General features: G+C 42.1%; 43 protein-coding genes. 6 read left to right on the plus strand and 37 right to left on the minus strand.

Going from position 1 to position 57,671, the window contains the following annotated elements:
* Nucleotides 1-298: 298 nt before the first annotated feature.
* Nucleotides 299-5,578 (minus strand): EAL domain-containing protein, encoded by a 5,280-nt coding sequence (locus BLV86_RS10425; protein ID WP_175456505.1) that lies wholly within the window; start codon nt 5,576-5,578, stop codon nt 299-301.
* Between the two features lie 318 nt (nt 5,579-5,896).
* Nucleotides 5,897-6,085 carry a hypothetical protein gene (locus BLV86_RS10430; protein WP_031549643.1) on the minus strand — a complete coding sequence of 63 codons (189 nt, stop codon included), beginning with the start codon at nt 6,083-6,085 and terminating at the stop codon, nt 5,897-5,899.
* Nucleotides 6,086-6,545: 460 nt separating this feature from the next.
* On the opposite strand from BLV86_RS10430, the gene BLV86_RS10435 reads away from it, so the two are divergent.
* Nucleotides 6,546-10,211, plus strand: coding sequence for an AMP-binding protein (locus BLV86_RS10435; protein ID WP_090816941.1), 3,666 nt, complete (start codon nt 6,546-6,548; stop codon nt 10,209-10,211).
* A 70-nt stretch (nt 10,212-10,281) separates the two neighbouring features.
* Here BLV86_RS10435 and BLV86_RS10440 read toward each other — a convergent pair whose 3' ends face one another.
* From BLV86_RS10440 to BLV86_RS10460, 5 genes are all read right to left on the minus strand, one after another.
* The gene (locus BLV86_RS10440; protein ID WP_031549647.1) at nt 10,282-10,758 is read right to left on the minus strand and encodes a hypothetical protein; all 477 of its coding nucleotides are present in this window, start codon (nt 10,756-10,758) and stop codon (nt 10,282-10,284) included.
* A 74-nt stretch (nt 10,759-10,832) separates the two neighbouring features.
* Nucleotides 10,833-12,830 (minus strand): sensor domain-containing diguanylate cyclase, encoded by a 1,998-nt coding sequence (locus tag BLV86_RS10445; protein ID WP_090816944.1) that lies wholly within the window; start codon nt 12,828-12,830, stop codon nt 10,833-10,835.
* Nucleotides 12,831-12,990: 160 nt separating this feature from the next.
* Nucleotides 12,991-14,832, minus strand: coding sequence for a coproporphyrinogen III oxidase family protein (locus tag BLV86_RS10450; protein ID WP_175456506.1), 1,842 nt, complete (start codon nt 14,830-14,832; stop codon nt 12,991-12,993).
* 125 nt (nt 14,833-14,957) lie between these two features.
* Nucleotides 14,958-15,635 carry an MBL fold metallo-hydrolase gene (locus BLV86_RS10455; RefSeq protein ID WP_090816948.1) on the minus strand — a complete coding sequence of 226 codons (678 nt, stop codon included), beginning with the start codon at nt 15,633-15,635 and terminating at the stop codon, nt 14,958-14,960.
* An 82-nt stretch (nt 15,636-15,717) separates the two neighbouring features.
* Nucleotides 15,718-18,015, minus strand: coding sequence for a RelA/SpoT family protein (locus BLV86_RS10460; RefSeq protein ID WP_442944861.1), 2,298 nt, complete (start codon nt 18,013-18,015; stop codon nt 15,718-15,720).
* Between the two features lie 228 nt (nt 18,016-18,243).
* Here BLV86_RS10460 and BLV86_RS10465 point away from each other — a divergent pair, with 228 nt between their 5' ends.
* Nucleotides 18,244-18,675, plus strand: coding sequence for a CBS domain-containing protein (locus BLV86_RS10465; protein ID WP_031549656.1), 432 nt, complete (start codon nt 18,244-18,246; stop codon nt 18,673-18,675).
* A 244-nt stretch (nt 18,676-18,919) separates the two neighbouring features.
* On the opposite strand, the gene BLV86_RS10470 is transcribed toward BLV86_RS10465, so the two are convergent.
* The 11 genes from BLV86_RS10470 to BLV86_RS10520 form a co-directional block, all read right to left on the minus strand.
* Nucleotides 18,920-19,423, minus strand: a complete 504-nt coding sequence (locus tag BLV86_RS10470; protein ID WP_090816950.1) for a GreA/GreB family elongation factor — start codon at nt 19,421-19,423, stop codon at nt 18,920-18,922.
* Nucleotides 19,424-19,441: 18 nt separating this feature from the next.
* Nucleotides 19,442-19,972, minus strand: a complete 531-nt coding sequence (locus tag BLV86_RS10475) for an adenine phosphoribosyltransferase (protein WP_090816953.1) — start codon at nt 19,970-19,972, stop codon at nt 19,442-19,444.
* A 144-nt stretch (nt 19,973-20,116) separates the two neighbouring features.
* A complete protein-coding gene (locus BLV86_RS10480; RefSeq protein WP_031549662.1) occupies nt 20,117-20,671 on the minus strand; it encodes an NUDIX hydrolase in 555 nt (184 codons plus the stop codon).
* Nucleotides 20,672-20,783: 112 nt separating this feature from the next.
* The gene (locus tag BLV86_RS10485; RefSeq protein ID WP_090816955.1) at nt 20,784-22,085 is read right to left on the minus strand and encodes a hemolysin family protein; all 1,302 of its coding nucleotides are present in this window, start codon (nt 22,083-22,085) and stop codon (nt 20,784-20,786) included.
* Nucleotides 22,086-22,261: 176 nt separating this feature from the next.
* The gene (locus BLV86_RS10490; protein WP_242873286.1) at nt 22,262-23,122 is read right to left on the minus strand and encodes a sugar phosphate isomerase/epimerase family protein; all 861 of its coding nucleotides are present in this window, start codon (nt 23,120-23,122) and stop codon (nt 22,262-22,264) included.
* Between the two features lie 101 nt (nt 23,123-23,223).
* Complete coding sequence (locus tag BLV86_RS10495; RefSeq protein WP_175456507.1) at nt 23,224-24,201, minus strand: helix-turn-helix transcriptional regulator; 978 nt, start codon at nt 24,199-24,201, stop codon at nt 23,224-23,226.
* 165 nt (nt 24,202-24,366) lie between these two features.
* On the minus strand, nt 24,367-25,530 hold the full coding sequence (locus BLV86_RS10500) for a glycoside hydrolase family 88/105 protein (protein WP_090816964.1): 1,164 nt from the start codon (nt 25,528-25,530) through the stop codon (nt 24,367-24,369).
* Nucleotides 25,531-25,542: 12 nt separating this feature from the next.
* Nucleotides 25,543-26,400 (minus strand): carbohydrate ABC transporter permease, encoded by an 858-nt coding sequence (locus BLV86_RS10505; RefSeq protein WP_090816967.1) that lies wholly within the window; start codon nt 26,398-26,400, stop codon nt 25,543-25,545.
* Nucleotides 26,401-26,403: 3 nt separating this feature from the next.
* On the minus strand, nt 26,404-27,312 hold the full coding sequence (locus BLV86_RS10510; protein ID WP_090816970.1) for a carbohydrate ABC transporter permease: 909 nt from the start codon (nt 27,310-27,312) through the stop codon (nt 26,404-26,406).
* A 205-nt stretch (nt 27,313-27,517) separates the two neighbouring features.
* The gene (locus tag BLV86_RS10515; RefSeq protein WP_090816973.1) at nt 27,518-28,879 is read right to left on the minus strand and encodes an ABC transporter substrate-binding protein; all 1,362 of its coding nucleotides are present in this window, start codon (nt 28,877-28,879) and stop codon (nt 27,518-27,520) included.
* A 57-nt stretch (nt 28,880-28,936) separates the two neighbouring features.
* Entirely contained in the window at nt 28,937-30,514 is a 1,578-nt protein-coding gene (locus BLV86_RS10520) for a glycoside hydrolase family 28 protein (RefSeq protein ID WP_090816976.1), read from the minus strand.
* A gap of 581 nt (nt 30,515-31,095) precedes the next feature.
* Here BLV86_RS10520 and BLV86_RS10525 point away from each other — a divergent pair.
* Nucleotides 31,096-32,295 carry a pectinesterase family protein gene (locus tag BLV86_RS10525; RefSeq protein WP_090816979.1) on the plus strand — a complete coding sequence of 400 codons (1,200 nt, stop codon included), beginning with the start codon at nt 31,096-31,098 and terminating at the stop codon, nt 32,293-32,295.
* A 274-nt stretch (nt 32,296-32,569) separates the two neighbouring features.
* Here BLV86_RS10525 and fsa read toward each other — a convergent pair whose 3' ends face one another.
* The 15 genes from fsa to ulaG form a co-directional block, all read right to left on the minus strand.
* Nucleotides 32,570-33,226, minus strand: a complete 657-nt coding sequence (gene fsa, locus BLV86_RS10530; RefSeq protein WP_029200460.1) for a fructose-6-phosphate aldolase — start codon at nt 33,224-33,226, stop codon at nt 32,570-32,572.
* A gap of 130 nt (nt 33,227-33,356) precedes the next feature.
* A complete protein-coding gene (locus tag BLV86_RS10535; protein ID WP_175456508.1) occupies nt 33,357-34,043 on the minus strand; it encodes a FadR/GntR family transcriptional regulator in 687 nt (228 codons plus the stop codon).
* A gap of 253 nt (nt 34,044-34,296) precedes the next feature.
* On the minus strand, nt 34,297-36,261 hold the full coding sequence (locus BLV86_RS10540) for a fructose-1,6-bisphosphatase (RefSeq protein ID WP_090816985.1): 1,965 nt from the start codon (nt 36,259-36,261) through the stop codon (nt 34,297-34,299).
* 249 nt (nt 36,262-36,510) lie between these two features.
* Nucleotides 36,511-38,523: an ATP-dependent zinc metalloprotease FtsH gene (gene ftsH / locus BLV86_RS10545; protein WP_044916289.1), complete on the minus strand. Its 2,013-nt coding sequence runs from the start codon at nt 38,521-38,523 to the stop codon at nt 36,511-36,513.
* Nucleotides 38,524-38,699: 176 nt separating this feature from the next.
* Nucleotides 38,700-39,005, minus strand: coding sequence for a metal-sensing transcriptional repressor (locus BLV86_RS10550; protein ID WP_031549684.1), 306 nt, complete (start codon nt 39,003-39,005; stop codon nt 38,700-38,702).
* Nucleotides 39,006-39,015: 10 nt separating this feature from the next.
* Nucleotides 39,016-41,598, minus strand: a complete 2,583-nt coding sequence (locus BLV86_RS10555) for a heavy metal translocating P-type ATPase (protein ID WP_090816988.1) — start codon at nt 41,596-41,598, stop codon at nt 39,016-39,018.
* A 179-nt stretch (nt 41,599-41,777) separates the two neighbouring features.
* Nucleotides 41,778-42,434, minus strand: a complete 657-nt coding sequence (rpe, locus tag BLV86_RS10560) for a ribulose-phosphate 3-epimerase (RefSeq protein WP_090816991.1) — start codon at nt 42,432-42,434, stop codon at nt 41,778-41,780.
* A gap of 160 nt (nt 42,435-42,594) precedes the next feature.
* Complete coding sequence (locus BLV86_RS10565; RefSeq protein WP_090816993.1) at nt 42,595-43,290, minus strand: L-ribulose-5-phosphate 4-epimerase; 696 nt, start codon at nt 43,288-43,290, stop codon at nt 42,595-42,597.
* Nucleotides 43,291-43,394: 104 nt separating this feature from the next.
* The gene (locus tag BLV86_RS10570; RefSeq protein ID WP_090816996.1) at nt 43,395-44,210 is read right to left on the minus strand and encodes a DUF3592 domain-containing protein; all 816 of its coding nucleotides are present in this window, start codon (nt 44,208-44,210) and stop codon (nt 43,395-43,397) included.
* A 14-nt stretch (nt 44,211-44,224) separates the two neighbouring features.
* The gene (locus BLV86_RS10575) at nt 44,225-44,998 is read right to left on the minus strand and encodes a DeoR/GlpR family DNA-binding transcription regulator (protein WP_090816999.1); all 774 of its coding nucleotides are present in this window, start codon (nt 44,996-44,998) and stop codon (nt 44,225-44,227) included.
* A 108-nt stretch (nt 44,999-45,106) separates the two neighbouring features.
* Nucleotides 45,107-45,937: an HAD family hydrolase gene (locus BLV86_RS10580; RefSeq protein ID WP_090817003.1), complete on the minus strand. Its 831-nt coding sequence runs from the start codon at nt 45,935-45,937 to the stop codon at nt 45,107-45,109.
* A gap of 92 nt (nt 45,938-46,029) precedes the next feature.
* On the minus strand, nt 46,030-46,341 hold the full coding sequence (locus BLV86_RS10585; protein WP_090817006.1) for a PTS sugar transporter subunit IIB: 312 nt from the start codon (nt 46,339-46,341) through the stop codon (nt 46,030-46,032).
* A 96-nt stretch (nt 46,342-46,437) separates the two neighbouring features.
* Nucleotides 46,438-47,925: a PTS ascorbate transporter subunit IIC gene (locus tag BLV86_RS10590; RefSeq protein WP_090817011.1), complete on the minus strand. Its 1,488-nt coding sequence runs from the start codon at nt 47,923-47,925 to the stop codon at nt 46,438-46,440.
* 42 nt (nt 47,926-47,967) lie between these two features.
* The gene (locus BLV86_RS10595; protein ID WP_031549702.1) at nt 47,968-48,444 is read right to left on the minus strand and encodes a PTS sugar transporter subunit IIA; all 477 of its coding nucleotides are present in this window, start codon (nt 48,442-48,444) and stop codon (nt 47,968-47,970) included.
* Between the two features lie 16 nt (nt 48,445-48,460).
* Complete coding sequence (gene ulaG / locus BLV86_RS10600; RefSeq protein ID WP_090817014.1) at nt 48,461-49,564, minus strand: L-ascorbate 6-phosphate lactonase; 1,104 nt, start codon at nt 49,562-49,564, stop codon at nt 48,461-48,463.
* Between the two features lie 446 nt (nt 49,565-50,010).
* On the opposite strand from ulaG, the gene BLV86_RS17830 reads away from it, so the two are divergent.
* Both BLV86_RS17830 and BLV86_RS17835 read left to right on the plus strand, forming a co-directional pair.
* The gene (locus tag BLV86_RS17830) at nt 50,011-50,862 is read left to right on the plus strand and encodes an L-ribulose-5-phosphate 3-epimerase (RefSeq protein ID WP_044916246.1); all 852 of its coding nucleotides are present in this window, start codon (nt 50,011-50,013) and stop codon (nt 50,860-50,862) included.
* A 12-nt stretch (nt 50,863-50,874) separates the two neighbouring features.
* A complete protein-coding gene (locus BLV86_RS17835; RefSeq protein WP_031549708.1) occupies nt 50,875-51,939 on the plus strand; it encodes a hypothetical protein in 1,065 nt (354 codons plus the stop codon).
* A gap of 52 nt (nt 51,940-51,991) precedes the next feature.
* Here BLV86_RS17835 and BLV86_RS10610 read toward each other — a convergent pair whose 3' ends face one another.
* The 3 genes from BLV86_RS10610 to BLV86_RS10620 are packed head-to-tail and all read right to left on the minus strand — an operon-like array spanning nt 51,992 to nt 56,712.
* Nucleotides 51,992-52,441, minus strand: a complete 450-nt coding sequence (locus BLV86_RS10610; protein ID WP_031549709.1) for an ATP-binding protein — start codon at nt 52,439-52,441, stop codon at nt 51,992-51,994.
* A 12-nt stretch (nt 52,442-52,453) separates the two neighbouring features.
* Nucleotides 52,454-54,697: a SpoIIE family protein phosphatase gene (locus BLV86_RS10615; protein WP_090817017.1), complete on the minus strand. Its 2,244-nt coding sequence runs from the start codon at nt 54,695-54,697 to the stop codon at nt 52,454-52,456.
* Nucleotides 54,694-56,712 (minus strand): SpoIIE family protein phosphatase, encoded by a 2,019-nt coding sequence (locus tag BLV86_RS10620; RefSeq protein ID WP_175456509.1) that lies wholly within the window; start codon nt 56,710-56,712, stop codon nt 54,694-54,696. Before BLV86_RS10620 ends, BLV86_RS10615 begins: the two co-directional genes overlap by 4 nt.
* Nucleotides 56,713-56,733: 21 nt before the next feature.
* Here BLV86_RS10620 and BLV86_RS17840 point away from each other — a divergent pair, with 21 nt between their 5' ends.
* Entirely contained in the window at nt 56,734-56,886 is a 153-nt protein-coding gene (locus tag BLV86_RS17840; RefSeq protein ID WP_175456510.1) for a hypothetical protein, read from the plus strand.
* A 112-nt stretch (nt 56,887-56,998) separates the two neighbouring features.
* Here the strand turns inward: BLV86_RS17840 and yfcE are convergent, their stop codons facing one another.
* Complete coding sequence (gene yfcE / locus BLV86_RS10625) at nt 56,999-57,562, minus strand: phosphodiesterase (RefSeq protein WP_090817022.1); 564 nt, start codon at nt 57,560-57,562, stop codon at nt 56,999-57,001.
* Nucleotides 57,563-57,671: the final 109 nt, after the last annotated feature.

Here is a 57,671-nt window from a genome sequence, read left to right on the forward strand (position 1 = left end):
CATGTACATGCTGCTTCTTGAAAAAACATTTACAAACTTATACCGAAAGATATTTATTACAGGGATTCCCTTTTGCTTTTCGGCATTGCATTTACGGAGTAAGTTACCTACCTTAAAGGTTGAAATAAAATCCGAAACTGAGCAATTAATTTCTTCCTCTGAGTGCTGTCCTTGTGGTAAGATATGCATATGGCGTAAGTCCTTTCTTGGTAAATGTTTTGTGGTAAATTCATTATACCTTATTTGAAAGCGACCTATGCCTTTTTATTTGTCTAAAGTATAGAGTTTTCAAGGTGCATCACACCTTTTGGGTGTGGGAAGTTTGAGTTAGTAATAAATTCAACCTGAAGAAGATCAGTTCCGATGCCGTCTTTATAAAGCCTCCGGTATCATCAACCCTGCTTATTTCATAATTTTCAATGCAAAGAACTCCAATGATATCGTCTCCCTGATAAAATGGGATGCCTATCATATTTCGTACGTTCAGATATCTGAGTTTATCATATACCTCAGGATACGTTTCCCTTATGGATTCAACATCAAATCTTATGATATTTTCATATTCACGAAGATTCTCCGTGCAGTGTTCTATGAAATCCTTATCTATATCACTAAAATTATAGTCATTGGGCTTTACGCCCTTTGAACAGTACTGGAATTCTGTTTTCGTTTCCTCTCCATCCTTCATAACGATATAAACCCTTGAAGCATAGAAGAATTTTGCAAGCGTCTTAAGGGCATCATCAATAACAACCCTGTGACTTTCCTGTGAGGCAAGTATACCTGCAATTTCAACCAGGCATTCATTCTTCTTGTTTTCCCTCTCCATTTCAATCTCTTTATTGTAGCTTTCAGAGATATCCATAAGTATGAGAATAAAGGTACCTTCCTCACTTCCCGGAACCATACGGTAATCAACCCAAGTTTTTCCAAGTACGCTGTACTTTCGTCCCGTCAGGGTTTTGCCATGTAAAGCCGCCTGATATCCATCGGTAACCCATGTGGGGTCAGCATTGAAAAAGGTATCCCTGAATTTCCGGCCCATTATCTCATCCCGATTTTTTCCAACCTTCCTGGAGAATTTGTCATTAACATACAGGAATTCAAAATCTAAAGGATGAAGATTTGTGCTGTCAAGTATTATCTTACCGATAATATAATCCACAGGCAGATCTGTGTTTGGATCAGGAATATAATAACCATTATCATACCCTGTGACCTTTTGCTCTTCCTGTTCCTTTTTCGCCTCGTCTTTGTTCAGAGCCTTTGCCAGATAAAGAGCTTTATTCTTCCTGTGAAGTGCGTTATTGTGTACCTTGAAGCCTATGAAATACGAAGTATTCTCAAGTAATTTCTTTACGTATTCTTCATCTCCCTTATAGTTGTCAATACCGATAAATCCGAGAAGCTTGCCGTCATTAAAGAACGGCGCTTCAACAGCATTTCTGATTCCCTGACTTATCATATTTAAGGCTCTTGAAGGATTAACGTATTTATATTTTTCCAAATCATTTATCACGATACATTGACCGGGTTTAAATACCTCATAATCTGTCACATACGTCTTAAGCTCCACATTCTGCCATTTACTGATGACGGGCCTCACATTCGGAGCACACCACTCAAAGGTATTGCTGATACCTTCGTCAGTACACTCCATGATGTACAGGCGGTCAATTTCAAGGTTTTCCTTTAGTATATTGATGACAGCGTTCATAGCCTTTTCGTATTCATCATCTCCGCTCAGTATCTTGGCGATACGGAAGCTGATGTCATCGATCTTATCGTTCTTATATCCACCACCCTTTTCTGTCTTTGTACTATGATCATACAGCTCCATATTGTTGACAGCTTCTTTTGGCTCCTGAACAGATATCATTTTTTCCTTCGGCTGATTTTCATCATTATAATCCACTATTACTATTGAAAATGTGCCTGCATGTGAAGCCGGCGCTGCAATATAATTCACCCAACGCTTAAAGGCGAAGCTATAGCATCTGTCATGGATATATTCACCCATAGATGCCCTGTATCCGACACTGATCCAGTTGCTGCTTCGAAGATCCGAGAATATTCCTGTGTAGCAATGACCAATAAGCTCTGACGCTTTCTTTCCGGTGGCATCACAATATTTTCCGTTAACATAAATATATTCAAGATCGACAGGAGTCTTATTATCTTCACTCAATACAGTTTTTGCCACAAAATACGGAAGAGGCAAACTTTCATAGTATCCGCCGATATCTAAAAGCCCGGTATTATTTTCATTGTCTCCTTTCATTCTCCTGTTCAGATCATTTTTTGCGCCTTCGTAAACATCCTGCATATCATAGCATTCAGATCCGTTAATGATACCGTATTCACCATGGACTCTTATCTCCCTGGATTCGATTTCTCTTATAGAGCTGACATATTTCTTCCAAAGCTCTACCCGTCTGATAATATCTTCTTTCGACGTATTTCTCTTACATACGGCAAAGCAGCAGCCATATAAGCGGAAAACCGAGGTTACACGTCCGAAACTGAAAACAATGTACTTTGCGATAACCTTGATAAATTTCTCCGCTATATCTCTTCCGTAATCTTCCCTGATGTTTTCAAATTCAGGAATGTCCAGAAGCACATATGTAAAGTCTTCACCGTTGGTTCTCAGGTTGTCACCCAGTTGAGACAGAGTAACCATATGTCCATAGCTGTTCATGAGACCGGTAACATGATCTCTCTGACTCTGATCCCTGAGAGAGGTATCAGACATCACGTCCTGATTAATATCAATAAAGTATCCCATCAGTCCCACAATTTCTCCGTTGTTATAAACCGGAAATTTTGTGGCGGCAATATAGTGTGTTACACCATCAATGACATTCTGCCCAATGGAATTTCTGATGATCTCACCCTTTAGGAGTACCCTCTCCTCATCTGTCATAAATGGAGTATCGTCAATGTGCCATCCTACTTCTTCATCATTCTTTCCCAAAACCGCATCCGCGGAATCAAAACCATAGAATTTCAGGAAGGCATCAGAAACACCAACAAATCTTCTGTCTTTATCCTTCCAGAAAAAACATATTTCAGAATTCAGTCTGATAGCATCCATAAGCTCATCACCTGTGATCTCTGATGAGTTTAAAGTCTTATCCTTAAACTCCCCGTAAACCTTCACATCCTGCTCGATTGTTGAAGGTCTTACACAGACTATAGCTTTTTTATCTTTACCACCGGAAATAAGGACAACCATGAATTTCGTCCATACATAGTTGCCATTTGGATTCTTCACCCTGAAAATATTTCTTATGATCCTGTCTTTGTTTTGAGACGAGGGATCTGTATAACGTTCTATATCAGTAAACGTCTTCCATCTGTCCATATCATCCGGATGGATATATCTCTGACGGTAATTCTTATAAAAATCCCCAATCCCCTTAGTTACACTTCCAACCTGTTCATTGTAAAGATTTGTATAAATGACGGTTATGGTGTCTTCAGCATAATCAAGGTAATAAATGCAGTCATACGAAGAAATCACATTCCTCATGATATAGTCATGCATTTCGAGTTGTTTACTTTCTTCATATTTTCTGTCATCAATAGATGCCAGAATCATATAGCCCTGCCTGCTGTCCGCAATAACCTTAAAGGTCAACTCAAAATATATTTTTCCGGAAACAAAAACCGTCATCTCTTCCTGATGACTGTTGATGCATTTTTCTGCCAGCTCCCGGAATTTACGATATACAAATGTCCCTTCGGCATTGATATCAGCCTCTATTTTTGAAGCAGATAATTCTTTATCACCACCGATGTAATCCCCGTTTTTCTTATTAAAAAATAAAAGATTAAAATTTGTCCTGTCATAGAAAAACAGAGCAAGTGCTTTATCCTGGACAACATCAATAAGACCTGTTTTTTCATAAACAGATCTGGCTTCCCTGGTCTCCATGATAAGCCCATGGTCCGAAAGATATCTTCTGATATCCGAAACAGGAAGAGGCTTTGAATAATAATAGCCCTGTATTTTTTCACAGCCAATGGACTTCAGAAATTCCAAATGCTCTTTAGTTTCAACCCCCTCTGCAAGGGTATGGATTCCAAGCTCCTTTGCCATCTTCACCGCCATGGTTATGATGGTTTTGGACTTTTCACTGAAATCCCTCATGAACTGCATATCGATCTTGATCTCATCAAATTCAAAATCTTTAAGAACATTAAGAGAAGAATATCCTGATCCGAAATCATCCATCCAGATTTCTATTCCTGCCTCATGAAGCCTTTTAATCTCCTTTTTGATGAGACCCTTATCATTCATAAGAGTCGTTTCGGTTATCTCAACACAAATGAGATCCTTGCGAACATTATGTTCCTCAAGGGTATTTATAATGATATCCACAGGATCGCAATAATCAAAGTCAGACCGGGATATGTTGACGGAAACAGGTACCACAGGATTTCCAACCTTCAGATTCCTGCCCTGTAACTCCACAACTCGTTTAACCATGAAGATATCCAGCTTATAGGATAGCCCGTTCTCTTCAAGCAATGGTACAAAATCTCCCGGAGTAATAAATCCATAAATCGGGTCTATCCATCTTGCCAATGCTTCAAATCCGCAGACTCTTCCTGATAGTCCTCTTATGACAGGCTGCAGATAAACGTGTATCCATCCCTCATTAAGAGCCTGATCCAGATGGCTGAGTATATACTCTGCTCTGGCATAATGCTGACCCATCTTTTCGTCAAAGCTTCCATAACCTGACCCATACTGTACCTTCTGGGCTTCACATGCCATCCTTGCGTAATCACAGGCCAAATGCACAGACATTCCCTCATGGCAGATACACATACCTATCTTTACGGGCAGGGTTATACCGTTGTTGATTTCACAAAGCTCCTGAATAAAACTGTCAAGTTTCCCCTCAATTCCCTCATGGGGAGCTATGGCAAAGAAATGGTCTTCACCGAATCTTGCACAGTTATCACCAAAAAACTTACGCAGAAGATCCGCAAACATGCAAAGAAATTTATCGCCCTCACGAGTACCGTATCTTGCATTAAATCCCTTCATTCCGCTTAGATCCAGAGCAAGTATCACAGGGCTATCCATCACATTGGCTATATCTTTAATAAATTTTTCCGACTTGATAAAAAAGCCCCATCTTGTTGAAAGTGATGTAAGAGGATCTTTCATCAGCTGAATTTCCGAAAGAAAGACATAGAAAAGAGGGCCTTCGTCATCATCTTTATAATATCTTCCGAAGTCCTCAATGTATTTTATATTTCCATTTTTTGTAACGATCCTGTAGCGTACCTTTTCAAACTGATCACTGTCGGTTTCAGTCTGAATATTTTTACTCTTCTTTACCTTACTGTAATCATCCTTATGAACCATGCCGGTAAATGTACCGCCGGTAAGCTCCATGAATTCTTTTTCGGTTTCGCACTCAAATATCTTTAATAAAGCAGAATTAACATACAAAATTTCATCGTTGTCACCACCGCGATAGATAAAAAATCCTCCCGGCATAGCAGACAAACCATTTAATATGATGTTTTTTCCTTTATGTAGTCTGTGATTCATCATTTTATGCACCAATGAACGGTAATGCAGGCTACCGTGTCGTTTCATCCCCATGAATTAATTTTGCTATCCGTAATGATGTGTGTAGATATAGCTTCCCTCATCATTAATATTGTCGACACATTTTTTCTTTTATAAAAGATTCATGAGGATCTTATTTATAAAAAAATCCGGTCGGCAGTTACACTGTCGACCGGATTTTTTGATGTTCTCTATAATTATTTTAGATGTTTTCGTAGCTTTCCTGTTTAAATATTCTTCTCTGTGTGTTCAGGGCACAGAAAAGTACACAGCCCCAAAAACTATACTCCAGGTATTTATTTACTGTGCAATGATTCCTTCGATAACATATCTGTCTGAACCAACTGTCACATCGTTTCCGATCATTTTGCCATAAAATGGATTGTTGAAGCCTTTAACAAGAAATTTCATCTTATCTCCTGTTTCACAATCCGTTACATAAACAAGATTATTGTTCTTTACCATTTCTTCTGTTGACTGTGCGCTCATTATTATAAACCTCTCTGAATTTTTAATCCTGCGGGAATAAAAAAATATCGTCATGGTTTTTATCCGAACCTAATGTCCCGCCATTATGCTGATATGTCTGCCTTCTGCAAACCGTTTGACATATTATAATCCATTTTCCGCATTTTAAAAGAGCCCCAGATCAATTTCATTAAATTTTAATCAAATTTGGTTGAGTGTATACAATATTTTAATTTCAATTTTTAATATTTTGTGTAGAATGTTCCATTTTTTCAAGTATTAATCTAAAATGTTAGTAGGTTTTTCCTAGTTCAATAGTTAAATTTTTTGATATAATTTTACTCAAGGTTAATGAACACAATTTGAACATTATGTTCATTATCTCAAATACGAATTAAGGTAAAACTTAAATTCATATTGGATACTGATTCTTTTTAACAATTTTACCTGATCAAATTATTGATCTGAAAAGGAGAGTAAAATGGATTACAGTTATGACCAGATCGTCATCGATAACGCAGGCTACCCAGAGGTACGTTTCGAAGAAACTCACAGTCTCTACCAGCTTCTCGAAAACGCAGCAAGGGCTTTTAATGACAAGATGTTCCTTACCTGGGCACATGAGGATACTGTATATGAAAGAAGTTATGCAGATCTTCTGGATGCCGCAAAAAGAGTAGGTGAATGGGCATCTCAGGAGACGGAATCCCTTGGTCACGCTATGCATGCAGGCTTCTACGGACGTCTCGGTTTCAATTATCTTGCCGCACTTTTCGGTGTTAACGGTGCAGGCGGAGTTGCCACCCCGCTTGATGTTCAGCTTTCTGCTCAGGATCTTCTGAGAAATGTCAACAAGGCTGACATAGACGTGCTCTTTTATGATTTTGAGAATATCTCACAGGTATCTTATCTTAAAGAGAACAATTCCAATGTTAAGAAATTCATTTGTATCCAGAATATAATCAATCAGGACAGTGTATCTACAATTCGTAAGACTTACACCGGAAGCAGTTTTACAGACAAGTCCAGAAGTGAGGACTGCGGTATCCTCCTTTTTACTTCCGGCACCACAGGTGAGCCTAAGGGAGTAATGCTTTCCAACGCAAGCCTTATTGATAACGTATTCTGTAATGATCTTCTGGGCGATCAGTACCATGAGATCGCACTTAACGTTCTTCCCATACACCATGTATTCTGCCTTAACGGAGACGTATTCTGTCTTATGCGTTACGGTTCCTCTCTGGCAGTTTCAACTTCACTTCAAAAGCTTTTCAAAGACATCAAGCTTTTCCGTCCTACTTCCATAAGAATGGTTCCTATGATGCTGAAGCTTGTAAATAACCGTCTTCACCAGACAAAAAAGCAGCATCCTGAATGGTCAATAGATTCTGTTCGCCAGGAGGTTCTCGGGGACAGACTTTACAAGCTTGTTGGAGGCGGCGGATTCCTGGCTCCAGAACTTATGGATTCCCTTGCCGGATTTAACATTCGTGTGGGACAGGGTTACGGCATGTCCGAGCATTCTCCTAAAATCTCAGTTCCTGTTTATGATCGTCCGGAAAAACGCGGCAGTGTCGGTATCATAGTAAGAAATTGCCAGACCCGACTTGTGGAGGGTGAACTCCAGGTTAAAGGTCCGTCTGTAATGATGGGATATTACAAGGATCCTGAGGCAACAAAGGAGGCCTTTACCGAAGACGGATGGCTGAGAACCGGTGATCTTGCACGTATCGATGAGGATAATTTCATCTACCTTACAGGTCGTAAAAAGAATCTCATCATCCTGTCAAATGGGGAGAACGTTTCTCCCGAGACCATTGAGAACCTCTTTGACGGAGACATGCTTGTAACTGATATCGTTGCCCTTGAAGAAAATGATCAGATCATCGCCGAGGTATATCCTAACTTTGAATATGCCGACAATAACGGCATCAAGGATATCAAGGCTGCCGTAAAGGAGCTTGTTACAGCACATAATCAGGAGCTTCCTACCTTCGCAAGAATTTCTGATGTTGTCATCAGAAATAAACCTTTTGAGAAGACCTCTTCAAGGAAGATCATCAGAAGCAAGGTTCAGGCAGAGCGTAAGGACGTTGTAAACCAGAAGGATGTAATCGTTAAGCCTGAGAATGAGAACCAAAAGAAGCTTATCGAGATCATTTCAGGTCTTATTGACAATGATATGATCGGTATCACTACTGACCTCTTTGCAGCCGGCATGGATTCCATGGCTTGTATTCAGCTCATTGAAGAGGTCGAGTCCCAGATGGGTAAGATCCTAAGCTACCAGGATATCCTCAACAACCATACTGTCAAGGAGCTGGATGACTTCCTTGGAGTAACCAAGGGCATGGAGGTTCATCCTTATCAGGACAAGTATCCTCTTACCGGCATGATGATGTATTTTGCTTATGTCATCCCGGGAAATACAACAGGAAATCTTCCATTCACATTTGAACTGGATCCAAACATTGACCTTGAAAGACTCCAGGCAGCTATAGTTGAAACCATCAACGCTCATCCGGGTGTAAAGGGAATGATACAGCCTGATCCCGAGACCCACTATCTTGCATTATATCGTCATGATGACTGGGAGCCCGAGGTTCCTATCATTGATGTACCGGATGAAAAGTGGCAGGAAACAGAGAACAGCCTTCTCAGGGCTTTCAAGTATGACGGTCAGGACAAACTCTACCATATAAGCTTATACAGAACAGAAACCCGTAAGTTTATGCTCTTTGATGTGAGCCATATTATGGGTGACGGAATAAGCATGAACATACTTCTTGAGGACGTGAATCGTGCTTATGCCGGAAAGCCTGTTGAAAAAGAAGTTTACACTGTTTATGACTACATTCTTGATGACTGTCAGATGATAAAGGATGGAGGTGTCCGTAAGGGTACCGATTATTACGGTAATCTCATGAATGGTTACAAGCTTCAGCGTTCACTTCTTAACAAGAAGGACAAGGAGGATCTGAACCACGCTGATAAGGGTGTTATCCGTAAGCGTTTTGACAAGACTTCCAAGAGAAAGATACAGAACTTCTGCAAGCTTAACGGTGTTTCGGAAAATGTTCTCTTCCTGACTTCCTTCAACTATACTGTAGGACTTTTCGCAGGTGAAGATGACGTAACCACCTGCAGTATCCACTCAGGACGTACCGACGGTCGCTGGAGAAGACTTTGCGGATGTCTCTTTAAAACCTATTATCTCCGCTCACAGCGCATACCTCACGAAACCTCCAATACTTTCCTGAAGCGTATGGGTAAGCAGATCATGGATTCAATGCAGAGTCCTATCGCACTTAGCCGTGAGGGCGAGATGTTCTTCCAGTATCAGGGTGATATCGTATACATTCCTGAGATCGGTGGACTTCCTGCAAAGCCTGTACACCTGCAGCTTGACTCTCTTCCATTCCATATGAATGTGCATGAGGACAACATTGGCTACCGTGTGGAGCTTCGTTTCTGGAAGAACAGATTTGATGAGGATCAGCTGAGACTCTTCCTGGAATGCTACGAGTCTGTACTTAATGCTTTCACCTCTGAGCCAAGTGCCCGTAAGGTTAAATATCACCTTCCGGATGAGGCTTATCCACACTTATACAGTGTGACAGCAGGTGAGCTTAATGCCGAGGCCGGAAAGGAACTCATTAAGCTTCCAAGCTCAGACAAGGTTAAGGTTTATATTCTTGATGACCACTACTCAAAGAAGCCTTTCGGTTCATGGGGTAAGCTCTTTATAAAGGATGTTCCTCCTGTTGAAAGCAGTGAAGTCATCAATGATCCATGGCGTGAAGGAAAGCTTTATGATACAGGCATCATCGCAAGGATCATGATTGACGGACGTATTGATTTCCTTGAGAACAGCGGACGTGTTGTACTCACTGATGGTTCAAAGGGCCGTAAGTACTATGATCTCGGCACTCTTGAACATGCTCTTGAGGAGCTTCCTACAGTAGAGAAGTGTCACTCATTCCTTGAGTTTGATCAGAATATCCGAGAGATGAGGCTTGTAATGAATGTTGAAACCGATCAGGATTCCTTCATTAATCATCTCAGAAGCTATGCAGGCACCACTGCCGGTGATGACATGATACCTGCAGTTGTAAATATCACCAGCGCATATAAGCCGGGTAAATAAACCGGTAAGAGCCGGAGGGAAATCCCTCCGGCTCTTCACTTCTTTTTTTCAGCTGAGCTATTGAATCTTTTTAATCGTATCCGAGTTTTTTGGCAAAATTCTCAATTGCGCTTTTATTTTTCTTATCAGAAGATCCATAGAACAGGGTATTGTCTACCAGACAGACATGATAGTAAAGGTCATCAAATTCTGCCTTATAAACTGAATAGTTTGTTCCTGAAAAATCAGTTTCAAATTTATTCTTAGCTTCCGTATCTCCTATCTGAATACGAAGTATATCGTACTGGACTCCGGCATCTTCAGCGGTTTTAAATACGAAAAACATGTAAGATTCACTGCGGTCTTCTTTAAGTCCGTAAAGAGATGTCACTACACCCACTGTATCACTGTAGGTTTTGGTATCATCTTTCACTTCGAGTCCGATTTCTTCCACTGCAGACGTAAATTCTTTTTCCGTGACAGCCTTCTTTTCAGGCTTTATACTGCAGCCTGAAGTTGCAAGGATAACTGCTGTACTCAAAACTATAAGTATTGTTTTTAATCTCATGGTCTGCTTCTTTCCTTAACGTAATCCTGTGTTATGTGCTAATATATATCGGTATTCTGTCCGGAAATTAATTTTTAATTATAAGCCTTCAGAGCATTCTTTCCTAAATCCTTGGCCTCATACAGTCTCATATCTGCAACACGATACAGATTCCACAAATTGGATATTTCTTCATTCCGGGAATCCGCCATACCTATACTTATAGTAAGACTGGCAGTCTTACCATCATGTTCTACTTTGTATTCAGAGATATGTTTCCTCACTTTATCCATACGGTCAACAAAGTCTTCATAGGATAATGCTGCCGGGTTAAGAACCACAAATTCGTCTCCGCCCATTCTGATGATATGTATGTTAGTGTCGGTAATGAAGAAACGCTTTATTTCCTGAGCCAGCCTTCTAAGTACTTCATCTCCAAAATCATGACCAAAATCGGTATTAAAATGCTTAAAATCATCTATGTCAAAAAATGCCATAGATAAGCCTGATTTCTTTTCGGCTTCATTGAACAAGTCATCACCGAGATTATTGTAAAAAGTTCTGTTTTTTAATCCTGTAAGTCCGTCTGTATATACCACATCATTGATAAGGTACTCTGTCTGATCCAGCATATTGCCAATGTCTTCTATATGCAGGTTTATGGTGGCTAAGGTGTCTGCAATATCCTTGCCTTCTTGGATCAGCCTCATGATCAATTTATATAATTCCTCATAACTCGGGTTGTCCGGCATTTTTTGTCTTAAATCATGACGACCTGAAACGATCTTACTCAGTATGGAGGTTTCTTCCTGGACTATACTGTCTTTTTTACTTCTGATGTAATTGATCATATAATCCAGCGGATAAATTCTCTCACTGAGTGATCCTTCATCCTGTCCTGTCTCCTCATTCCTGATATATGAAAAGGTCGAGAACATTGAGTTTTCGTTTTTAGGAGAAGCTTCAATATTTTCCTGCTTCTTATCTTTATCATGTACAAAAACAGCACTGATCATGGTCTGGTTACAGTGTTGGAGATCATACTGTTCACCGGCTCCCATTATTCCAAGCGACTGCCTTCCTGCCTTATTCAGGAAATTCGCATACCAGTCAAGCATGTTTTCATTTTCAAAAAGCATGTATCTGTAAATGCAGTCAATAGTCATTATGGTTGAAGCATTGGGAACATCCTTTTTTAAATTCTCAAAATGATCGGTTATGATCTTTTTATAATCACCAAGATCTGCTATATAAAGCATATCATTCTGGTTTATCTGTTTAAAAAGTGTAAGACCACCGTCTTTTATGCATGATCTTACTGAAACCGGATAGGTATTCTGACCGATCACCTTACACAACGGATGGTATGGAAATGCAGACTCAATTTCATCTATGGGAAGTCCCAGATCTTCACAGTAGACTTCTGCAGCCGGACGTCCGTTCAGTTCAAGCAGGGTCTGGGTTTTCTTGTCAACCTTCGTAGCAATATAAATCCTGCTGTCATCATGAGGCATATAGATGTTCTGAGAGTAGGTGATGATCCTTCCGCAGTTGTTTTTTATCATCACATATACACAGGCATCATCAAAATATAATCCGTTGTAAAAAACATAGCTCTGATCAGTCAGCTTCTGTCCCACGGCAGTGAGTCCAAAGGCAATGATTCCATGATCCTTAATAATGGAATTTAATGTCGTAAGCAGATGGTCCTCGTTACCTGTGCAGAACTCAAAGCAAACTGTATTTCCTTCACCGGGCTTTAAATCTTCAACCTGTTTCTGAATGGAAAGAACGTTTTTTATGGGATTCGCACTTATTCCATTGATGATGCCAAATTGAAAATCATATTCGTTTGAGTTTTTATCAAAGATCATCAGTACTGTTCCGTTTGTATCAACTGAGCCATGACGGAACATGAAGGAATGGAAGCCTATTACATCGACTCCTGGGAAATTTGAATATATTTTATCGGCAGCCAAATGTAATTCCTCTCCAGATACAAACACGATCAGGTTGGATTCTCCATACAGGCCCCTGTTTTCTGCAAGAATATCATCTAAGTTTTTATCAGCTGTGGTTTCAACGTATTTCATAAATACAGACTCCGTATACCGAAATTATGCAAAATTATACACACATGTTTATTTCGACATTATTGGGAGAAATATTAGTAAAAAAAGGGACGGACAGAGCCGGAGGGCATCACTTTTAGAACGAGTCGCTTTGTCGGAAAAATCTGAAATCATGTTCTAATTATTCTTTCATCAGTGAAAATAATTCTTCTTTTCGTTTAATGAACTTGTCTACGTCTTCTATATAGGACTTTATATCTTTGCCATTGTCGCAGCGTTCAACGCGTTTATGCGTAGGGTCGCCATCTTTGGATGGAAGGACGAATTTGCTGGAGCAGCCGGCGCCGCAGCCGATGACGGTATGTTTTTCTTCCATCATGAGGATGTTGTACAGGCATTCTTTTCCTTCTGTTGAGTAGCCTACGTTTTCCAGGTTGCCTGCCATGTTCTTCTGTCGGTACAGGTAGTAGGGTTTCAGGTTAAGGACTTCGGCGGTATAGGCAGAGGCCATCATCATGCGGGTAATCTCCGGGTACCTGAATTTTGTTTTTTCTTTTGCTACATCAGATACAGAAGTTCCTGTGTGACCTATCAAGCTATAGTTTTCTCCTGCCTCCGCTTCTTCCTGAAGTCTTGTTTCAGCCATTATCTCATTTTCATCTCCAGCACGGTATATGCCTGCCCAATAGTCTCTTTCCAGAGTGAGTCTTGCGGCACGTTTTATGGCAAGGCTGTGAACTGTGAGGCTGTCAGGTTTGTTTCTGGCAATTTCGCAAAGGGTATGTGTTACCTCCGGCAGTTTTTCTCCGGGAAGGCCCAGTATGATGTCCATGTTAATGTTTTCGAAGCCTACTTCTCTCGCAAGCTCATACTTTTCTATCACTGATTCTACACTGTGTTTTCTTCCTATGAGGTCGAGAGTCTTCTGGTTGAAGGTCTGGGGATTGACGGAAATTCTGTCTACTCCTGCAGCCTTAAGGATCTGAAGCTTTTCTTTTGTTATGGAATCCGGTCTTCCGGCTTCAACGGTGAACTCCACGATACCGGGCATACCTGTAACTGTGTTCTTCCAATCATGCTCCCGGGAGGTTACATTACTCAAAATGGAGACATTAGCAGAACCACACTCCTCATGAACCATATCCATAAGAACCTGAAGCCACTTTTCATCAAGAGCAGTGGGGGTACCTCCACCTATGTATATGGTCTGGAGGGGCCGCCTGTGTTTGCCGCACATTTCTCTGACGGTATACCTTATTTCCTTACGGAGATTATCCATATACTCCGGAAGTCTCTTTTCCCAGGCAGAAATTGTGTTGCTTAAAAAAGAACAGTAGAGACACCTTGTAGGGCAAAAGGGGATACCGATATACAGGCTCCAGCCTTCTTTGTAGGTTTTACCGGTTACATCGTAAATCCGGTTGAGGATCCTGTGTTCTCTTAAAGCTATATCTGTCATCAGGTCAAGCTTTTCACCTTCGATGCAGTATTCTTTTGTAAGTGCGGTTTTAATGTCTCTGATTTCAGTTTCTGTCAGCTCATTTACAGAATCGCTTTCTGTTTTACGTTTCTCTATGGCAGCTTCCACCATGGGACTCACCAGTGAAACCGGTCTTATGCCTGTAAGGTCTCCCCATGGAAGGGTCTTACCTGTCATGCTGACCAGCGTATCGTAAAGTTCAGCTTTGATCACCGATTTATCGTCTTTTCTTACTCCCTTGAGGGGCATATCAGAAGCTGACACTTCAAAGGAAAATCTGATCTTTTCATCCTGTACACCTTCGGGGGTTATCTCCGAGGCCATCTTTGCCTTGTTTTTTGTGGACTTTTTATTTACCTCGGCATTTTCTCCGGTGGCTTTCGCCTGCTTAAGAGCATTCTTCTCCTCCTGTGTGGTGTTGGTAAAATGAACACCTTCTTCTGTTCTAATCTCGAAATCTTCTCCGGGATAGAACTCCTGAATCAGCTCTCTTATATCCTGTTCAAAACTCTCTGCTGTTTTATCTAATATTAACCTGATCAAAACTTTTTCCTCATATATGAATGTTTAAAAACTGTCGTTTACATCTGATATAAAGATGGGAATTTTATTATCTCTAAAAATTAAGTTGGTATCAAAGAATCGATACCAACTTCTAACATTCACTTTCAAAATGCAGCGGGATTATATCTCTTTTCTATGGCAATGCTTGTCTGAGGCCCATGTCCGGGAAAAACCGAGGTCTGGGCAGGGAGAGTCAGAAGTTTTTCTTTAATGCTTTTAAATAACTCTTCCTCAGACCCGCCCGGGAAATCTGTCCTTCCGAAGGAACCCTGAAACAGGGTGTCCCCGGCCATAAGAACCGGACAAATCTTCGGTTCCGATGCACCGTTTGGTATGTAACTGAGACCATCCTCGATATAAAAACAGCTGGAACCGGGCGTATGTCCGGGAGTTCCCAAAACCTTTATGTCTCTGTCAAGAAGCTTCAGTACATCTCCATCCTTAAAAGTGTCATACTCAGATGGAAGGAAACTTACAGGTTTATAAAACATTCTGCTCAGGTTCTTTTCCGGATCCTGCATATGACCTTCGTCCAAAGCATTTACCCTGATCCCTATGCCATAATGCTGAGCAACTTCTTTGGCCGCTGTCATATGGTCAAAATGTGCATGTGTCAGGAGAATAAGCAAAGGCTCAGCCCGAAGTTCATTATCAATGATATTTATGATATGGTCAGCATTGTCTGCCGGGTCGATAATAACGCACTTATGCGTATCTGTATCGATCAGAAAATATACATTTGTTCCCAACGGACCTGTAACAAATTTTGAAATCTTAAGCATCTTTCCTCCCGGAACTTCCTGCCAGGTCAGCTTCCAAAGTATCTATCGCCGCATTGACAGTAGTGATAGTTCTGAAACTTTATCATCCCTGGGCTCTGACGATATCCACAACGCCTCTTATCTTATAAATCTTGCTGACAAGAGCCTGAAGTTCTTCCTTATTGTGTATATCAAAGGAAACTGTTATGGTGGCCTTTTCGTTCTTTCCGACTCTTGATGTAAGAGCCTTAATGTCTATACCGGAATCAGAAAGCACCTTTGAAATATCAACCAGAAGACCCATTCTGTTGGTGGTGTAGATTTCAAGTTCTGTGGCATAGGTTTCACCTGAGATATCCTTCTGCCACTCTGCCTCGATAAGGCGGGCCTTCTCGTCCTCGGGAAGGTTCATCATGTTAATGCAGTCGGTACGATGGATGGTGATGCCTCTGCCTCTGGTTACGAAACCTACGATTTCGTCTCCGGGCACAGGTGAACAGCATTTAGCGTAACGAACAGCCAGATCATGGATGCCCTTAACAACAATTCCGGATTTTGACTTGCGTATGATCTCAGGCTTCTTGGTCATGCCCTCGAGATTCTGAATGATATCCTCATCGGAAATATTTGTTTCCTCTGTTTTATTCTTCAGCTCTATGAGCTTGGCCACTACCTGTGACTCTTTGATACCGCCTCTACCGACAGAAGCCAGTACAGCCTCCCAGTCGATGTAGCTGTATCTTCTGATAACACCTTCTATATACTCAGGCTTTGTGAGTTCACTGAGATTGTAACCTCTGGACTTGGCATAGTTTGACAGAAGTTCTTTACCATGATCAATGTTTTCATCCTTCTGTTCATGCTTAAACCATTGATTGATCTTATTCTTGGCCTGGGTGGATTTACAGATCTTAAGCCAGTCTCTGCTTGGTCCGTGTGAATTCTGGGACGTAATGACTTCAACTCTGTCACCGTTCTGGAGCTTGTAGGTTACGGGCACAAGCTTTGAATTAACCTTTGCTCCCACCATCTTATTGCCGACTGCAGAATGTATCGCATAAGCAAAATCAATAGGGCAGGATCCGGCCGGAAGATTCTTTACATCACCTGACGGAGTAAAGCAGTAAACATTTTCATTGAACAGGTTAAGATCCGACTTGACCATGTTCATGAATTCCTTGGAGTCAGACTCATCTTTCTGCCATTCAAGGATCTCATGGAGCCAGTTCATCTTTACATCTTCATTCTGGGCTACGCTTTCCTTTGAACCGCCGGACTCTTTATATTTCCAGTGGGCAGCGATACCGAATTCAGCGGTACGGTGCATCTCGAAGGTTCGTATCTGGATTTCAAAGGGCACACCGTCACGGCCTATGACCGTTGTATGTAATGACTGATACATATTGGGCTTAGGCATGGCGATATAGTCCTTGAAGCGTCCCGGAATAGGGGTATACATCTTATGGATAACTCCCAGTGATGCATAACAGTCCCTTACCGTATCAACAATGATGCGGATCGCAAAAAGGTCATATATCTGATCTATGGTCTTGTTCTGGTTGACCATCTTTTTATATATTGAGAAGAAATGCTTAACACGACCGTTGATGTCCGCATCAATGCCCGCCTCTGTGATATGAGAAGAAACCTCATCAACTATGTTTTTGATTCTTTCTTCTCTGGCTTCTTTCTTGAGATTAACCTTTGCGGCGAGATCATAATAAACATCCGGTTCGAGGTATTTGAGGGACAGGTCGTCCATCTCGATCTTTATCTTGCTGATACCGAGACGCTCTGCAAGAGGTGAATATATCTCCAGGGACTCTCTTGCTTTTTCTCTCTGCTTTTCAGGAGTCTGATACTCCAGGGTACGTAAATTATGAAGACGGTCCGCAAGCTTAATGATGATGACACGGATATCCTTTGCCATGGATACGAACATCTTACGAAGGTTTTCAGCCTGCATCTCAACCTTATCTGTATTAAGGTTCAACTGAGTCAGCTTTGTAACACCATCCACAAGAAGAGCTACATCCGGATTGAATTCTTTGGAAACCTCATCAAGAGTCATTCCCGTATCTTCAACAACATCATGAAGAAGGCCTGCGACTATGGTTTCCTTATCCATCTGAAGATTAGCAAGAATTATGGCAACACAAATAGGGTGAATGATATAGGGTTCACCCGATTTACGCTTCTGGTCCTTATGCTGTTCTTTAGCAACCCTGTAGGCCTTATCCACCATACTGAAATCTCCTGATGGATGATAGGACTTGATGGTCTTTATAAGACTTTCATATAGTTCCTCAGGCGGGGTATTATCTGCCGGTCTTACCAATACTACTTCTTCAGTCATACTCTTCTCCCACAGCATGTATTCTTTTACTGCTTCATGCCGCATCAATGCTTATTTTTCAAGCACATATTCAAATAATTTTGCAAAGTTTAATTTTACTATTTGTTAAGGTTCTTGTCAAAAAATATGTTTGTTAACTGAACATATCCTTAATATTATCACCGACACTTTAGTAAATTTTAATAATTTTTGCTTCGATAACTGCTGACTTTTATGCAAGATGTGGTAATATATGAAAGGTTGACTTTTTGTAAAATTTGGAGGAAATTTCTAATGAATATTCTATTCTTCCTTACGCCCAAATGTGACGTAGCTTTTCTCGAGGAAGATTATACTTTACGACAGGCTCTTGAGAAGATGGAGTTCCATCGTTATTCGACTATTCCTGTTCTTGCCAAGGACGGAAGTTATATCGGCACCATGACAGAGGGGGATCTTCTTTGGGAGATAAAAAACAACCTGGAGATGAATCTCGATTCTATCGAAAAGATCCAGGTTTCTGATATTCCCATGAAAACTCATTACGCTCCTGTGGATGTCAATGCTTCCATGGAAGATCTTATGGAGAGGGTTTCTAACCAGAATTTTGTCCCGGTTGTGGATGATATGAAGCATTTCATAGGTATCATACGACGGAAGGAGATCATAAATTATCTCTACGCTAATTCCAATCTTTCACATTCGGATCTAAGGGTGCTGGCATAACATCCGGACGCAGAAGCTCGAAGGCACCCAGCCGGAAACGAGTCGCCTCGTCAGAAAAATCTAAAATCGGACCCCTAAGAACCACTAGGCCCTCGCCAATGTCAGATATTTTCTTTATGAAAAATCTGACTTGGCGAGGGGGGCTAAGGAAAATAGAGCCAAGTGGTTCTAAGGGGTCCGATTTTGATTTTTCATGACTCAGCTCAACGTTTCCGGCTGGGTGCCTTCAAGCTTCTGCTGTTTTCTAGAATGCCTTTATATGATCATCTTCTGATTCTCCGGTATTCTCTATATTACGAATAACAACGAAATAACTGAGGCCGTTTTCGGTGGTGACTTCGCAGCGGTCGCCGACTTTGTGGCCCATGATGGCTCTTCCGATGGGGGATTCGTTGGAGATGAGGCCCAGGAGGCTGTGTCCGCGGATGGATGTGACTATGCGGTATACTTCTTCTTCGTCATCTTCTTCGAAGTAGAGGGTGACTGTGTTGTTGAGTCCTACTTCGTCTTCTTTGGAGCTGTCGTCGATTATTTTTGCAAATCGCAGTACTCTTTCGAGGTAGTTTATGCGGCCGTTGTTTTCACGATTGGCTTTTTTGGCGGCATAGTACTCGAAGTTTTCCGAGCGGTCGCCCTGGGCTGCGGCTTCTGCTATCTCTTTGGTTATCTGTGGTCTCAGGACCAGTTTACGATGATCTATCTCGTCCTGAATTCTTTTTACGTCTGACTTTGTTAATTCCTGTCCCATTTTGTTCTGTTAAAATCCTTATTTTCCTTCGTAGGTAATAAGTGTCCTTACATCATATTTTTCAAGCTTCTTGCGGCCTTCAAGTCCCGCAAGCTCCATAACAAGGGCAATGCAGGATACCTCACCACCAAGCTCTTCCACAAGTCTGCAGGCGGCTTCAAGGGTTCCGCCGGTAGCGATGAGGTCATCAATGATAACAACCTTTTCGCCTTTTTCTATGGAATCCTTGTGAATCTCTATTTCAGCTTCGCCGTACTCAAGCTCATACTTTGCAGATACGGTTTCTCTTGGAAGCTTTCCTTTCTTACGTACCGGAACAAAGCCTTTTTTAAATTCATAGGCAATAGGTGTTCCGAAAATAAAGCCTCGGGATTCAAGACCCAGAACTTTGTCAAATTCAACGTCCTTCAGTATATCCTTAAGTCCGTCGATGGCATCCTGAAGTCCGTCAGGATCCTGGATAAGTGATGTGATATCACGGAACATGATTCCGGGCTCCGGAAAATCGGGAATAGTCAATACATAATCTTCTAATTTTTCTCTTTTCATTTTTTAATCCTCATATGTAAGATATTTGCATTTTATCCGTTACTTTAAAAGCCGTAATCCTTTTTAGTCACAGCAAAGTCATCCTGAACGGCTTTCTGTCATGATTATATCGTCATGTTTTTTTTAATCCATAAACCCGTATCATCACTTGCAGTACTTTTCGGCATATGTCATGATGGCTGCCACGGTTTTTCCGTCTGTCATCTTACCCTCGTAGATAAGCTGCTTTAAGTCTTCAAGGTTCCAGGCCTCGATTCCAAGTTCCTCATCCTCATCCCAATGAACATTACCTTTTTCAAGGTCTCTGGCTACATATATGCCTATCTTCTCATCAAGGAAAGCAACTGTTGTATTAACATAAAGAAGAAACTCCAGATGATCTGTCTTGTATCCGGTTTCTTCCTCAAGCTCTCTCAGAGCACAGATTTCAAAAGGCTCATCCTCTTCGTCACGTTTTCCGGCAGGCAGCTCAAGAGTATATCTCTGAAGAGCATGTCTGTACTGTCTGACCATAAGTATGCGTCCGTCCTTCAGCACAGGAAGCACTGCTGCCGCTCCCATATGATGGATGAAATCCCAATGGGTCTCATGTCCTCCCACGTTTACGTAGTCATCATAAACTGTTATAACCTTTCCTTTATAGGCAAGCTTTCTCTCTATAAGCTTTACCGGTTTCTCGGCATTATCCTGATTTAGCATCCTGTCTCCTCCTGAACATCTGGTTTAAACGGAATCCCGATTATAGCACATAATCATCCCGGATTTAAACATTTATTCATATATGTTTTCTTCGTTTTTTGGAATGACCGCATCATTCAGATATCTTCTTCCTGACTATGGTTTTTCCGATACGGTGGTTCTTGATGTACGCCACATCTATCTCAAGATTATCTGTCTCCAGATGGAAAGAACTGCCGTCGTCCGGAACTGTACCCATGATGCCCATGATGTATCCTCCAAAGGTGTCGGCATCTTCTGTTGGTATGTCAAGCTTCAGCGCTTCATTGACATCCTCAAGATCTGCAATTCCGAGAATTATCCATTCATTCTCACCGATAGCCTCAATAGGCTCAGGTTCCGGCAGGTCATCCTCTTCCTGAAGATCACCCACGAGAGCTTCGATAAGATCATGCATACTTACTATACCGGTCATGCCGCCATACTCATCGATGACAACCGCATAGTATTTGCGCTCTCTTTTCATGGTCTGAAAAAGATCCGAAACCTTCATGTTCTGGGAAACGAAAAATGGCTTATCAACAGCATTCTTCATTATGCTGTCACGGGACTGATCCTCAAGACGGAAATAGTCCTTGGTATCAAGAATGCCTATTACATCGTCATCATCCTCACCGCAGATAGGATAATTGGCAAATCTGTTATTATAAATGGTCTTTCGCCATACTTCATCACTGTCTTCATAATAAAGCATAGCCACATCAGTTCTGTGGGTGCAGACGTCCTCTACAGTCAGGTCATTAAACTCGAAGACATTCTGTATCATCTCATTTTCCTGGTGCTCGATGGTGCCGTTTTCCGTTCCTTCATCAAGCATCATGATAATGTCTTCTTCCGAGACCTTATCTTCGATATCTTCGGGATTGATACCCATCAGCTTCATAACGGTGTTTGTAGATACTGTAAGAAGTCCTACGAAAGGGCGGAACAGTACAGATGCAAACTGGAGCACAGGGGCCATGGATAATGCAATCTTTTCCGTGTACGCCTGAGCAAGTCTTTTGGGCACAAGCTCGCCGAATACGATATTGACATATGAAAGGATCAAAGTGATGACCACGATAACTATGGGACTGAGCACCGCTTCACTAATCGGCACTCCCATCTTTATAAGAAGTCTGGTGGCAGGGCCGGCAAAGCTGTCTGCTGCAAAAGCTGAGGACAGAAAACCTGCCAGGGTTATAGCCACCTGTATCGTAGAAAGGAATCTCGACGGATCCTCGGTCAGTTTAAGAAGTATTTTTGCGTCTTTTTTTCCTTCTTCTGCAAGCTTTTTCAGTTTTGTATCTCCAACCTGTAGAACAGCTATCTCTGCACAGGAAAAAAAGCCATTTAATATTATAAGTACAATAAGAAGAACTAGTCGTTCTATCATATAAATAAAAGTCTCCCTCCGGACCGTATATTACTTAATGTTGTATATGAACATACAGGTTTTGTCAAATGATGCATGGGTTTTTGAACGCGATTTGGGGATTTTTTGAAAAAGTTCCGCCGATGGACCATGGGGACGGAGTTAGTGGTTCATCGGCGGAAGCATTCTGTTCTGTTTTATACTGCCTTGTATTTATCGTACTGCTCCTGCAGGAATCTACAGTCCTCGTAGTAACGGTCAGGTGTGGAGTTCTCAAGAGTTCCCACGATGTAAGGTTTACGGATGCTGACCTGACGCATAAGCTCTTCATAATTAAAGAAGCCTTCACCGGGATGGCGGAATCTCTGATCACCATCCTCAAATACTCCATCCTTAAGGTGCAGTGTGGTGATCCTGTCACCGTATAGGTCAAATGCCTTCTTTATGATGGCATTCTGTCCCTCAGGATCCTTCTCAAACTCCGGCTTTATAAGATTTACAGAATCAAGAATGACATCAAAGTTTACGGAATCGATGTCATCAAGAAATCTTCTCATCATTTCAGGGCTGTGAAGTGTATGATTAAACACTCCTTCAACTCCAACCATAACACCAAGTTTTTCCGCCGCATCTCTTATTCGCTTAAAACTGTCCAGAACTCTCTGATAGTTTTCTTCTGTATAAGTTTCCGGAACTATCTTCATATTGGGATGAGCACGGCCTGTCTCAGTTCCGACCATATCCGCTCCCATCCTTTTACTGTATTTAAGATGCTCTATAAATCTCTGCACCTCCAGCATTCTCTTTTCTTCATCAGGGTGAGCAGGATTAATGTAGCAGCCAAGTATGGATACGTGGATGTTTCTTTTTTCCAGCTCCGCACCAACATAATCTCCGAGGCCTGCATTATAATGCCCAACCGAAGTATCCACCTCAGAAAAGCTTTTGGACATGGCAAGCTGTATATATTTAATGCCTAAGTCCTGAACCTTATCAAGAACCTCTGTAACGGTTCCTTTTCCGCATATATCATGAACTCTCATTCCAAACTGGATCATAATTAATCTCCTCTAAAAAATCCTATAAATACGGGTATTTCACCGTTTATTTCTTACATATATATGCCTGTATATCGCCGTTTCACTCCGGCATACATTCGTTAATCTGAAATACTGCTGTAATTTTTGAGAATCAGCTTAGTCCTTTCGGGATTCTTCCGGTACTGTCCCGGTGTCTGACCCGTCATTTGCTTAAATACCTTCTCAAAGTAGGTGACATTACCAAAACCGCATATATCCGCAATATCGGTAATGCTGGTATCGGAATCTATCAGAAGCTGCTGAGCCTTCCTTACTCTTATATACGTAATATATTCAATGACAGAAAAACCGGTTATATTACGGAATACTCTTGTAAGGTAGGATTTACTCATATAGAACTGTTTTGCAATCTCATCGAGGGTAACATTATCACCGGTATGCCCCTGAAGATACATAGCTATATCATGAACCTTCTGGTGAATTCCCGTTTTTACAACGGACTGCTGCTCAGCTGTCTCTATACCCTTTTCCTTAAGGTTACTCTGAAGATCTCTTCTTCTGCTTTTTGCGAAAATACCCGCAAGCTCAACAGTCTGAAGATATAGAAAAGAATGCAGATCCTCCATGGATGAGGTTATCCCGTTTCTTTCGTCCTCACAAGCCGCCTTAAAGGCATCTATAACTGATAAAACCAGCTGCCATTCTGTATCATTGAATTTTGCCAGACCACCGTACAGACTTCCGAACTCGTCAAAGCCCTTCAGCCCGAATTCCCTGAACTTTTCATCAAAAACGGACCTGTCCAGCTGAAGTATGAAATTGTGATGATCTGGGGGCATGTTGGGGGCTGTAGATGTTTTATGAATGAGGTTATGGTTTACCATCATACAGGTGTGTGGAACCATACGATAGGTTTCCTGATCAACAAACAGCAGTCTCTGCCCATAGATGATGAAATGCATTTCTATGGTCTCATGGAAATGTCTGTTTTTCATTATGAACTTCTGATGTCTCACCGCTTCCGAAACCCTCAGGCCCGGTATACGCTTTTCGAATACCAGTTCAAGTCTCGAATTATGTAAATTTTCGTCTGCCATATAATGCCTCTTTTTGATAACCGATATCGGGGAAGTGAAGCTTCGAAACCCGCTTCCGTCCATACTCCCTGAACCTTTTTATTCACAAGAATGATTAAATTTTTAATACAAATAAAGGATGGCATCCCATTGAATCATTATCCAATCGAACACACATCCTTTATTTTATCTTATCATTTCCGTATAAGCAAGAAACAGGGGGCCGACTCCTTTTGCATCATTTTTTACCACCGGCTCTGAAAGATAGTATCCAACAGATCCGTCTCTGTGATCAGCACCTCCGAGACCTGCAACGAGACATATTCCTGTCACACATGGTGTACCATCATCGTTTTTTGAAAGTCTCTTATCGATTATACCGTAGAAAGCTTTCTCTGCCATGCTTCTGTACTTTTCAGGTATAAAACCAAGTCTCACACCTTTAAGTACCGCAGCACTTATCAGCGCCGTACCGGAGGTTTCAAGGTAATTACCTTCAACTTCGGGAAGTGCAATGAGCTGATGGAAAAGTCCGCTTTCATCCTGATATTTTGAAAGGGCTTCTGTAAGATCAACCAGCATCTTTTTGAGATGCTCCTTTTCTTCAGGGAGATCCATATCCATCATGACTTCCAGTACATCCACGAGGCTCATGATAAACCAGCCTTCAGCTCTCAGCCAGAAATTCGGACTGCATCCGGTTTCGGGATCTGCCCAGTACATCTCTCTTGATTCATCATATCCGTGATAGTAAAGTCCTGTCTTTTCATCACGCATATGCTTCTCTACATTACAGAACTGATCATACGTATCTTTTATATTTTTACAATCATTGAATCGCTTCTCATACTCAATGTAGAAAGGCTGTGCCATATAAAGTCCGTCCAACCATACCTGGTTCGGATAAATATTCTTATGCCAGAAGTTCCCCTCGTTGGTTCTGGGCATCTTATCTATCTGTGAACGAACCAGCTTTATGGCTTTAAGATACTTTTCTTTACCCGTGATATCATAAAGCTTAAACAGATTTTTTGCGGGATTTATATTATCCAGGTTTTTTTCATCAATATCATAAGTTCTGATACTGCCGTCATCATTTATAAATCCGCTTGAGAAATCATCAGCAAATTTTAAATATTTCTCCTGCCCGGTGATCTCATAAAGCCGTAAGATACCTGTTATCATACAGCCATCTATATAATTCCATCTATTCTCTTTACCGCTTCTTATGACCTCAAGATTCCAGGCCGGATGCCCGGAATCTGAATGAGTCATAAGATAATCCACATAGTCATTAAGAAGCTTTTCCGTATCTTCTCTTCCACCTGTAAGGTGGTGTAATTCTTTCATAAGATTCTCCTTTTATCCTTTCACAGAACCTGCAGTTACACCATCGATGAACTGATCCTGAGCGATAAAGAATACTACCAGTGAAGGAATGATGGAAACAAGTGAAAGAGCGAGGATTCTGTTCCATGAGAATCCGGTATCGGCATCCATTGACATCTTTACGAAGATAGCTGCAGGATAACGCTTCGGAGTTGAAACGTAGAGCAAAGGTCCCATAAAGTCATTGGATGACCACATAAACTGGAAAAGTGCTGCTGATGTCATAGCCGGCTTAAGTACCGGTACGATAACGTGCCAGAGTGTTCCAAGTGCTGTACATCCATCGATCTTTGCTGCCTCATCAAGTTCTCTTGGAACGTTGCGGAGGAACTGGATGAGCATGAATACGAAGTATGTATCCTGAGCAAATACTGAAGGAACGATAAGAGGAAGGTATAAAGGTGAATCTACCCAGCCCCAGCCGTTGTACATGATAAACTGAGGAACATTAAGTACTACATTTGGAAGGAACAGTGTAGCCATCAGAAGTGCAAAGAGTGCATCATGTCCCTTGAACTTGAATCTTGCAAAACCGTAAGCTGTCAGTGTGCAGGAAGCTACTGTAAGGATAACTTTAGGAATAACGATCTTGTAGGTATTAAACATTGACTTCCAGATGTCAATGTCTCCGCCGTAACCGTTCATGGCATCCTTGTAACCCTGGAAGGTTGGCTGTTTAGGTATAAAACCGATGCTGGAGAAAATCTCCGAGTTTGTTTTGAAGGATGCACCGATCATCCAAACCAGTGGGTAGATCATAAGAATGCCCACCAGAACCAGAACGACATACTTACATAACGTTGCTATCTGTCTTTTTCTCTCGAGTGTCATTGCTTAATCCTCCGAATCAGAATAGTATACCCAGTGCTTCTGGCTGTACTGTAAAATCGCTGTGAATATCATAAGGATAATGAACAGAACCCATGCCTGTGAGCTTGCAAGTCCCATTGCATATTTCTTAAATGCGTTGTTATAAATGAGCAGTGAAACAAGTGTGGTTGCACCTCTCGGTCCACCTGCTGTGATGATGTAAGGTCCATTAAATTCCTGGAATGCCTGAACCAGCTGAGTAACCAGGTTATAGAAGATAACCGGTGTGATCATAGGTACTGTAATTGTGAAGAACTGTCTCCACTTACCGGCTCCGTCAAGGGAAGCTGCCTCATAAAGATCAGGAGATACGCCCTTTAATGCTGCAAGGAAGATAACCATGGTTGAACCGAACTGCCATACACGTAAGAGACAGATGATGAAAAGAGCGGCAGTTTTATTGGATAACCAGTGAGGTCCTTCTACTCCGAATAATCCGAGAAGCATGTTGACAATTCCGTCATCCTTAAAGATTGCCTTCCAGAGAACTGCGATGGCAACTGATGATCCAAGAATCGAAGGAATGTAATAGACTGTTCTGAACATCTTAACTCCCTTGATCTTGAAGTTAAGGATGTAAGCTACAAACAGCGCAAATATCAGCTTAAGCGGCACTGTCATAAATGCGTACTTAAAAGTGATAAGGAAGCCTTCCTGTATCTTTTTGTTTGTGAAAACATCAAGATAGTTAAATATGCCCCATTTTGAAATTCCCTCAAAAAGAGAATAATCGCTGAAACTGTAAACCAGTGATGAAAGGAATGGGTATCCTTTGAAAACAAGAAATCCTACTAACCACGGAAAGATGAAGATAAAACCCTTATTCTCTTTCCAGAAGTTGTTCGGAGCGGTATTTGTTTTTGTATTTGACATTTTATCTACTCCTTTGGAAGGTACCGTTTTTCACCGGCTTACCTTTAATAAAACATTAGTTTTTTTGCAATAAAATCGGGCCTCAGATATAAGCCAAGGCCCGATATATGCCACATTTTAAAATGTGGTGATTTTTAACCCTAAATTAGGAGGATCAGGGAAAAAACTATTTAATAAGCATTTATGGTTTAATGAATTTTGAGAATTACTTACTCTCAACCTCATTAACTGCTTCGATGAGCATCTCAGCAAGTTCCTTGGAATCCGTTCCATCATAAGACATTGAATCCATGATTTCCTGATATGCACCCTCTGCGCTGTCCTTAAGAGCTGCATCCTCATAGTACGGTGAAAGCTGGAAAGGAGCATTAGCAGCTGCTGCCTGGTTAGCTTCAAATGTAAGACCTTTAAGAGCGCCTGTTGCCTCAAGCTTCTCCTGAGCTGCATGTGATGCAGGAACACCTCTCTCAAGTCCGAGAGTCTCTACACCGTCACCGTTGAACATGTACTGAAGGAGCTTGGCAGCCTCTTCCTTGTTAGCTGAGTTAGGAGATACTGCAAATCCCATGGAAACCTTGTAAACTGTTGCAGGTGTACCATAATCTGCAGGATACTCACCGATAACGATCTCCTGATCTGAGTCAAGAGCATCTGCAAGCTTCTTGATTGAGCTGTCCCACTCAACAACACCGGCGTAGTGGCCATCGATGAAGTTAGGGTTCTTATCAAGAGAATCAGCACCGTCACCTGTAAGCTTCTCCTGTGTTGGAATTACGTGGTTAGCCTCAAGGCTCTTAAGGAAATCAAAACCGTCTGTAAGTTCTTCTACTGAGTAGTTAAGCTTGTGATCAACGATCCACTGCTTGTTGTACTTCTCCTGCATGTAGTAAGTAAGAAGAATTGTAAGATCATAAGTACCTGCTGCAAGAGGATAGTAATCATCACCGAGCTTTTCCTTGAAAACAGGACCTGCTGCAAGGATGTCTGCAAAGCTCTTTGGAACCTCAAGACCTGCCTTCTCAAAAGTAGCCTTGTTCCAGTAGAATACTCTTCCGGTTGATGAAACAGGAACACCGAGTACATGTCCGTCGATCGTCATAAGATCGATAAGTGACTGGTCATACTGTGAAAGATCGAAATCTGTGAGCTCCTGAAGATCTACAAATCTTGTTCCGTCCGGGCTGAACTGCCATAACCAGTTCCAGTTGATCTGGAAAAGATCCGGCTCAGAATTACCTGCTATCTGAGTAGCGATCTTATCCTGCCAGCCTGACCATGCACCGTACTCTGACTCGATGGTGACACCGTTAGCTTCCTCATACGCTTTAAGAGCCTCAAGTGTAGCTGTGTGTCTTGAATCACCGCCCCACCATGAAATTCTAAGTGTTGTGCCATTTCCGCCTTCAGCCTTTGCTACCGTCTCAGCTGCAGCCTTTGCTGCCTCTGTGGCAGCGGGAGCTGCTGTTGTGCCTTCAGGCGCTGATGCTGATGAGCCACATGCTGCAAGATTGAGCATCATAGATGCTGCCATACCGCCGGCGAGAAACTTAGTAATTGTCTTTTTCATTTTTACCTCCTGGGGAGCCTTTTTGGTCTCCTATATTAATTGAGCTTTAACTCATTGTTAACTTTTATAAACGATATTCAGGCTGTCATAATCCACAACATCTATCAGTTCCGGACCTGTATCGTCACAACCTGATATCTCAACATTTTCAAGCACCAGATGTTTTACATTTCTGGCATATATGCTTTTTCCGGTCATTTCCGGGAAGTTGTCCATCATTATGGTCTGACTGGGTTTGCGTTTTTCCTTTGGAAGGAATGAAACCTTTATGTTCTTAAAGACTATCCTGTCGATAAATCTCTCAGGCAATCCATAAGCAACCAGCATGCACTGATCGGCACCCTCTGCCACGATATTCTCTGCTGTTACAGATCCTATCGTCGGTGTTTTATCATCAACAGGTCTTGCTTTCTGATCCTGAACATACTCACTGTGACCGTCAGGATCGCAGAAATAAAACATATTGAAGGTGAAGGGCATATGCACATTTTCCATTTTTATGTCATGAAAAACTATGTTGTCATAAACCGCATCAGGTCCTCTGCCTCGTCTTGTTTTGATGCGGAGCCCTCTGTCGGTTTCCCTGAATATACATTTGGAAACTTCTACATTCTGTGCACCGGCTGCTGCTTCGGAACCAACGGTTACGCTTCCGTGACCCCTTTCAAGGAATGAGTTTCTGACCACGAAATGATCTGCAGGCTTATGATGTTTATCACTCATGTAATATTTGCCTGATTTTATGGCGATGCAGTCATCTCCGACAGAAATCCTTGTTCCCAGGATCAGAACCCCGTCACAGCTTTCAGGATCAAACCCGTCTGTATTTGGTGAATCCGATGGATTCCAGATACTTAAGTTGTAAAGTGCTATATCATCTGTATAGTAGGGATGGATGGTCCAGCAGGGAGAATTTCTCACTGTTACCGATTGCATCCTTACGGCTCTGCAATGATTCAGAAAAACGGTATTGGGCCTCCAGGCTGTCCTTTTCTTCTTGGGCTCCTTCCACCAGTCGCCCTTATCTCCGTTGCCATCGATGATTCCTTTTCCGACAATTTCGATTTCTTCGGCATTAACTGCTGTGATAAGCGATGCGAAGCTCGTTTCGGGATTGCCTTCCCAGCTTGAAAGATTGTACTCATCTTTCTCATCCGTAGTAGGTGTAAGCCCCGGTAATAAAGGGTAATGCTTTCTGTCCGGATCCCCCATCAGAACCGCTTCATCATCTATCCATAAAGCCATATGGCTTTTAAGGAAGATCGGCCTCGAAAGATATATTCCTTTGGGAAGATAAACCGTGCCGTCCTTAGGGCAGCTGTTTATAGCCGCCTGTATAAAACCCGTATCATCCTGTTCTCCGTCTCCCGATGCTCCGAATTCTCTGACATCCAGAAGAACTGACTCATATTCTGTTCGGAAGGTTTTATCCGTCCTGCCGTTTTCCGTCAGAAGAGTGATGGTGTATTCCGTATCGGGCTTTAATCCGTCAACCGTCACAACATTAAGATCGGACTTTAACTTTTCCTCTCCGTTTATCAAAATGCTGTATCCCGAAGGAGCATAGCAAATCGTATCATTCAATAATTCTATTGTTATACTCCGTTTAAAAACGGCTGCTATTTGAAAATCCATACTTCCTCTTTTCAAGGATCATTTCTGATCACTTATTCATTTCTTACTGACATTTATGATTATATCAGCCACTTTGAGATAAATCTTACAATTACTGACCCAATTTACTCATAATTATCTTATCTGATACTATTAATATATGTTTTTTGCCTTTTTGAGCTATTATTTTAGGGTTTTTAGGTCTCTGTGATATCCTTTTAGATAATTATTCTCCATGTTTTATGCAATTTTTTGCACATAATCAATCTTTTCTCTCGTCGATATCGATATATTGATAAATTTTGTAAGCGTTTTACATCGTCAATAGTTACAATCTTTGTTATTTTTCTATCAAATCAGTCATTATCCTTAAAGTAATCCTAGCTCCAAGCGCTATTTTTTCGTCTTATAGTATTCGATAGTATAAAAGTATCCGATTTTATATTAATGCATATGTTTATTCATCATATAATATTGATAGTTATCGGTTCTTTGATATTTCCGTAAACAATAACATTAACCCGGGAATTACTTATCCCGGAATAAACCATCGGATTTCTGATAAGAGCAAACCATATAGATCCACAATGGAGGAAAATACCATGATCACGGTATCCAAAACAGGAAAGTGCGATTACACTTCCATCCAGGAAGCTGTAAACAATGCCATATCCGGCGACACTATATTAATAGAAGAAGGAATATATAATGAAAGAGTCGAAATAAAGACTCCGGGAATTACATTGACAGGATGCAATACAGATTTCAGAGAATATATAAAGGCAGAAGGTTTTGAATACAGCTTCACGGATACGGATGGCAATTTACACCCAAATCGATATATACCATCCGACAAAACCATCATCACCTATGGTCTGTATGGCAATATGCCCGCCGAAGACATTGGCAAACTGGGAACCTTCCGTTCTTATACCATGTTTATAGATGCCGCGAATGTAAGTCTCAAAAACCTTACCGTCGAAAATTCTGCCGGAGCCGGTCCCGATATCGGTCAGGCAATAGCTCTTTACGCAGAAGGTGAAGGAATCTGCTGCAGCAACATACGACTGCTGGGCTGGCAGGACACCCTCTTCACAGGACCACTTCCGCCTAAGGAAATAGAAAAAAACGGCTTTATCGGTCCAAAACAGTTTGCCCAAAGAATAAACGGAAGACAATATTATACAAGCTCATATATAGAAGGGGATATAGATTTTATTTTCGGTTCGGCCACAGCATATTTTGACAACTGCTATATCTTTCAAAAGAACAGAACTCCTCTTCTTATATATAAATATCTGTTAAAGAACGATATCAAGATGTCCGGCAGTTTTTCCGAAGTAAAGCTTATGGAGGCAGCCCGAACCGGATTAAGTAATGAGAAATACGAAGAATTAAAGAAACTTATAGAAAGTGATGAATCCCGGGAGGCCAAAAGCTATGCTACCGCCGCTTCCACTCCTGAAGGTCAGGACTACGGATATATCTTCGACAACTGCCATTTCGAGTCAGATTGCCCTGAGCACAGCTGCTATCTTGGCCGCCCCTGGCGAAACTTTGCAAATGTACTGATCCGGAATTCCCACCTCGGAAGCCATATCCATCCCGCCGGCTTCCACAACTGGAACAAAAAAGACGCCGAATCCACCGTAAGCTTCTGCGAATACAAAAACTACGGCCCCGGCGCCTCAGATTACCGTGCCCCCTTCGTAAAAGAACTTGACTTCAATGAGGTCCAAAAATATCGGAAACAAAAAGTAGCGGCAGAGTCGGCGGGCATCAATTTAAATGCGTTGAGCTGAGTCGAGAAAAATCAAAATCGGACCCCTTAGAACCACTTGGTTCCTTTTTCCTTAGACCCCTCGCCAAGTCAGATTTTTCATAAAGAAAATATCTGACATTGCTGCCCAAGATTTGTTTTTTAATCTTGGGAGCCGCGCGGCTTTGAGCGGTTCAAAAGAATCCGTCAGGATTCTTTCTTTACCGAGGGCCTAGTGGTTCTTAGGGGTCCGATTTTAGATTTTTCCGACGAAGCGACTCGCATTTAAATTGATGCCCGCCGGCTCGTTCACCAAATTATTTTCCGAATACAGCCTCGTAGTCCTTTACGAACTTATCGATACCGATATCTGTAAGAGGATGCTGAGTCATCTGCATAAGAACCTTGAAAGGAACTGTAGCAATATCAGCACCTGTCTTAGCACAATCAATGATATGCATAGGATGACGAACAGATGCGCAGATAACCTCTGTCTCGATATCCGGATACATCTGGAAGATATCCTCGATATCCTGGATAAGAGTGATTCCGTCTGTAGAAATATCATCAAGACGTCCAAGGAAAGGAGAAACATAAGTAGCACCTGCTCTTGCAGCAAGAAGTGCCTGTGTAGCTGTGAAGATAAGAGTCACATTTGTGTGGATGCCTTCGCTTGAAAGAACCTTAACAGCCTTAAGACCTTCCGGTGTCATAGGGATCTTAACAACCATGTTCTTGTGCATCTTGGCAATCTCTCTGCCCTCTGCGATCATCCCCTCAGCTGTAGTTGTGCTTGCCTTAACCTCGCCTGAAATAGGACCATCAACGATCTCTGTGATCTCCTTCAGTGTAGCCATGTAATCACGTCCCTCTTTTGCGATAAGAGAAGGATTTGTTGTTACACCGGCGATGATGCCCATGTCGTTAGCCTGACGAATCTCATCTACATTTGCGGTATCAATAAAAAATTTCATGTTTTTCCTCCTGGTATTTTAACCCAAACCAAGTACCTTCATCATTTAAACTCTGTTTCGTATACTTGGTTTTTTCCTACCTAACTATTTTATGACTTAGCCGCTGAAAGTCAATACTAATGGCTCTATGTTACATCACAATTATGCGTTCCATATCCTCATCGATAAGTTCGATATGCCGCTTCATATATACCTCAGCCACGTCCGGATCCCTGTCCATAAGAGCCCTCAGGATTTTATCGTGTGCCTTAATCCCATTCTCAACATTGTGTTTTATTTTAAAGGTCCGGAAACGGAAATTCATTATCCTTTTACTCACACTCTGATTGATCATTTCCATGACTTCATTGCCGGTCATCTTCATTATCCTGGTGTGGAATTCTTCATCAAGAAGTGCCAGCTTTTCGTCATCCATAACAGCCGCATATTCGATGAAATCATTATGAATCTTTTCAAGAGCCTTGAGATCCTTGTCAGAAGCCCTTTCTGCCGCCATTCTTGCCGCCGCAGGTTCAAGTATATTTCTGAACTCCACATAATCCTGGATACGGCCTCTGTTCCTGGTGAACCAGCTTGCAAGGGCATCCTCATTATTCTGGGATTTTTTTACTATAAACGCACCCTTACCGGGATTTATGGAAATGTAGCCTTCCGCTTCCAGATTTCTGAAAGCCTCTCTTACTGTACCTCTGCCGACAGACAGCTTTTCACAGACTTCCTTTTCCGTAGCCAGCTTGTCTCCTATTTTTGCCTCATCAGACAATAAATACTTTTTTAGTTCATTTATCGTTTTTTGTGTTGCCGATAATTTTTTCATATAAATCTCCATTCCGTCGCATTTGTCTGACGGCACAAATAATTGTGAAAAGTATTCTTTACACCACCCTGTTTTTCGTTGATGCAGCCTCAAACTTTTGTTTATATTGTAACACATCCTTTTCCATTAAATCATCTTGTATAACAATTTCTTTGTCAGGAAATCTGTAATGGGGGCTTCTAACAAAAAAGGTTCAACTCCGGCAAGTCCGTGCCGGGGTTGAACCTTTTTGAAAATCCGATATTAATTAATATCAATGTCTCCTTGGGATGACTTCTCCCTGCTCAAGTATGTCACCGTTTCTGTAAGCTGCAAGAAGCTCTTCAAGATCAGAAATCTGCCTCTTAAGCTCTCTGCCGTTGTCGGTAGCGCCTACTCTTACTCTTGTTTTCATCTGTTCCACGATCTGGATCTCAGGTGTATTCTCGGCGCCCTTCTGGAAGCCCTTATGCTTAGCCAGAGCCAGATGACGGGAATTAAAGATAAGTGTGTAGCCGGCTATACCTGTTCTCGAGTGATAAGCCTTTGAGATACCACCATCAATGATAAACAGCTTACCGTTTGCCTTGATAGGTGACTCACCAAGCTTTGTCTTGACAGGAACATGTCCGTTTACGATATGTCCGACGGAGGCATCCACACCAAATTCCTCGAAGATCTTGTCTACGTACTTCTCTTCCTTTGCAAAGTTATAGTATATATTGAATTTTTCCTTGTGAGTCACAGGGTCTTCTATAAAACAGTGCTCAAAGGTTGTTATCTTGTCCTTTCCGAAAAGAGGAGAATTGGGGCCGCACCACATGTACCAGAAAAAGTCTGTAGCATAGAGCTTACCCTGAGGATCGTTTTCTCCGTTAAGAAAATAAGCATCGATAGCCTTGTCATTAAAGTAATCAAGAAGCGCCTTTCCGGAGAATATACCGTCTGGTGTCTTTATCTTTGTGAAGCTGCCGTCCTTTTCCATAGGTATACAGCCATGGTAAAGGATGTTGTTATTTACAACCTTATACATTGATCCGTTTGTAAAGAAGAAACGGATGTGTTTCTGAAGAAGCTGAGAATGAGTAAAGCTGTAGATAAGAGTCTTCATCAAAGTCTCTTCTCTCTCTGTGAGCTTATAAGGATTCTTAGGATCGATGGTAGGGAAATTCTTGTCCTTAAGCGGATAAACCTTTCCGTCAATGTTCACGGTTCCCTTTGCATAATCCACCTTCTCCAGAAGAAGTCTGTGCTCCAGATGGTACTCAGGATGTCTCTTGATAAGCAGACCTTCCTCCTTGAGCATGATAATGGATATGGCCTTACACATCTTTGCCGCAAGAGCCGGTGAAACCGAGTCGGAAACATTGGAATCCAGAAGATGTGGCTGGAAGCATTCACATGGATCATCCCCGTAAACTTCCTCTGCATACATGGAAAGAGGTCTCAGATTTATTCCGTAGCCATCCTCAAGCACGTCAAAGGAATTGTAGGAAGTGGCGATGCGGAGAACATTGGCAATACATGCAGGGTTTCCGCAGACAGCTCCCATCCAGTCAGCATCATGATTGCCCCACTGGATATCCACATCGTGGAAGCTCATGAGCTCCTCCATGATACGGTCGGCGTGAGGACCTCTGTCGAAAACATCTCCGATTATATGAAGATTATCGATAACGAGATTCTGTATAAGCTCACAAAGGGCGATAATGAAATCATCCCCCATGCCGGTGTCGATGATGGCATTCATGATCTCGCGGAGGTAATCCTTTTTATCCTCATCATGATTGTCGATATGCAGAAGCTCATCGATGGCATAAGCATAGCTCTGGGGCATCTTCTTACGAACCTTGGAACGGGTGAACTTTGATGAAACCACGCGGCAAATGTTTATAAGCCTGTTTATGGTTATGCGATTCCACTCGGGAGTCTCCTTTTCTTTATGTTTAGGGCTTGAAAGAATGTCTCTCGGATAGTAAATAAGATTTGCAAGCTCAAGCTGCTCCTCCTCAGGAAGAAGATTTCCGAAGGTCTCATCAATCTTATCTCTTACGATACCGGATGCGGAACGCATAAGGTAGATAAATGCCTCACTCTCACCATGAAGGTCAGAAAAGAAATACTCTGTGCCCTTAGGCAAAGCACATATAGCACGGAGATTAATGATCTCCGCACCTGCTGCAGTCGCAGTGGGAAACTGTTTCGCTAAAAGTTTTAAATAATCAAGATCACGCATAATTACTCCCTAAATACCGGGTCTTCACCCTATGTCTTCTAGTTACTTCCTGAAAATTTGAAACGACTGAAGGACTACCTTATCGGGTTATCCTCAACAAACATGAGTTAATTATATAGACGAAGTTAAAAATTTACTATACAAAATCACTATGTATTTAAAAATAAACGCGATATTTTTGATATATATTTAACAAAAGCAAAAGCGGATGGACACCTTTTGCAGCATCCATCCGCCAGTATGTTTTTCAAATTAATTTGAAGGAGCCACAACCGAAGGATCAACCTCCTTGCGGTTAAGTATCTCCATGAATTCGGCTCCTGTGATAGTCTCCTTCTCGTAAAGGAACTTTGTAATCTCATGAAGCTTATTCATATTGTCCTTAAGAAGCTGCATAGCCTTGTCATGCTGCTCCTTCACAAGATCAACAGTCATCTTATCAATCCTGGTCTGGGTTTCCGGTGAACAGGTAAGCGACGCGTCACCGCCGAGATACTGATTCTGAAGCTGCTCCATGGCAACCATACCGATCTCGTCAGACATACCATAGCGTGTGATCATTGCACGGGCATACTTTGTAGCCTGCTCGATATCATTGCTTGCACCGGTAGTGCAGGTATGGAAGATCAGCTCCTCAGCACATCTTCCGCCTGTAAGTGTTGCGATCTTGTTCTCAAGCTCTTCCTTTGAGTAAAGGTAGTGATTTCCCTCTTCCTCAACCTGCATGGTGTAGCCAAGAGCGCCTGATGTTCTCGGGATAATGGTGATCTTCTGCACAGGCGCACTGTTCTTCTGAAGAGCCGCTACAAGAGCATGTCCCACCTCATGATATGAAACGATAAGCTTTTCCTTATCCGTCATTACCTTATTTTTCTTCTGGTAACCGGCTATAACCACTTCTATGGACTCTTCGAGGTCTGACTGGATAACTCTCTCGCGTCCTGCTCTTACAGCCCTTAATGCAGATTCATTGATAATGTTGGCAAGTTCCGCACCGCTGGCACCCGCTGCGGCTTTTGCAATGGCTTCGAGATTGACATTCTCAGCCATCTTGATATCCCTTGCATGAACCTTCAGGATATCCACTCTTCCCTGGAAATCAGGAAGCTCGACAGGAACACGTCTGTCAAAACGACCCGGTCTCAGAAGTGCGGGATCGAGAGAATCCGGCTGGTTTGTTGCTGCAAGAATAATGATGGCCTTTGAAGAATCGAAACCGTCCATCTCAGTAAGGAGCTGGTTCAGGGTCTGCTCACGCTCATCATTACCGCCTATGGCTCCGCCGCCTCTCTTTTTACCTATGGCATCGATCTCATCGATAAAAATGATACAAGGCGCTTTTTTCTTTGCCTGGTCAAAAAGATCTCTGACCTTGGCGGCACCCATACCTACGAACATCTCTACAAATTCAGAACCCGAAATAGAGAAGAAAGGAACATTTGCTTCTCCTGCCACAGCCTTTGCAAGAAGTGTCTTACCTGTTCCCGGAGGACCTACAAGAAGCGCACCCTTTGGAATATGTGCACCTATCTCAGTGTACTTGTCAGGCTCCTTAAGATAGTCAACCATCTCATTAAGAAGCTCCTTGGCCTCATCCTCACCTGCAACATCCCTGAAGGTTACCTTGTTGTCACCATTGGCTTCATATTCTCTGGCATTGGACTTTCCAAAGCCTCCGAACATTCCGCCGCCTCCCATGGAACCCATGCTTGAGGCCATTTTTCTGGAAAGCCAGTTTCCGAGGGCCCAGAAAATCAGGATGGGGAAAATCCAGCTTAAAAGGAAGCTGATTATTGGGCTTGTCTCAACAGGTATCTCTTCGTTGAAATTGACATTCTGGGAGAATAGAGCATCCAGCACATATGCCTCTGTGTACTCGTTCTTGATTCTCCCCGTGCGGCAGGTAAGATTCTTACCGTTGTAATCGACTACATAATATATAGTGTCATCAGTGAATTTAACGTCTGTAATAGCCTTGTTCTCAACAGCATTTTTAAACTCCGTATAGGTCGTATCCTTCACCGATCGCGTCATAATTGACGGGAACACGAAGGTGTTCAGCAAAAGAATGATCACCAGGGCGACAAAATAATAGAACACAAGCGGCTTTCTGTTTCGAGGCTTATAGCTGTTCCCGCCGTTCTGGTTTTGGTTGTTTTTATTGAACTGATTGAAAAAATCATTGAAATTGTCAAATCCGTTGTCATTTGGGTTTTTGTTCCCGGAATAGTTTTCATTAGCAAGATTGAGCTGTGACTTACCCATCCTGCCTTTGAAAACATTAAAGATATTTATCATACAATGTCCTTTCTGCTACTCTTCGTTGAATTGAAAATACTTTTCAATTTAATGATTGTTGATTATATATATCAAATGTGTATTCGTTGTGAACAGTTAAAAAACTTCCGAAGATTCAAATCTCCGGAAGTTTTCTGGTTTGATTATTTCATCGTTTTCTTCAAAAGTTCACACAGCTCATCAACTGCTTCTTCTTTTCCTTCTTTAATGTCTTCAACAACGCAGGACTTGATATGTGAACTTAAGAGTTCTTTGTTAAAGGAATTGAGAGAAGCCTGGACTGAACTCACCTGGATAAGAATATCCGGACAATACCTGTTGTCCTCGATCATCTTTTTTATGCCGCAGATCTGGCCTTCTATACGATTAAGTCTAGTAGTCAGCGCCTTGATCTGCTCAGGTGTTCTGTTCTTATGTCTTACATTCTCTCCGTCACAACAAGCAGGCATGTCATCCACCTTACTTCACGATAGAAACGAACTCAAAGTCGTGATCCTCAACAGCCTTCTTTATGACTGCCTCGTCAACTTCCTTTGAAAGCTCGATAACCGCTGTTCCGCTGTCATGTGAAACTGCTGCAGAAGTAACTCCGTCAAGAGCCTCCAGAGCCTTCTTAACTGTTGCCTCACAATGTCCGCACATCATTCCCTTGATATTAACTGTTTCTGTCATGATTTCATTCTCCTTTTTTGTTTCTTCATTTGTATCCAACTCAACTTCCTTTTCCGCAGAAGCTGTAGTTTTTCTTTTTATCATCTTATCCTTTGATGCATCAAATACATCGAAAAGGTTAAGTCTCAAAGCATTCATACATACCGTAAAGCTGGAAATGCTCATGGCGGCAGCTCCCACCATAGGATTCATTTCAAAATTCCAGCCGAAAAGCGCAGAGTAAAATCCTGCCGCAAGAGGTATGCAGATAACATTGTAAAAAAATGCCCAGAACAGGTTCTGATGGATATTCCTTATGGTTGCCCTGCCAAGTCTTATGGAGGCAGCCACATCCGTAAGCTTTGACTTCATGATCACCACATCGGCAGCATCAATGGCTACATCAGCTCCCGCCCCTATGGCTACACCAAGGTCCGCTCTTGTTAATGCCGGCGCATCATTGATTCCGTCACCCACCATGGCAACCTTGCCTTTTTTCTGAAGTTCACGGATAACCGCTTCCTTACCGTCCGGAAGAACTCCGGCTATAACGTGATCAACTCCTGCCTGCTCTGCGATTGCATGGGCGGTTTTTTCATTGTCACCGGTGATCATGTAAACCTCGATGCCCATGCCTTTAAGCTCTTTTATGGCTTTTTCGGAATCCTCTTTGATGGTATCAGAAACAGCGATCATGCCCAGAAGCTTACTGTCTTGAGAAAAGAAAAGCGGTGTCTTTCCCTTTTCCGAAAGCTCATCGGACTTTCTTTCAATTGTATCAGAAGCTCCGAATTTATCCATCATGAACTTGCCGGAGCCTCCGAATATTTCGTGACCGTCAAGCTTTGCCGTTATGCCGTTTCCAGGTAATGCCCGGAAATCGCTAACCTCCGGAATATGGATATGATTAACATTAGCATAGCTCATAACTGCCTTTGCCAGAGGGTGTTCTGATTTCTGTTCCAGGGAAGCCGCAAGACTCAGAAGTTCTTCCTTTTTTACGCCTTCCTCCGGTATTATATCTGTTACCACAGGCTCACCCTTTGTGATGGTTCCGGTTTTATCAAGAGCAACTATTTCGATGCGTCCGGACTGTTCCTGGGAAGCGGCGGTTTTATAAAGGATACCGTTTTTTGCTCCCATACCGTTACCAACCATGATGGCCACAGGTGTTGCAAGTCCCAATGCACAAGGGCATGAAATAACCAGCACAGCAACTGCTCTCGGAATGGAGAACTCGACTCCCTTTCCCATGAAAAGCCAGATAAATAATGTAAGCACTGAAACGATAATGACGAAAGGCACAAACACTGACGCTACCTGATCCGCAATTCTTGCAATAAGAGCCTTTGTTGCAGCTGCATCCGATACCATATTTATGATCTGGGATAATGTTGTATCCTTACCAACTCTCGTAGCCCTGGCTTTTACATAACCAGACTGATTGATGGTTCCGGCGGACACCATATCTCCGATAGTTTTGTCAACCGGTATGGACTCTCCCGTAAGGGCTGACTCATTTACTGAAGTTTCTCCTTCTTCTATGATTCCGTCCACGGGGATATTCTCTCCGGGTCTTACAACAAACAGGTCTCCGGTTTTAACTTCAGCAATAGGAACTTCAATCTCTTTCCCGTCCCTGTAAAGAACCGCTGTTTTTGGTGACAGCTTCATAAGACTTTTAAGCGCGTCTGTTGTATGTCCCTTGGACATTGCCTCCAGGAGTTTTCCTACGGTTATAAGCGTAGGTATCATAGCAGCTGTTTCAAAGTACAGGTTGTGAGCCAGATGATGAACTGTTTCCATTTCGCCTCTGCCCATGGCGTTTATCATGATATAAAGTGACACAAGTGAATAAGCAAAGGAGGCTGAGGATCCCAACGCGATGAGTGCATCCATATTGGGGGATCCGTCAAACAGCGTCCTGAATCCGTCTATGAAAAATTTTCTGTTTATATACATCACGACTATGGCGATGAGCATCTGGGTCAATGCATTGGCCGCGTGATTTTCAAGAAAGGCGGGAACCGGGAATCCTGCCATGTTGTGTCCCATGGAGAGGTACATAAGTGTCAGGAGAAGCAGTGCCGATCTGAGAAGGCGTTTCTTAAGCACTGGTGTTTCATGGTCTTTTAATGCTTCTTCCTGGGCTTTCAGGCTGTCTTCATAGGTGTTTTCTTCTGTCTTCTCTGCTCCTTTTACAGAGGCGCCGTAGCCGGCTTCTTCAACGGCTTTTATGATTTCACAGGCTTCTGCAGTGCCGTCGACCATTAGTGTGTTGGTCAGCAGTGAGACGTTTGCTTCTTTTACACCCGGGACTTTTTTCGCGGCTTTCTCTACTCTTGCCTGGCATGCGGCACAGCTCATGCCGGTTACTATATATTGTTCCATCTCGTCCTCCGTGATGATCTGTAATCTATATACCCCCACCCCCCTATCTTGAGGTGTGAGCTAAATATACCACCCGGGGGTATGTTAGTCAATACCTGTTTTTTTAAAATGGGACAGAAAATGCAGGGGATGTGCGACGGCCCCTGCATTTTCTTCACGTATTGGCTAAAAGTACTTATTTACGCATTATTTATCAGAGATAAAAATTCTTTGACGTTCGCGGCTGCGTCACCAGCGTAAATGGCGGAGCCGGCAACGATGACGTTGGCGCCGGCCTGGACGATTGACTGGACGTTGTCTTTTTTGATACCGCCGTCGACTTCGAGGTCGGCTTTGGAACCGGTGGTTTCGAGCATTTTTCTGACGGCTTTTATTCTGTCAAAGCTTTCAGGGATTATTTTCTGGCCGCCGAAGCCGGGTTCCACTGTCATGAGGAGGATCATTTCAACCTTGTCGATGAAAGGCTCGAGTGCTGATACATCTGTGCCGGGTTTAATGGATATTCCGGCACGCTTTCCGAGGCTGTGAATCTTGTCAATAACAGCCATGGGATCCTCGGCAGCTTCCAGATGGAAGGTTATGCCGTCAGCTCCGGAAGCGGCTATTTCTTCAATATATCTTACAGGATCCACAATCATAAGGTGTACATCAAAAAAGATATCGCATGCGCTTCTGGCACTTTTTATAACCGGCATTCCAAGTGATATGGACTTTACAAATACACCGTCCATAACATCTACATGAAGGTATTCTGCTCCTGCTTCCTTTACATCAACAATCTGCTGTCCCAGATTCTTGAAATCCGCCGACAGAATAGAAGGACTCAAAATTCTCATTTCTAAATACTCCTCGATCATAATATTTTAATAACTCTTATTTGAATTATACATCTTTAAACAGCAATAAGAATAGTATTAGTTAATTCTGATATAAAACAGCCGGAGCCGGCGGACATTCATTTGAATGCCCGCCGGCTCCGGCATACGTATAAAAAGATCAGCCCTGGCCGTAGTATGCGTTAGCACCATGCTTACGGAAATAATGCTTATCCATAAGCTCCTGAGGTGCCGGCTTTACATCCTTATTGATGAGTTCAGTCCAGAATGCCATCTTAGCAACTTCCTCTGCAACAGCTGAATTATGAACTGCCTCGTGAGCATCCTTACCCCAGCTAAATACACCGTGGTAGTTGCAAAGTACTACAGGAACAGCTACAGGATCCTTTTCCATGCGCTGGAATTCAGATACGATAAGTTTTCCAGTGTTAACTTCGTAAGCTGTATCTATCTCTTCTTTTGTAAGACATCTTACGCAAGGAATCTCTTCATAGATATAGTCGCAATGTGTTGTTCCGTAGCATGGAATGCTGCGTCCTGCCTGTGCCCAGGCTGTAGCATAAGGTGAATGAGTATGAACGATGCCTCCGATATCCTTGAATGCCTTATAAATCTCTACATGTGTAGCGGTATCAGATGAAGGGTTAAGCTTTCCTTCAACCTTATTGCCCTCAAGGTCAACAACTACCATGTCATCAGGAGTCATGTCATCATATTCTACTCCACTTGGCTTGATAACAAAAAGTCCTGACTCACGGTCGATCTCACTTACATTACCCCAGGTAAATGTAACAAGCTTGTACTTTGGAAGAAGAATATTTGCCTCATAAACCTTTTTCTTAAGTTCCTCTAACATTAGAAAACCTCCTAATTATTAATAATATTCCTGACCACGATTATCATCGCGGTAGCACACAGTTTTTAGCATCTGAAAAGAATACTTTCAGATTCCATCTTATATTATAATGCAGCCGTTATTGAAAGCGCTACTGCTACACCCAGTGCAAAAAGCAATACTCCAACAATAAGTTGTATTGGTTTTGCATTATTTTCCCTGATCTGATGACTTTTTTCATCATAGAACAGTGTGATCTTATCTCCTATGGGAAATGTTTTCTCATACTCTGAATTCACATGCAGACACATAATGTTTTCATTTCTGTTCATTTCATATTTCACCACAGGATAATAAATAATTTTATCTCCTCTTAAGATCTTAGTTGACTTGGATATCTGTCTTTTATAAGTATCAATTATTTCAGCTTCAAGGGATTTAAGTCCCATACGGGAAATACTTACATAATTGTAAATAAGGCAGACACCGGCTCCCATAAATAACAAGCCAAGACTTCCCATGGCATATATTTCATTACCCTGGTTTGTCCATAGAGCTATAAGTATAGTAAGTGCTCCTCCAAGCATTACGGCGACAGGATGAAATACAGAACTCTCATCCGCATCATTGATTACGAAATTTCCCAAATCCGATGTTTTCGTCAGGCGCACCTGCTGTCCCACTGCATATTCCGTCGGAGTCTTTATTGCGTGTATTTCTTTATTTCCTGTTTTGGGATTTACATATTCAATCGTAGTATTGAAGTAATTGAAGACTTCCCGGTCTTTCTTGTCCTTCTTGACAACGTGCTCACAGCGCACCACAAGCCCTGCTACAGATCCATGCCTGTGACTTGTGAGCCAGTTTCTCACCTGACCTGAACCCAGAAGAAAAATCACAATTCCCGGAATATATAAAAAATACTGTGTGAAATCCTGCATTACGCCTCCAACCATCACTTAACTACAATTACTTCCATTCCTAATCCCCTAAGCCTTTCAAGGATCTCTGGATCTGACATGTCATCCGTTATCAATGTTACCGGCTGCTCATATATGAAGCTTCCATACAGGCTGCTTCTTTCTGAACCGTGCATAAGTTTGGTATGATCTGCAAGAATATAGAAAGACTGCTTAGTCCTGCTTATCATGGCTTCATTGATACCTATCTCGGTAGGTATGTCATACCTGAACTCACCATTATCATACACAGCGGCACAGCCTACAAAGGTTTTGTCCACAGACATATCCAGAAGATTTCTCATAACGTAATCTCCCACCATAGCCTTGCCTCTGACTTGTCCGCCGGTAATGTGTATGGAAACATTATCAGGATACTGTTCTTCAAATACCCATCCGTTATTTGTTATTGCGGTGATATGCTTGTCATTTACAAACTTAAGTATTCCCAAAGCAGTTTTACTGGCATTTATAAAGATGGTATCCCCATCCTCAAGAAGATTTGAAGCATATCGTGATATCTTATCACGATAAACTGCAATCTCGGGAGTCATCAGTTTCGTATATCTGCTTCTTTCAAGAGACATGGCACCTCCATGTGTCCTGAAAAGCATCTGCCTGTCCTCCAGATACTGGAGGTCTCTTCTGACTGTCATGGCAGATATACCGTATAGCTCAACCAGATCCTCTACCTTTATCTCACCCCGCTGGTTAACAGCTTTCAGGATATTCAGTTGTCGCTCCTCAACACTTTTTCGCGTATTCTTCATTAGTAATCTCCAAGAGCATTTTTTTAGTAAATAGGGTAGAGTCGTTTAACACAAATGGTACTGATGCATCGACTCGGAAAACACACTTATTATATACGGAAATACTGATTAATTACAGTCTTTAAGTATGAGCTTGTATATCACTTCCGCAACTGCAGAATTGTTGTTGTCATTTTCTGTTACCATATCGGCCACATCTTTTAGTTTTTGTGTTGCATTTTTTGTAGCCACACCTATCCCTGCCTGTTCCAGCATGGGAATATCATTTTCTTCATCTCCGACTGCTATGGAATGTCTCTTATCTATTCCAAGAACCTCCATAACCTTGTCAATTCCTGTTCCCTTATTCTGTCCGGATATCACGATCTCAAGCAGCGTACTGTGAGAAAGGAATGCATCGATCCGGCCATCGGATATACACTTTAGTCTGGCACCAAACTCTTCAAGTCTCTCTTTTGAGGATTGATCCACACCACTTATCTTATATGAATAAACATCACTTAGATCATCATCGGGTATGAGCTTATATTTTAAACCCGGAAGACGGCCTATATAGTATCTGAGATCATCATCTTCCCAATGGGACTCACAAAGTACATCCCATTCGTCAAACATATGGATATGCACCTTCTCTTTTATTGCTTCGGAAGATACCAATTTGATAAGTTCAGGAGATAAAGTAGATTTATACAGAATCTTTTTAGTAAGAGGCTCATAAAGGAGACCTCCATTAAATGCAAGAACGTAACATCCCTCTCTTTCAAGGGACAGCTCCTTGATGATCCCGGTCACTCCAAAGAGAGGACGACCGGTATTGATGATAACTTTATGCCCTTTGGAAATCATCAGATCTATGGCATTTTTGTTATCATTGCTTATCCTTTTTTGATCATCCACAAGAGTTCCGTCAATGTCAAGAAACAATACTTTTTTGTCCATAGCGTTCTCTTTTTTCTTTATATGGAATAACAGCGAAACTCTATATTTTTGAATTTCGCTGTTATCAAAGACTTAGTTATCTAAATGAAGAATTAATCAAGCAGTTCTCTCTCTGCAAGTGCTGCCTCGATTTCCTTATCTGACATAACATTCTTAAGAGGAATAAGAACTGTTCCGTTGGCCTCAACACCCTCAAAAGTGTTAACAAAGGTCTTTGCGCAGAACACAACATCATAGTTTCTAGAAGCTGTCTTTCCTTCAGAGATAGGTGCATGACGAAGCTCTGCAACCTTGATGCCGTTACGTGTAAGAACCTTCTTAATAGCATTCTCCATCATAAGTGAAGAACCTGCTCCATTTGCACAACATGCAAGAATTTTCTTATTATCTAATTTCTTTGCCATTTAATAGCCTCCTTTGAGAATATCGGAGTGACACATCTTTCGAAAGAATATGTCACTCCTTTTTTAGTTACATGTGATAATGTTTAAACCCCCGACTTAAGCATTCTTCTTAGCAATGTGCTCCTTGTATGCCTCATAGTCCTCTGTGATAAGGAAGTATCCTTCAGGATCCTGACGATACTCAAGCTGAGGAAGAGCAAAGAGGATAACAACAACGATAGCGATACCAATATATCCAAGATAGTGCATAAGAACTGTGAAGCAAGGCCATACTGTATCCCAGTCGAACATTCCGAGATATCCGCCGTAGTTTGCAAGTCCAACCCATCCTGAAATGAAAGCTGCACCGAATACCTGGATAAGACCTGAAAGGAATGGAATTATGAGACAAGCCTTAAGTCCGCCCTTTTCGTTGGCAACAAGTCCGATTGTAGCATTATCAAAGAATACAGGAACGAATCCGCAGATGATGATGGTCGGGCTACCCATAACGATAAGTGCAAGGATAGCAACGATCTGACCTGTAAGACCTGCAAGGAAACCAAATGTAACAGCGTTTGAATCACCGAAACCGTAGCAAACTGCACAGTCAACACCGGGAACTGATGCAGGAAGAAGCTTATCAGCGATACCCTGGAAAGAAGCTGTGAGCTCTGTAACGAATGTACGAACACCGAGCTGAAGGATTGCAAGATATACAGCGAACTGAAGTGATGTATTGATGATGTAGAAACCAAAGCTGTCAACCTTCATTGAACCATTCTCAACGAAGAAATCCTTACCGATAACCATCATGATGATTCCGAAGAATACAGTCATGAGGATAGCTGTACATACCATATTCTCGTTAAAGATTGAGAAGAAACCAGGCATCTCCATCTCGCCAACCTTCTTAACTTCTCTCTTCTTCTTTCCACCGTCTGTTCCGAATAACTTGTCTGCAAGGATATAAGCAAGACGGATACCGAACATCTGCTGATGAGCGATAGCAAATCCTGCACCATCTGTAAGCTCCTGCATAGGCTTAACTGTAAGGTTTGAACCAACTGCCCAGTAAGAACCGAGAATGACAGCCATAACGATAAGGAGTGTCATATCGTTGTTTCTGAGTGCAGGAAGCGCGAAGAGGATGAGCCAGTAAGCTGTAGCAGCCTGCTGTACCTGAACGTGACCTGTTGTGAAGAGTGAACGGCACTTTGTGATCTTGTTGAATCTTACAAGTAAGATATTTACGATGAACGCGATCAGGAGAAGTGTCAGAGCCTGTGAGAAGCCCTTTCCAAATACTTCTTCAACACCTGCCTCTACGGCGTTCTGTCCGTAGTAAGGATCGATAACTGCTGCATTAAGGTTGAAACGCTCACGAAGACCTGCAAGGATAGGTCTGAAGTTACTTGTCAATCCACCGGAACCAGCATTTAGGATCAGGAAGCCAACAATCGCTTTGATAGTACCACTGAGTGTCTCATACCATTTTTTGCCCATAAGGCAGTAACCGATAAGTGTAAGAAAGCCTACCATGTAAGGAGCCTGTCTTAAGATATAGGTCGTGAAAAATTTCCAAATTTCCACAAGAATAGACATTGATTTTTTTCCTCCATTTAATAAATAAACAATATTTAACTTTTATTCTTCACAAGGATACTTCTTAGCTGCTTCAAGAATATCCTCAGGTGATGTTGCTTTGGCAAGTGCATCGATAAGCGGCTCGTTTAAGAAAATCTCTGTGAGCTGTGAGATGTTGTCCAGATGCTCATCAGGATTTGTGGAAGAAAGTGTAAAGAAAACATTGGCTTCCTTCTTCTCTCCGTCCTCATCTACGCCGAAATCGATAAGCTTTTTTGATGCCATAAAACCTATGCCGGTCTTTAATGCACCGGTTGCATTTTCCTGAGTATGAGGCATAGCGATGTTATGCTCAAATACTACATATGGTCCATACTTCTCGATGCATGCAACGATCTGTTTGTAATAATCCTCAGATACAGTGCCTGACTTAATCATTGGAAGTGTTGACAGTCTGACAGCTTCCTGCCATGTGACGCCCTCTCCATCGATGAAACTGTAGTTGCCGGTTTCAACAATTTTTTCTAAAACTCCCATATGTTTCCCCTTTCATTTACAGACATGATCTGAATGGAATATTCTGTGGATGCTCGAAGCAATCCTCGAATCCTCTGCGGTGGTGATAGTAGATCTTATCCTTATCCTGAGGATATACATACTTTCCGCCTACCTGCCAGAAGAATGGATGGAACTTGTACTCATTACGATCTTTCTTGAAATCGTAAAGAAGCTTGATCTCTTCGCAGTCAGCCTGGAAGTTTGTCCATACATCCCAGTGGATAGGAATAACAACCTTGCACTGAAGGTTCTCAGCCATTCTCAGTACATCAACAGATGTCATCTTATCCTGCATACCGATAGGATTCTCTCCAAATGAGCCGAATGCCACATCAATGTCATGATCCTTACCATGCTTAGCAAAGTAGATTGAGAAGTGTGAATCACCTGAATGATAAATGTTTCCACCCGGAGTCTTAACAAGGTAGTTAACTGCCTTCTCATCCATATCTGTAGGACACTTTCCTGTAAGCTCTTCTCTGTCCTCTCCGGTTGAATCTGTTGTTACGATACAGGTTCTGTCAAAGCTGTCGAGACATACGATCTCGATATCCTTGATTTTGATCACATCACCGGGCTTTACAACCTTACATCTCTCAACAGGAACTCCCCATTTAACCCAGGTATCAACTGACTTCTGTGGTCCGATGAAAGGAACAGGAATCTCTTTTCCGTTCTCATCTGTTGTTGTCATTCCTGAATTGATAACATGTGCTGCCCACTCAGCTGACATATGATCCTGATGATAATGTGTTGCAAGAACTGCATCAACCTGCTTGAAAGCAAACGGATCGATCACGAACGGAACATTTCTCAAATTAGGCTGCATCTTACGTCCGCCGCACATATTTGCCATCTGGTGTCCAACAGCCATCTTGCCGTTTCCATGGGTTCTCTTTCCGTTGCCGCACCACAAATCTATGGTAAGATTTGCGCCGCCCGGAGTCTTGAACCAGATTCCTGTACAACCAAGCCACCACATGGCAACCTGACCCTCGGGAACAACCTCATTCTCGATATCCTCGACCAACCATGTTCCCCACTCAGGGAATGTGCTATTGATCCAGCTCTCTCGTGTCATTTCTGAAATCTTGCTCATCAAAGATTTCCTCCTTTTTATAGATTCATTAAAATAACTCAATGCGCCTTTATGAAAACATTAACAGAATAATGTGAATTACGCAATAACTAATTGTTTGCTTTTATGTTCGTTATTTTTCTGTATTTTCCCTCTTTCCACCCTATAAGTCTCGTCAAATGGCGGTTTTATCACTATTTTATAAAAAATTTATATGTTCGTTTTTCTGATTATTTAACACATTAAAAATTTAACACGATTTTTTGTGCATGTTTTTCATTATATTGGTTATCAATACCTTGTATTAGTAGATTTTTTTGTATTATAATAGCTTTGGCTTCAGCAAAAATTCAAAAAATAACAGATTCAGAAGGCAATACGCCTTATTTTTGAACCTGTTATGTTTGTTTTTACGTTCATTTTATGAGCGTTTGTTGCATAAGTTAATCCAATTAAAGGAGAACGATATGAAAGCATACAGTATCGGCCTTTATGAAAAGGCCATGCCGGGAAATCTTTCCTGGAAGGAGAAGCTACTATGTGCAAAGGAATGCGGTTATGATTTCGTCGAAATATCCATAGACGAAACAGATGACAAGCTTTCCCGTCTGGAATGGTCCAAAGAAGAACGTCTTGATCTCATCAAGACTATGTTCGAGACAGGTGTTCCACTCAGAAGCATGTGCCTGTCCGGTCACAGAAAGTATCCCTTCGGTTCCAAAGATAAGGCCACAAGAGACAGAAGTATGGAGATCATGGAAAAGGCCATATGTCTCGCCGATGACCTTGGCATAAGGATCATTCAGCTTGCGGGATACGACGTTTATTATGAAGACAGTACCGATGAAAGCAAGGCTCTTTTCCTTGAGAACCTGAAAAAGGCAACTCTTATGGCTTCGGCAAAAGGCATAGTCATGGGATTTGAGACCATGGAAACAGAATTTATGAACACCACAGAAAAGTCCATGAAGTATGTTTCTGCAGTTGATAATGCCTACCTCGGGGTTTATCCGGATTCCGGAAATCTGACAAACGCTGCAAAAACCTATGGAACCAGCGTTTTAGATGACCTTGAAACCGGCCGCGGACATCTCTTTGCATTGCATCTTAAGGAAACAGTCCCGGGCAAATTCAGGGAAATCCCATTCCTGACAGGTCATGTTGATTTCAAGAGTGTTGTAGATAAGGCCTGGGATCTGGGCATCAGACGTTTCGTAACAGAAATGTGGTATGTCGGTCAGGACAGCTGGAAGGAAGACATTAAATTTGCCAATAAGAGCATGAGCGAAATCATTGATAAAGTTTCAGAGTCTAAATAAGAGGTGAAAAATATGCATGTAGAAAAAAAGGTAATATCAAATCTCAATAAGTGCTATTCCATGGCAGAGCTGAACTACAAGGGTCAGCATTGTTTCCTTGTTGCAGCGGAGAAACAGGATCCCTGCTATCTCTTTAGTGAGGACGGAACACAGCTCACAACAGTATGGGAACAGCCCGGCGGAGTTATGACCATGGCACAGGTTCCTGGAACAGACGGACAGTTCCTTGCAACCCACAAGTTCTACTCCCCTAACGATTCACTTAATGCAAAAATCGTTATCGCTACTCCAAAAGCGGATGGTTCTTTTGATATAAGAACTCTTGTTAATGCTCCTTTCGTTCACCGCTTCGGAATCCTTCACCGCTCAGGCGTTGATTATCTCATTGTCTGCTGCCTGAAGTCAGGACACGAGTATAAGAACGACTGGCGTTTTAAAGGTGCCTGCTACGGTGCGGTACTTCCAAAGGATCTTTCAGGATTCAATGAAGATAATCAGCTGAAGCTTACTCTTTTAAAGGATGGCATGCTCAAGAACCACGGCTATGCAAAGACCACACATGGCGGTCACGAGGCTGCCCTTGTTGGATGCGAAGAAGGAACCTTCCTGTTTGATCCGCCTGCAGTACCCGGAGCAGACTGGACCGTAACCCAGGTTTGTGATGTTCCTTCAAGTGATTCGGTTCTCATTGACTTCGACGGAGACGGAAAGCCCGAGCTTGGTATGATAAGCCCGTTCCACGGAAATTCACTAACAATCTGGCATCTTGATGAGCATGACAGATATGTTCCTCAGTGGAAGTTTGCCGGTCCGGAAAAAGACACAGAGATGGTTCACGCAACCTATGCCTGTGAGATACTTGGCAAGCAGACCTGGATCGTAGGATGGAGAAAGGGAACCAAGGACACCATCGCCATCACATGGGACGAAGCTGCAGGCGATTACCATGTTGACTACATCGACAAGAACACCGGATGTGCAAATGCCCTTCATTTCAAGGACAAGGACGGCGTTGATGTAATAGTTGCAACAAACCGTGAAATAGACGAAGTAGCTTATTACAAGATTACAGAATAACAAAAAAACCGGGACGGTTCACGAGAACCGCCCCGGTTTTTTTGAATTCTTTTTAATCTTTCACCTTCTTAATAAGCATAAGAACATTTTCATCTCCGTCTCTTTCATAAAGGACTTTGTCCATGGATTTCTTCACCATAAAGATCCCGAGACCGCCTATCTGACGTTCTTCAGCTTTTAAAGTTATATCAGGATCTTCTCTTGCAAGAGGATTATAGAATATCCCCTTATCCCGGAAGGTGATCTGAACATTATCCCCCGATGGATCCCGGGATAAAGAAACGCAGGCCAGACGAGGAACTTCCGGTCCCATCTCCTTATATGCATAATTAGCAATATTTACAAAGATCTCTTCACAGGCGATGCAGATCTTTATTTCCATAGGTGTACTGCAGCCCATTTCAGCCAGATACTCACTGATATAATCCGTGACATTATCGAGTTCATCGAGAACCGCATCTACCACGATTTCTTTTCTGTTGATCTCAACTATATCCTTCATAGTCATCGCACCTCATATTACAGCATCTTGTGAATCATCCTGCTCTGTACTGTTGCCCCTGTAAGAGAACCCCAGCATTGTGATATCATCAAACTGCTCCGAATCTCCCACAAACAGGTCTATCTTTTCCTTTACCGCCCTAAGAATTTTTCCGGGATCAGCACCCGGATCAATGTTTAGAGCTTCCAGCATTCTGTTTGTGCCAAACTGCTCGTCTTCAGCATTGGTAGATTCAGGAACTCCGTCCGTGTATGTAAACAGCGAACCACCGGCTTTAAGACAAAATTCATATTCCTTATACTTTGAACCTTCCATAGCCCCCAAAGGCAGACCGTGATCATCTTCCATAAGTTCAAAGGATTCCGCAGGTCCCTTAAGGGCCGGGTACTCATGTCCTGCATTTACGGCCGTAACCTTACCGGTTTTAGTGTCAATTTTTGCAAGCCAGGCAGTGACGAACATGTCCTCTTTATTGTTATCGCAAAGCTGATCATTTACTGTACGAAAAACCTCAGAGGGAGATATGCCGGGAAAAGCATTGGTCTTTATAAGTATCTTGCTTATCATCATAAAGAGCGCTGCCGGTATTCCTTTACCCGAAACATCCGCCATTACCAGCACGATATTATCATCGTCAATTCTGAAGAAATCATAAAAGTCTCCTGCAACTTCTTTGGCAGGTGTCATGGTTGCATAGAGATCAAAATTCTGTCCTTTTGTAAAATCCTCAAAATCCACGGGCAGCATATGTGCCTGAATATCCGTGGCCAGAGACAGTTCCGTTGCGGTACGTTCTTCCCTGGAAATTGCTTCTTTCAGATCCGCCTGATATTTACCGAGGGACTCTGCCATGTTGTTGAAAGATACAGCAAGACTGCCTATTTCGTCATTCGTATTCACCAGGGTTCTGTGCCCGAAATTTCCCAGACTTATCTTCTTCATATCATCGGTCAGAACCTTCAAAGGTTCACTAAGATTATACGATACTTTTCCCGCAATATACATTGAAATAATACTTAATATGAAAAACAACAGGAAACAGGTAACCAGCACTGATTCTATAGTAGTTTCAATAGTCTGGTTCATCAACCCGGTGTTTTGATCTATTTCATTTTCTATACTGTTTATGGGTCCCATTACAGAACTAAGCGGACTTTGTATCACCAGTCTCAGATTGACATAATCTATATCCGAATATGCAAAAAGATATTCCTCCCGGGTTTCCGGATCTGTACTGAACAAAGCACCGGATTTTGCATATTTCCCTATTATTTCGTTCAATCCGTAAAGTCCCGGATAATTAACAGATCCGATGGTCATATCCTGTTCATCTTCAGTATAAACCTTACCGGTTTCTGCAAGAACAGCGCCTTGGTTATCCAGGAGAATCGCAAGATCAGATTCATTCATACCTTTACTGACTATGTCACTGAATATTTCCTCTGTGCTGACATCCAAAGCAACGCATCCGGCATATTCGCCGTTTTTATAATGGAATGGCGCCACACAGGTTATGACATCTCCCCGGCCAAGCCCGTCTTTATAGTGCTCCGTAAAAACCGGATCCGGACTTTCCTTGCCAAGCTGATACCATCCGGTATCTTTAAAATCATAATATTTTGTATTGGCAATGCCCTGCTCAGTCGAAGATACTTTCTCATCATAGGTAAGCAGCAATCCTTCTTCGGTGGCGATATAAAGGGCAGTTATCTCGGGATGGCGGCCTGATATAGACCTGCAAATATATTCAATATTTGAGAGAATCCCGGCCTTGGCCTGATTTTTTTCATCATAATCAATGTTTTCATCGCAAAGGGTAAGGAACATTGAATCATAACCCAGGGGCAATCCATCACCCCACACAATATCTTTCCTTGTGAATTTTCCCGGTTCCTGAAGAATCTCCTCAGCGTAAGCAGCCAGGTATTCTGCATCCTCCATATAGGTATAGAATTTTACACCGGCGATGTTTGCTCTGTCGCAAACCGTGTTCTTTACATTATTTCTAAAGGAGTCCCGAAGAGCCACTCTGCTTTTCTGCGCCGCTTCCCTGCCGAACTTAATGCTTTCGGTTTCCGCCTCATTATGGACGAATCTTAAGGCATATACGCATACAACCGTAGATAGTATGATGGCTGCTATGGCAACGCACAAAGTCATGCCCGTGAGTTTCCTTGCGAAGGATGAGTTACTCTTTTTCCTTCTTCTGTTGTTAATATGTTCTCTCAGTCGGGTTCTGATATTTTTATGATTCATGACTCTTCACCCTCCTGCGGCTTTTTTCCGTTAAACTGCAGGCAAAGCATCGTAAAATCATCAAACTGCGGTGCATCCCCCACAAATTCATCAACGCTCTTTTTCATAAAGGACAGGATTTCTTCGGGAGCCTTATCTCTTATTTTGTTTAATGCCTCAGTCATCCTGTCAGTCCCAAACAGTTTTTCCTCCCTGTTTGCGGCCTCAGTGACACCATCTGTGTACAGAAAAAGCTTGCTTCCGGGTGAAAGCATAAACTCATATTGTTTGAATTGTATATCTTCCATGCTGCCCAGAGGCAGGGTATGTTTATCCTTCATAAGTGAGAATGCTTCGTGCGAAAGCATTATCGCAGGATACTCGTGACCCGCGTTGCAGGCTTTTACCATGCCCGTTTTCAGATCAAGTATCCCCAGCCATGCAGTCACAAACATATCGTCCTGATTATTTTCACAAAGTTTCGCATTTACATAGCTGAATACCTTTTCCGGAGAGTCCTCAACATAAGTATGAGTCTTTATAAGCGTCTTTGTTATGGCCATATACAGGGAAGCCGGAACGCCTTTGCCTGATACATCTGCTATTACCATTGCAAGATGATCTTCATCGATCAAAAAGAAATCGTAAAAATCTCCGCCCACTTCCTTTGCGGTATTCATGGAGGCATAAACATCAAAATCGTGTCTGTCCGGAAAAGCAGGGAATACACTAGGCAAAAGACTTGTCTGGATACTTTTTGCCATGGAAAGTTCTGCAGCAATACGTTCCTCTTTCACGGTAACACGTCTGATAGTTTCCATGTATTGCTGGATAGAAGATGCCATGAGGTTAAATGTCCTTGCAAGATCACCTATCTCATCCTTTGTATCAACTTTTGTCCTATGAGAAAGATCACCATTGGAAAATTTTCGCACATCAGATTCCAGACGCCTGATGGGATCGATCAAGCTGAAAGACTGAATCGTAACAACAACAGCAGTCAGCAGGAGAATAACCGCAAATATAATGAGACATTTATTGACAACCTGTCCGGAGGCCTCATCAAAATTCCTTGATACAGTTTCAACACTGTTTCCTATTTCGAGCCTTATGTCTGAAGCAGCCTTTGTAAATGCCTCCTTAGGTGCCTTAACAACAAAGATCCAGTTGGTATGTCTGATGTAGGATGCTCCGATATAGCAGATCCCTTCGGGCTCCTCAACGGTATATAATACCGTTTCGTCTTCCCCAACCCCACTGAGATTACTTATCAGTTCATCAATTCCCTCGAAACTGCCTTCAGGATCATCATCCGTCATATCTTTGCAGGCAAGTATCCTGCCATCAGGTGTAACGATATACGCTTCCATATTGTCGGATACATTACTGTTTACCATAGCCCGGTACAGATCGTCTGTATGTATATCGATGCCTATACATCCGACAAAGTCGCCATTCCCATCAAAAAATGGTATAGCACAGCTTGTTACACTGCCTTTAATAAACTGATCCACGTATCTTGAAATAAATGTGATCTCCCCATTATTTTTGGCAAGCCTGTACCAGTCCCTCTGCCTGTATTCATAATATCTGTCATCGCCTTCATTGTCTGCAGCTATTTCAGCAAAATCATCATAGCTTATAAGTACGCCTGTTTCCGTACCCACATAAAGATCTACGTACTCCGGGTTCGCTTCTTTAATAGGCTTAAATATTTTGACTATATTTGCTATTAATTCAGCCTCATCCTTAACCTTACCTTCATAGATGACATCCTTATTCGCCAGAAGTTTGTACAAAGACATTTTGCCTGCCATATCCATAGAGATATCAGGTACATGAACGGGATCAAAACGGTCACTGTATTTATAAATGTCATTCATAAACGACTGAAGATAGCAAGCGTCATTCATGTAACTGTTTATGGATTCGTTTACATAGGCCATTTTTTCGCCAAGCTGGTCTCCAACCTGATCCTCAAGGTCGGCGATCATCGCTTCTTCACTAAGGTCAGCTGCGCTATGGGCAAAACCCACGCTTATCCTCTCAGTGGAAGAATGAACTCTTTTTATGGCAAAAATACTTATAAAGGAAGAAGCTATCAGCGTAATGACAACAAGGCCGATAACGGCATTGGACAACTTGTAAAAAATGCTGCTCCTGTTTATATCAACAGTATCTCCAGAAGCAGCATCCTTTTCCCTACGTAATTTTATGATTGTTTTTAAATATAATGCGAATGCTGTGAATATCAATATAATTAACAGAATAAGCATTATTGTTGCCTTGCGGCTGCCGATCATTGATACACCTCTTTTAGCATTAGTCTCTTAACAGATTTATACTCTTAAGAACATTGCCCTCAAAATCATATATGCTGAACACATCTCCATCCATTATAGCATAACTGTTGGGGTTGCCACCCTTTGGAATAGAGGTACTTCCCGGATTCAGATGATAAAAGCTTATGCCATCCTTTTCCATTTTCTCAGCATTGATAATATGTGTATGGCCATGTAAAAGTACATCTCCGTCAGAAAGAGGCGGAAGGTTCACTTCATTAAACACATGACCGTGGGTTGCAAAGATAGTATGGTCATTCAGTACCAATATGGCATAATCTGCAAGTACAGGAAACTTAAGCACCATCTGATCCACTTCAGCTTCGCAGTTTCCTCTGACTGCCCATATTTTGTTATTCAAAGGATTAAGCATTTCTATGACTTCCTTAGGAGCATAGTCCCTGGGAAGGTCATTACGGGGTCCGTGGTACAGTATGTCTCCGAGTATGATAAGGCGCTCCGCACCGCTTTTCTCATAGGCTTCCAGGGTTTTTCTGCACCAGTATGCGGAACCGTGAATATCGCTGGCGATGAAGTATTTCATTGGTTTTTCCTTTCATATGGATGGTTTAATTGGCCGTACCCGCTGGCGCTCCGCCAGGTCAGGTTCGGCCTAAGGAAGGCCTTCACCTGATCCCTTCGGGACGAGAGCT

This window comes from Oribacterium sp. KHPX15 (genome assembly GCF_900107835.1).
GTDB lineage: Bacteria > Bacillota > Clostridia > Lachnospirales > Lachnospiraceae > Oribacterium.

Coding starts and splice junctions, on each gene's coding strand:
- fsa (WP_029200460.1), bottom strand. CDS start 33,226: ATGAAATTTTTTATTGATACCGCAAATGTAGATGAGATTCGTCAGGCT.
- BLV86_RS10440 (WP_031549647.1), bottom strand. CDS start 10,758: ATGAGATTAAAAACAATACTTATAGTTTTGAGTACAGCAGTTATCCTT.
- BLV86_RS10495 (WP_175456507.1), bottom strand. CDS start 24,201: ATGGCAGACGAAAATTTACATAATTCGAGACTTGAACTGGTATTCGAA.
- BLV86_RS10430 (WP_031549643.1), bottom strand. CDS start 6,085: ATGAGCGCACAGTCAACAGAAGAAATGGTAAAGAACAATAATCTTGTT.
- BLV86_RS10455 (WP_090816948.1), bottom strand. CDS start 15,635: ATGCTTAAGATTTCAAAATTTGTTACAGGTCCGTTGGGAACAAATGTA.
- BLV86_RS10515 (WP_090816973.1), bottom strand. CDS start 28,879: ATGAAAAAGACAATTACTAAGTTTCTCGCCGGCGGTATGGCAGCATCT.
- BLV86_RS10565 (WP_090816993.1), bottom strand. CDS start 43,290: ATGTTAGAGGAACTTAAGAAAAAGGTTTATGAGGCAAATATTCTTCTT.
- BLV86_RS10535 (WP_175456508.1), bottom strand. CDS start 34,043: ATGAAAAAATTATCGGCAACACAAAAAACGATAAATGAACTAAAAAAG.
- BLV86_RS10435 (WP_090816941.1), top strand. CDS start 6,546: ATGGATTACAGTTATGACCAGATCGTCATCGATAACGCAGGCTACCCA.
- BLV86_RS10570 (WP_090816996.1), bottom strand. CDS start 44,210: ATGCAGGATTTCACACAGTATTTTTTATATATTCCGGGAATTGTGATT.
- BLV86_RS10470 (WP_090816950.1), bottom strand. CDS start 19,423: ATGGGACAGGAATTAACAAAGTCAGACGTAAAAAGAATTCAGGACGAG.
- BLV86_RS10520 (WP_090816976.1), bottom strand. CDS start 30,514: ATGGATTTTCAAATAGCAGCCGTTTTTAAACGGAGTATAACAATAGAA.
- ulaG (WP_090817014.1), bottom strand. CDS start 49,564: ATGAGCAAGATTTCAGAAATGACACGAGAGAGCTGGATCAATAGCACA.
- BLV86_RS10555 (WP_090816988.1), bottom strand. CDS start 41,598: ATGGAACAATATATAGTAACCGGCATGAGCTGTGCCGCATGCCAGGCA.
- BLV86_RS10425 (WP_175456505.1), bottom strand. CDS start 5,578: ATGATGAATCACAGACTACATAAAGGAAAAAACATCATATTAAATGGT.
- BLV86_RS10460 (WP_442944861.1), bottom strand. CDS start 18,015: ATGCGGCATGAAGCAGTAAAAGAATACATGCTGTGGGAGAAGAGTATG.
- ftsH (WP_044916289.1), bottom strand. CDS start 38,523: ATGGGTAAGTCACAGCTCAATCTTGCTAATGAAAACTATTCCGGGAAC.
- BLV86_RS10550 (WP_031549684.1), bottom strand. CDS start 39,005: ATGCCTGCTTGTTGTGACGGAGAGAATGTAAGACATAAGAACAGAACA.
- BLV86_RS10525 (WP_090816979.1), top strand. CDS start 31,096: ATGATCACGGTATCCAAAACAGGAAAGTGCGATTACACTTCCATCCAG.
- BLV86_RS17830 (WP_044916246.1), top strand. CDS start 50,011: ATGAAAGCATACAGTATCGGCCTTTATGAAAAGGCCATGCCGGGAAAT.
- rpe (WP_090816991.1), bottom strand. CDS start 42,434: ATGAGAATTTTGAGTCCTTCTATTCTGTCGGCGGATTTCAAGAATCTG.
- BLV86_RS10590 (WP_090817011.1), bottom strand. CDS start 47,925: ATGTCTATTCTTGTGGAAATTTGGAAATTTTTCACGACCTATATCTTA.
- BLV86_RS10490 (WP_242873286.1), bottom strand. CDS start 23,122: ATGATCCAGTTTGGAATGAGAGTTCATGATATATGCGGAAAAGGAACC.
- BLV86_RS10580 (WP_090817003.1), bottom strand. CDS start 45,937: ATGGACAAAAAAGTATTGTTTCTTGACATTGACGGAACTCTTGTGGAT.
- BLV86_RS10485 (WP_090816955.1), bottom strand. CDS start 22,085: ATGATAGAACGACTAGTTCTTCTTATTGTACTTATAATATTAAATGGC.
- BLV86_RS10465 (WP_031549656.1), top strand. CDS start 18,244: ATGAATATTCTATTCTTCCTTACGCCCAAATGTGACGTAGCTTTTCTC.
- BLV86_RS17835 (WP_031549708.1), top strand. CDS start 50,875: ATGCATGTAGAAAAAAAGGTAATATCAAATCTCAATAAGTGCTATTCC.
- BLV86_RS10610 (WP_031549709.1), bottom strand. CDS start 52,441: ATGAAGGATATAGTTGAGATCAACAGAAAAGAAATCGTGGTAGATGCG.
- BLV86_RS10480 (WP_031549662.1), bottom strand. CDS start 20,671: ATGCTAAATCAGGATAATGCCGAGAAACCGGTAAAGCTTATAGAGAGA.
- BLV86_RS10595 (WP_031549702.1), bottom strand. CDS start 48,444: ATGGGAGTTTTAGAAAAAATTGTTGAAACCGGCAACTACAGTTTCATC.
- BLV86_RS10500 (WP_090816964.1), bottom strand. CDS start 25,530: ATGAAAGAATTACACCACCTTACAGGTGGAAGAGAAGATACGGAAAAG.
- BLV86_RS10575 (WP_090816999.1), bottom strand. CDS start 44,998: ATGAAGAATACGCGAAAAAGTGTTGAGGAGCGACAACTGAATATCCTG.
- yfcE (WP_090817022.1), bottom strand. CDS start 57,562: ATGAAATACTTCATCGCCAGCGATATTCACGGTTCCGCATACTGGTGC.
- BLV86_RS10445 (WP_090816944.1), bottom strand. CDS start 12,830: ATGAAATACGTTGAAACCACAGCTGATAAAAACTTAGATGATATTCTT.
- BLV86_RS10505 (WP_090816967.1), bottom strand. CDS start 26,400: ATGACACTCGAGAGAAAAAGACAGATAGCAACGTTATGTAAGTATGTC.
- BLV86_RS10615 (WP_090817017.1), bottom strand. CDS start 54,697: ATGAATCATAAAAATATCAGAACCCGACTGAGAGAACATATTAACAAC.
- BLV86_RS10510 (WP_090816970.1), bottom strand. CDS start 27,312: ATGTCAAATACAAAAACAAATACCGCTCCGAACAACTTCTGGAAAGAG.
- BLV86_RS17840 (WP_175456510.1), top strand. CDS start 56,734: ATGAACTCTTTTTATGGCAAAAATACTTATAAAGGAAGAAGCTATCAG.
- BLV86_RS10585 (WP_090817006.1), bottom strand. CDS start 46,341: ATGGCAAAGAAATTAGATAATAAGAAAATTCTTGCATGTTGTGCAAAT.
- BLV86_RS10475 (WP_090816953.1), bottom strand. CDS start 19,972: ATGAAAAGAGAAAAATTAGAAGATTATGTATTGACTATTCCCGATTTT.